The organism is Acinetobacter sp. CIP 64.2 (assembly GCF_000369645.1).
Taxonomy (GTDB): Bacteria; Pseudomonadota; Gammaproteobacteria; order Pseudomonadales; family Moraxellaceae; genus Acinetobacter.
This window is the reverse complement of record NZ_KB850125.1, coordinates 1-57,671: the sequence shown is the minus strand read 5'-3', so window position 1 is coordinate 57,671 and position 57,671 is coordinate 1. Positions and strand designations below refer to the sequence as shown.

Annotated in this window: 48 protein-coding genes, 2 tRNA genes, 2 rRNA genes and 1 pseudogene (1 of these 53 running past the window's edge); 28 read left to right on the top strand and 25 right to left on the bottom strand. The window is 42.5% G+C overall.

The genetic code is table 11. The features are described 5' to 3' along the window. A protein-coding gene (gene tyrS, locus F895_RS00445; protein WP_010590246.1) for a tyrosine--tRNA ligase crosses the window boundary here: on the bottom strand, nucleotides 1–1,122 show its 5' portion. The gene continues 111 nt to the left of window position 1, outside the view; only the first 1,122 of its 1,233 coding nucleotides appear in the window; its start codon is at nucleotides 1,120–1,122; the stop codon falls past the left edge of the window. A gap of 61 nt (nucleotides 1,123–1,183) precedes the next feature. Here tyrS and F895_RS00450 point away from each other — a divergent pair, with 61 nt between their 5' ends. Further along, the gene (locus F895_RS00450; RefSeq protein ID WP_005244818.1) at nucleotides 1,184–2,317 is read left to right on the top strand and encodes an anhydro-N-acetylmuramic acid kinase; all 1,134 of its coding nucleotides are present in this window, start codon (nucleotides 1,184–1,186) and stop codon (nucleotides 2,315–2,317) included. 54 nt (nucleotides 2,318–2,371) lie between these two features. Here F895_RS00450 and erpA read toward each other — a convergent pair whose 3' ends face one another. From erpA to F895_RS00475, 5 genes are all read right to left on the bottom strand, one after another. After that, nucleotides 2,372–2,707 (bottom strand): iron-sulfur cluster insertion protein ErpA, encoded by a 336-nt coding sequence (erpA, locus tag F895_RS00455; RefSeq protein WP_005244817.1) that lies wholly within the window; start codon nucleotides 2,705–2,707, stop codon nucleotides 2,372–2,374. Nucleotides 2,708–2,830: 123 nt separating this feature from the next. Next, nucleotides 2,831–3,835, bottom strand: a complete 1,005-nt coding sequence (locus tag F895_RS00460) for a putative solute-binding protein (RefSeq protein ID WP_005244815.1) — start codon at nucleotides 3,833–3,835, stop codon at nucleotides 2,831–2,833. Nucleotides 3,836–4,125: 290 nt separating this feature from the next. After that, on the bottom strand, nucleotides 4,126–5,133 hold the full coding sequence (locus F895_RS00465; RefSeq protein ID WP_005244813.1) for a putative solute-binding protein: 1,008 nt from the start codon (nucleotides 5,131–5,133) through the stop codon (nucleotides 4,126–4,128). A 216-nt stretch (nucleotides 5,134–5,349) separates the two neighbouring features. Continuing rightward, nucleotides 5,350–6,351: a putative solute-binding protein gene (locus F895_RS00470; RefSeq protein ID WP_005244811.1), complete on the bottom strand. Its 1,002-nt coding sequence runs from the start codon at nucleotides 6,349–6,351 to the stop codon at nucleotides 5,350–5,352. A 192-nt stretch (nucleotides 6,352–6,543) separates the two neighbouring features. After that, on the bottom strand, nucleotides 6,544–7,551 hold the full coding sequence (locus F895_RS00475) for a putative solute-binding protein (protein ID WP_010590248.1): 1,008 nt from the start codon (nucleotides 7,549–7,551) through the stop codon (nucleotides 6,544–6,546). A gap of 211 nt (nucleotides 7,552–7,762) precedes the next feature. On the opposite strand from F895_RS00475, the gene F895_RS00480 reads away from it, so the two are divergent. After that, nucleotides 7,763–9,691: an ATP-binding cassette domain-containing protein gene (locus F895_RS00480; RefSeq protein ID WP_026040230.1), complete on the top strand. Its 1,929-nt coding sequence runs from the start codon at nucleotides 7,763–7,765 to the stop codon at nucleotides 9,689–9,691. Between the two features lie 341 nt (nucleotides 9,692–10,032). Continuing rightward, on the top strand, nucleotides 10,033–10,590 hold the full coding sequence (locus F895_RS00485) for a VTT domain-containing protein (protein WP_005244803.1): 558 nt from the start codon (nucleotides 10,033–10,035) through the stop codon (nucleotides 10,588–10,590). A gap of 114 nt (nucleotides 10,591–10,704) precedes the next feature. Here the strand turns inward: F895_RS00485 and gyrB are convergent, their stop codons facing one another. The 4 genes from gyrB to dnaA form a co-directional block, all read right to left on the bottom strand. After that, nucleotides 10,705–13,173, bottom strand: coding sequence for a DNA topoisomerase (ATP-hydrolyzing) subunit B (gene gyrB / locus F895_RS00490; RefSeq protein WP_005244801.1), 2,469 nt, complete (start codon nucleotides 13,171–13,173; stop codon nucleotides 10,705–10,707). Between the two features lie 49 nt (nucleotides 13,174–13,222). Then, complete coding sequence (recF, locus tag F895_RS00495) at nucleotides 13,223–14,305, bottom strand: DNA replication/repair protein RecF (protein ID WP_005244799.1); 1,083 nt, start codon at nucleotides 14,303–14,305, stop codon at nucleotides 13,223–13,225. 28 nt (nucleotides 14,306–14,333) lie between these two features. After that, nucleotides 14,334–15,482, bottom strand: a complete 1,149-nt coding sequence (dnaN, locus tag F895_RS00500; protein WP_005244797.1) for a DNA polymerase III subunit beta — start codon at nucleotides 15,480–15,482, stop codon at nucleotides 14,334–14,336. Between the two features lie 90 nt (nucleotides 15,483–15,572). Further along, nucleotides 15,573–16,967, bottom strand: coding sequence for a chromosomal replication initiator protein DnaA (dnaA, locus tag F895_RS00505; RefSeq protein ID WP_005244796.1), 1,395 nt, complete (start codon nucleotides 16,965–16,967; stop codon nucleotides 15,573–15,575). Nucleotides 16,968–17,636: 669 nt separating this feature from the next. On the opposite strand from dnaA, the gene rpmH reads away from it, so the two are divergent. The 5 genes from rpmH (at nucleotide 17,637) to mnmE (ending at nucleotide 21,758) form a co-directional block, all read left to right on the top strand. Then, entirely contained in the window at nucleotides 17,637–17,771 is a 135-nt protein-coding gene (rpmH, locus tag F895_RS00510) for a 50S ribosomal protein L34 (RefSeq protein WP_000831329.1), read from the top strand. Between the two features lie 27 nt (nucleotides 17,772–17,798). After that, complete coding sequence (rnpA, locus tag F895_RS00515) at nucleotides 17,799–18,194, top strand: ribonuclease P protein component (protein WP_005244795.1); 396 nt, start codon at nucleotides 17,799–17,801, stop codon at nucleotides 18,192–18,194. 9 nt (nucleotides 18,195–18,203) lie between these two features. Further along, nucleotides 18,204–18,524 carry a membrane protein insertion efficiency factor YidD gene (gene yidD / locus F895_RS00520; RefSeq protein WP_005244794.1) on the top strand — a complete coding sequence of 107 codons (321 nt, stop codon included), beginning with the start codon at nucleotides 18,204–18,206 and terminating at the stop codon, nucleotides 18,522–18,524. 5 nt (nucleotides 18,525–18,529) lie between these two features. Continuing rightward, a complete protein-coding gene (gene yidC, locus F895_RS00525; protein WP_005244793.1) occupies nucleotides 18,530–20,287 on the top strand; it encodes a membrane protein insertase YidC in 1,758 nt (585 codons plus the stop codon). Between the two features lie 115 nt (nucleotides 20,288–20,402). After that, entirely contained in the window at nucleotides 20,403–21,758 is a 1,356-nt protein-coding gene (gene mnmE / locus F895_RS00530) for a tRNA uridine-5-carboxymethylaminomethyl(34) synthesis GTPase MnmE (protein WP_005244792.1), read from the top strand. Nucleotides 21,759–21,813: 55 nt separating this feature from the next. Here the strand turns inward: mnmE and F895_RS00535 are convergent, their stop codons facing one another. Beyond that, nucleotides 21,814–22,995: a PilT/PilU family type 4a pilus ATPase gene (locus tag F895_RS00535; RefSeq protein ID WP_005244791.1), complete on the bottom strand. Its 1,182-nt coding sequence runs from the start codon at nucleotides 22,993–22,995 to the stop codon at nucleotides 21,814–21,816. 436 nt (nucleotides 22,996–23,431) lie between these two features. Here F895_RS00535 and F895_RS00540 point away from each other — a divergent pair, with 436 nt between their 5' ends. Further along, a complete protein-coding gene (locus F895_RS00540) occupies nucleotides 23,432–24,130 on the top strand; it encodes a DsbC family protein (RefSeq protein ID WP_010590072.1) in 699 nt (232 codons plus the stop codon). Between the two features lie 58 nt (nucleotides 24,131–24,188). Here the strand turns inward: F895_RS00540 and F895_RS00545 are convergent, their stop codons facing one another. The 3 genes from F895_RS00545 to guaD form a co-directional block, all read right to left on the bottom strand. Continuing rightward, entirely contained in the window at nucleotides 24,189–24,440 is a 252-nt protein-coding gene (locus F895_RS00545; protein ID WP_005244788.1) for a GlsB/YeaQ/YmgE family stress response membrane protein, read from the bottom strand. Nucleotides 24,441–24,679: 239 nt separating this feature from the next. Beyond that, nucleotides 24,680–25,207, bottom strand: a complete 528-nt coding sequence (gene hpt, locus F895_RS00550; protein ID WP_005244785.1) for a hypoxanthine phosphoribosyltransferase — start codon at nucleotides 25,205–25,207, stop codon at nucleotides 24,680–24,682. 224 nt (nucleotides 25,208–25,431) lie between these two features. After that, complete coding sequence (guaD, locus tag F895_RS00555; RefSeq protein WP_005244782.1) at nucleotides 25,432–26,748, bottom strand: guanine deaminase; 1,317 nt, start codon at nucleotides 26,746–26,748, stop codon at nucleotides 25,432–25,434. A 206-nt stretch (nucleotides 26,749–26,954) separates the two neighbouring features. On the opposite strand from guaD, the pseudogene F895_RS00560 reads away from it, so the two are divergent. After that, nucleotides 26,955–27,094 (top strand): annotated as a pseudogene (locus F895_RS00560) (nucleotidyltransferase family protein); the annotation flags it as partial. Nucleotides 27,095–27,154: 60 nt separating this feature from the next. Here F895_RS00560 and F895_RS00565 read toward each other — a convergent pair. After that, entirely contained in the window at nucleotides 27,155–28,111 is a 957-nt protein-coding gene (locus F895_RS00565; RefSeq protein WP_005244778.1) for a TerC family protein, read from the bottom strand. Between the two features lie 392 nt (nucleotides 28,112–28,503). Between F895_RS00565 and F895_RS00570 the strand changes: the two genes are divergently transcribed. Then, nucleotides 28,504–29,703, top strand: a complete 1,200-nt coding sequence (locus tag F895_RS00570) for a low temperature requirement protein A (RefSeq protein WP_005244776.1) — start codon at nucleotides 28,504–28,506, stop codon at nucleotides 29,701–29,703. A 59-nt stretch (nucleotides 29,704–29,762) separates the two neighbouring features. Here the strand turns inward: F895_RS00570 and F895_RS00575 are convergent, their stop codons facing one another. Further along, nucleotides 29,763–30,680 (bottom strand): LysR family transcriptional regulator, encoded by a 918-nt coding sequence (locus tag F895_RS00575; RefSeq protein ID WP_005244773.1) that lies wholly within the window; start codon nucleotides 30,678–30,680, stop codon nucleotides 29,763–29,765. 106 nt (nucleotides 30,681–30,786) lie between these two features. Here F895_RS00575 and F895_RS00580 point away from each other — a divergent pair, with 106 nt between their 5' ends. From F895_RS00580 to F895_RS00595, 4 genes are read left to right on the top strand one after another with little or no spacing between them, the layout of a single operon-like run. Further along, complete coding sequence (locus F895_RS00580) at nucleotides 30,787–32,016, top strand: acyl-CoA dehydrogenase family protein (RefSeq protein WP_005244771.1); 1,230 nt, start codon at nucleotides 30,787–30,789, stop codon at nucleotides 32,014–32,016. 16 nt (nucleotides 32,017–32,032) lie between these two features. Continuing rightward, entirely contained in the window at nucleotides 32,033–33,154 is a 1,122-nt protein-coding gene (locus F895_RS00585; RefSeq protein ID WP_005244769.1) for a phosphotransferase family protein, read from the top strand. Beyond that, a complete protein-coding gene (locus F895_RS00590; RefSeq protein ID WP_005244767.1) occupies nucleotides 33,151–33,849 on the top strand; it encodes a histidine phosphatase family protein in 699 nt (232 codons plus the stop codon). The genes F895_RS00585 and F895_RS00590 overlap by 4 nt, the downstream gene beginning before the upstream one ends. Nucleotides 33,850–33,866: 17 nt before the next feature. Continuing rightward, the gene (locus F895_RS00595) at nucleotides 33,867–34,610 is read left to right on the top strand and encodes an SDR family oxidoreductase (protein ID WP_005244766.1); all 744 of its coding nucleotides are present in this window, start codon (nucleotides 33,867–33,869) and stop codon (nucleotides 34,608–34,610) included. 419 nt (nucleotides 34,611–35,029) lie between these two features. Here the strand turns inward: F895_RS00595 and mpl are convergent, their stop codons facing one another. Further along, the gene (gene mpl / locus F895_RS00600) at nucleotides 35,030–36,391 is read right to left on the bottom strand and encodes a UDP-N-acetylmuramate:L-alanyl-gamma-D-glutamyl-meso-diaminopimelate ligase (RefSeq protein WP_005244765.1); all 1,362 of its coding nucleotides are present in this window, start codon (nucleotides 36,389–36,391) and stop codon (nucleotides 35,030–35,032) included. A gap of 209 nt (nucleotides 36,392–36,600) precedes the next feature. Here mpl and F895_RS00605 point away from each other — a divergent pair, with 209 nt between their 5' ends. Then, nucleotides 36,601–36,963, top strand: coding sequence for a DMT family protein (locus F895_RS00605; RefSeq protein WP_171057874.1), 363 nt, complete (start codon nucleotides 36,601–36,603; stop codon nucleotides 36,961–36,963). 47 nt (nucleotides 36,964–37,010) lie between these two features. On the opposite strand, the gene F895_RS00610 is transcribed toward F895_RS00605, so the two are convergent. Beyond that, the gene (locus F895_RS00610) at nucleotides 37,011–37,469 is read right to left on the bottom strand and encodes a hypothetical protein (RefSeq protein WP_005244763.1); all 459 of its coding nucleotides are present in this window, start codon (nucleotides 37,467–37,469) and stop codon (nucleotides 37,011–37,013) included. A 229-nt stretch (nucleotides 37,470–37,698) separates the two neighbouring features. Here F895_RS00610 and purE point away from each other — a divergent pair, with 229 nt between their 5' ends. From purE to F895_RS00625, 3 genes are all read left to right on the top strand, one after another. Next, nucleotides 37,699–38,214, top strand: coding sequence for a 5-(carboxyamino)imidazole ribonucleotide mutase (purE, locus tag F895_RS00615; protein ID WP_005244762.1), 516 nt, complete (start codon nucleotides 37,699–37,701; stop codon nucleotides 38,212–38,214). A 68-nt stretch (nucleotides 38,215–38,282) separates the two neighbouring features. Beyond that, on the top strand, nucleotides 38,283–39,404 hold the full coding sequence (locus tag F895_RS00620; protein WP_005244761.1) for a 5-(carboxyamino)imidazole ribonucleotide synthase: 1,122 nt from the start codon (nucleotides 38,283–38,285) through the stop codon (nucleotides 39,402–39,404). A gap of 592 nt (nucleotides 39,405–39,996) precedes the next feature. Beyond that, nucleotides 39,997–41,292 carry a lytic murein transglycosylase gene (locus F895_RS00625; RefSeq protein WP_005244760.1) on the top strand — a complete coding sequence of 432 codons (1,296 nt, stop codon included), beginning with the start codon at nucleotides 39,997–39,999 and terminating at the stop codon, nucleotides 41,290–41,292. Between the two features lie 62 nt (nucleotides 41,293–41,354). Here the strand turns inward: F895_RS00625 and F895_RS00630 are convergent, their stop codons facing one another. The 4 genes from F895_RS00630 to F895_RS00645 all read right to left on the bottom strand — a co-directional run bounded on the left by F895_RS00630 (nucleotide 41,355) and on the right by F895_RS00645 (nucleotide 45,355). After that, complete coding sequence (locus tag F895_RS00630) at nucleotides 41,355–41,738, bottom strand: hypothetical protein (protein ID WP_162616955.1); 384 nt, start codon at nucleotides 41,736–41,738, stop codon at nucleotides 41,355–41,357. Nucleotides 41,739–41,856: 118 nt separating this feature from the next. Continuing rightward, nucleotides 41,857–42,765, bottom strand: coding sequence for a matrixin family metalloprotease (locus F895_RS00635; protein ID WP_005244757.1), 909 nt, complete (start codon nucleotides 42,763–42,765; stop codon nucleotides 41,857–41,859). A 385-nt stretch (nucleotides 42,766–43,150) separates the two neighbouring features. Beyond that, nucleotides 43,151–44,062 carry a matrixin family metalloprotease gene (locus tag F895_RS00640; protein ID WP_005244755.1) on the bottom strand — a complete coding sequence of 304 codons (912 nt, stop codon included), beginning with the start codon at nucleotides 44,060–44,062 and terminating at the stop codon, nucleotides 43,151–43,153. Nucleotides 44,063–44,443: 381 nt separating this feature from the next. Beyond that, entirely contained in the window at nucleotides 44,444–45,355 is a 912-nt protein-coding gene (locus F895_RS00645) for a matrixin family metalloprotease (RefSeq protein WP_032865391.1), read from the bottom strand. A gap of 176 nt (nucleotides 45,356–45,531) precedes the next feature. Between F895_RS00645 and F895_RS00650 the strand changes: the two genes are divergently transcribed. After that, on the top strand, nucleotides 45,532–46,407 hold the full coding sequence (locus F895_RS00650; RefSeq protein ID WP_005244750.1) for an MBL fold metallo-hydrolase: 876 nt from the start codon (nucleotides 45,532–45,534) through the stop codon (nucleotides 46,405–46,407). Between the two features lie 56 nt (nucleotides 46,408–46,463). Here F895_RS00650 and dnaK read toward each other — a convergent pair whose 3' ends face one another. The 3 genes from dnaK to F895_RS00665 form a co-directional block, all read right to left on the bottom strand. Beyond that, nucleotides 46,464–48,407 carry a molecular chaperone DnaK gene (dnaK, locus tag F895_RS00655; RefSeq protein WP_005244748.1) on the bottom strand — a complete coding sequence of 648 codons (1,944 nt, stop codon included), beginning with the start codon at nucleotides 48,405–48,407 and terminating at the stop codon, nucleotides 46,464–46,466. Nucleotides 48,408–48,581: 174 nt separating this feature from the next. Continuing rightward, nucleotides 48,582–49,127, bottom strand: a complete 546-nt coding sequence (gene grpE, locus F895_RS00660; RefSeq protein ID WP_005244746.1) for a nucleotide exchange factor GrpE — start codon at nucleotides 49,125–49,127, stop codon at nucleotides 48,582–48,584. A 160-nt stretch (nucleotides 49,128–49,287) separates the two neighbouring features. Then, nucleotides 49,288–50,181: a LysR family transcriptional regulator gene (locus tag F895_RS00665; RefSeq protein ID WP_005244744.1), complete on the bottom strand. Its 894-nt coding sequence runs from the start codon at nucleotides 50,179–50,181 to the stop codon at nucleotides 49,288–49,290. A gap of 107 nt (nucleotides 50,182–50,288) precedes the next feature. Here F895_RS00665 and F895_RS00670 point away from each other — a divergent pair, with 107 nt between their 5' ends. The 8 genes from F895_RS00670 to F895_RS20175 form a co-directional block, all read left to right on the top strand. Continuing rightward, complete coding sequence (locus F895_RS00670) at nucleotides 50,289–51,143, top strand: MBL fold metallo-hydrolase (RefSeq protein ID WP_005244743.1); 855 nt, start codon at nucleotides 50,289–50,291, stop codon at nucleotides 51,141–51,143. Nucleotides 51,144–51,523: 380 nt separating this feature from the next. Next, nucleotides 51,524–51,763 carry a hypothetical protein gene (locus F895_RS00675; RefSeq protein ID WP_005244740.1) on the top strand — a complete coding sequence of 80 codons (240 nt, stop codon included), beginning with the start codon at nucleotides 51,524–51,526 and terminating at the stop codon, nucleotides 51,761–51,763. Nucleotides 51,764–52,122: 359 nt separating this feature from the next. Continuing rightward, nucleotides 52,123–53,193 (top strand): alpha/beta hydrolase, encoded by a 1,071-nt coding sequence (locus F895_RS00680; RefSeq protein ID WP_010590075.1) that lies wholly within the window; start codon nucleotides 52,123–52,125, stop codon nucleotides 53,191–53,193. A gap of 132 nt (nucleotides 53,194–53,325) precedes the next feature. Next, the gene (locus F895_RS00685; RefSeq protein WP_005244736.1) at nucleotides 53,326–53,883 is read left to right on the top strand and encodes a peptidylprolyl isomerase; all 558 of its coding nucleotides are present in this window, start codon (nucleotides 53,326–53,328) and stop codon (nucleotides 53,881–53,883) included. 422 nt (nucleotides 53,884–54,305) lie between these two features. After that, nucleotides 54,306–55,843, top strand: a 16S ribosomal RNA gene (locus F895_RS00690). A gap of 59 nt (nucleotides 55,844–55,902) precedes the next feature. Next, nucleotides 55,903–55,979: transfer RNA gene (locus F895_RS00695), tRNA-Ile, on the top strand. A gap of 55 nt (nucleotides 55,980–56,034) precedes the next feature. Further along, a tRNA-Ala gene (locus F895_RS00700) sits at nucleotides 56,035–56,110 on the top strand. Nucleotides 56,111–56,510: 400 nt separating this feature from the next. Continuing rightward, nucleotides 56,511–57,671 (top strand): 23S ribosomal RNA (locus F895_RS20175); the annotation flags it as partial.

The window sequence follows — 57,671 nt, the reverse complement described above, 5'->3', positions numbered from 1 at the left end:
TGCACCACGACCCACGGCGTCTTTAGCAGCAGCGGCATTCGGGTTTAAACCTGCCACACGAAGAATGGTTGCAATAAATAACTCTCCACCAAACTCGCCACGAGAAATGGTTACTTCTGGTGTATCTTCTGGTACTTCACCTTCAGTTACACGATTCCCTGCACTCTTATGTGCATTTTCTGCCGCTTCTGCATCATGGAAACGTTCAACCAACTCAAGTGCCAATATACGTTTGATTTCTTGTGGGTTACGGCCTGCAGCCATTTCATCCAGCAAAACTTTGATTTCATCAAGTGACTTAAAGCTGAGTAAATCAAAGTAACGCTCAATCAAACTATCTGGCATCGACAAGATTTTTTGATACATCGCACCTGGGGTGTCAAATACGCCAATATAGTTGCCTAGAGATTTAGACATCTTATTCACGCCATCTAAACCTTCAAGAATCGGCACGGTAATGCAGACTTGTGATTCTTGACCATAGCGACCTTGTAAGGTGCGACCCATCAATAAGTTAAAGGTCTGGTCTGTTCCACCTAACTCTACATCCGCTTCAAGCGCAATCGAGTCATAACCTTGAACCAATGGATACAGGAACTCATGAATTGCGATCGGCTGATGGTTATTATAGCGCTTGGTAAAGTCATCACGTTCTAGCATACGCGATACAGTTTGCTGACTTGCCAACTGAATTAAATCAGCTGCGGTTTTTTGACTGAACCATTCTGAGTTAAAACGGACTTTGGTTTTATTTGGATCTAGGATTTTAAAAACTTGTTCTTGGTAGGTTTTTGCATTGCCAATGACCTGTTCTTGTGATAACGGCGGACGCGTTGCACTTTTGCCCGTTGGATCACCGATCATCGCGGTATAGTCACCAATCAGGAAAGTCACTTCATGTCCCAAATCTTGGAAAGTTTTTAGTTTGTTAATTAGAACCGTATGGCCTAAGTGTAAATCTGGAGCCGTAGGGTCAAAGCCTGCTTTTACTCGGAGTGGACGATTCTCTTTGAGTTTTTTCAATAAATCTTCTTCAGAAATAATCTCGTGCGTGCCTCGTTGAATGAGAGCAAGCTGTTCTTCGGCTGGCAAGAAATTTGACATCACAAAACCTAAACACATCAGTTATTCAATTTGTGCGATATACTAACATTTTTTCAGCATCTTGCAGGATAAGTTGTATATGAGCGCGATCTATATTGGTGTAATGACAGGCACGAGCATGGATGGTGTTGATATTGTTGCAACTTCATTCGACCCTTTAACGCTGCATGCCACGCTAACGGTGCCTTTTGAGCCTGATTTACGTGATGAGCTGATGGCCTTAACCCTGCCAGATGACAATGAAATTGATCGTATGGGCAAAGCCGATGTGGCTTTGGCGCAAATGATTGGACATGGCATCAATCAATTGATTGAAAACAATAATTTAGACCGAGCACAGATTAAAGCGATTGGATCACATGGGCAGACCATTCGTCATCGCCCAGAACATGGTTTTACCTTACAAATTGGTGACCCCAATATCATCACTGAAATCACCCAACTACCTGTAGTCTCTGATTTTCGTCGTCGTGATATGGCCGCCGGGGGACAAGGCGCACCCTTAGTTCCAGCTTTCCATCAAGCCTTATTTCAGCATGACAGTATTCATCGTGTGATCCTGAATTTAGGTGGCATTGCCAATATCAGTATGCTTCCTGCAAATAATGCAGACGGCGTTTATGGCTTTGATACAGGTCCTGCCAATATTTTGATGGATGGCTGGTGTCATCGCCATACAGGTCATCCTTATGATGAAAATGGTGACTGGGCGGCCTATGGCAACCCCATTCGCTCATTACTAGATCGTTTGCAAAGCCATGAGTTTTTTGCCAAAGAACCTCCGAAGAGTACAGGTCGCGAGGACTTTAACCTAGAATGGCTAGATGAACAGCTCAGTGATTGGCGCAATGATCTCGGCTATGACGAGCTGGAAGATACCCCCGAAAATGTTCAGGCCACCTTAATGAAACTGACCACACGTGCCATTAAGAAAGCGATTTATCGCAGTAAAGAAAGCATGCCGACAGGGGAAATCTATGTCTGTGGTGGCGGTGCCTATAACTCACATTTACTTGAGCAACTCCGTTGGCGTTTGCGCAAGCACCATTGGTCAGTTCAGACCACGGATGCGCTCGGCCTAGCCCCAACATGGGTAGAGGCCACGGCATTTGCATGGCTGGCAATGCGTTTCGTCGAGCAGCTCAGTGGTAACTTACCTGCGGTCACAGGCGCATCGGGTGACCGTATTCTCGGCACTATTACAGTCGTCTAAAGCCATAAAAAAAGCTTCTCAATTGGAGAAGCTTTTTTTTACAGCAAAAATCTATTAAATCGAGAACGATGAACCACAACCACAAGTGGTGGTCGCATTCGGGTTTTGAACTACAAAACGAGAGCCTTCAAGCCCTTCCAAATAATCGACTACGGACCCAACAAGATATTGATAACTGAGTGAATCAACCAGCATTTTAACGTCGCCATTCATAAATTCAGCATCATCTTCATTGACGCTTTCAGCGAAGTTAAAGCCATAAGAGAACCCTGAACACCCCCCACCTGTTACATAAACACGTAACATAAGGTCGTTATTCCCTTCACTTTCGCGTAGTTGGCGAACTTTGTTAGCAGCACTATCTGACAATTCTAGAGCTTGGGCGTTCATGATGGATATTCCTCAGACTTCAATACGTCTTTCATAAATAAAAGACCCGATATGTAGTATAGCATACTCAATATCGGGTCTGTATTTGAAGTTTTAAAGTCTCCTCAAACACTTTTTACAAGATTATTTATAGTTCTCATCTTGTAAGCCACATTCAAAATTCTTGGCATCTTCACGGCAACGGAATTGCCATAACAATTTCATCATACGCTTGTCGTAAATTCCTTTTGCTGTCAGATTGATCCGTGCTTCGCGCATCAACTTTTGATAGCCTGGTTTATCTGCAGCAGGTACTTCCATCCAGTATTTTTGTGGAATATCGGCTTTCATCTTACCTAGAATACCAAAGGCACGTGGCAGTTGGGCCTTAACCCACTCTCTCGACTTTTGACCAAACCCTTCTGGGAATTTTTCAGGGCGGATAATTAGATTACCTGTCACTTGTAAAATCGGATAATTGACAATCGCACCTTTGCTTCCTAACCCCTTATATAACTCTAAAGGCTTAAAGGCTGCAGCTGGTGCACCAATAATATCAACCTGACCATTATTAAACTTGGCACCGAAGTTGGTAATATCTGAGCTGACTGCTTGCGCGCCGACTTGTGAAGCCATAATTTTTTGTGCTTCATCATAATCAAGTACGGCGATTTTCTTGCCTGCAGCCTTGGCCACGGTATTGATATTTCGGTCATTCACCAATAAATAGGCATCCCCCACAGGGATCACTCCAACCACTTCGTATTTGCCATTGACCATGGCTTTGGCAAATGTTGGACTAGCTAAACCCTGCATAACTTTTACCGCGAGCTTAAGATCTGTAATCGCCCCGATTGCATCCAATGAACCCGTAAACTGATTAAATTGGCGACCACGCATTCCGGTAATACTGACACCATCACATTTACCTGCTTTAAAGTCTTCTGCAATCACGGCCTCATTGGTTCCAACTTTTAGCTCAATATCAGCACCCCATGTTTTTGCAGCGAGCTGATAATCCTTCATTAATGCATAGACATCGCCACTTTTACCGACGATATCAAATACACAAATTGTTTGTTTGGCCTGAGCACCCGCAGATACCGCAGCGATCCCAGTCGCAAGTAATAAAGTTTTAAACCATTGCATATTATTTTTCCTTTGCATCTATGCTGATTGTTGTTGCATTCCATCCAAAATCAAAAGACTGGCGGTATATCTTTAAATACGGTTTACCCATGAATCAATGTTTTAAAATCGTCACGTCCAATCATCCTGATTAAAGCATATTTTTTAAATCTCACGATTTCATTTGGATTGTTATATTGAATTATGATCCTGCTCTTTAGTAAACAAGACAATGGCTTAAATGACATCTACAAAAAAACAAAAAGCCTAGATGAATCTAGGCTTTAAGTACGCTTTATTGCAATTTCTGATTATTCACCAGGCAATGCACATTCAAAGTTTGCTTTATCTACTGAACAACGCGCTTTCTTCAATACAGACATCATGCCTGCATCGTAAATGCCACGTTTCGTCATATCTAAACGGCCGTCACGCATTAATTTTTGATACTTCAAGGTATCTTCAGCAGTCAAGTTCATTTTATATTTTGCTGGAATTTCAGCTTCATAGCGTTTGATCATTGCAAAGGCTTTTGGAAGCTGTTTCACAAAGTAATCACGCGATTTTTGACCAAAACCAGCAGGGAATTTTTCTGGACGTAAAACAAGATCCGCAGTGACTTGGAGAACAGGGAAGTTAAACATCGCCCCGTTTGTACCCAAACCTTTGCTTAATTCCAATGGCTTGTAAGCATAGGCAGGTGCACCAACCATATCCACCTGGCCATTGTTGAATTTCGCAGCGAAGTTAGAAATATCAGAAAGTACCGCTTGCGCACCAATACGTTGAACCATGATTTTTTGTGCATCATCATAACCCAAGACTGCAAATTTTTTGCCTGCTGCCTTTTCAATTGAGTTAATGTTCTTGTCGCGCACGAAAATGTAGGCCGCACCTAAAGGTGCAATACCTGCAACTTCATATTTATTGCCACCTAAGTTGGTGGTCATTTTTGCTGCATTACGCGCATCTAACACATAAGTAATTGCACGCTGTGCAACTTCATTGCTTGGCGCACCGCCCAATGAATCTACTGAACCTGCAAATTTGTTATATGGACGGGCACGCATTGCTGTCATCGCAACAGCAGCACATTTACCCGCTTTAAAGTTATTGTCTGCAACCTGTTCATCCGTGATTGCAAGTAGGTTGACATCAGCGCCCCAGCCTTTTGCTGCGAGTGCCCAGTCTTGCATCATTTTGTATGATTCACCTGACTTTCCTAATAAGTCGAATACACACACATCAATTGCTGCCTGAGTAGAAGCAGATACACCTAAGATCGAAGTTGCTGCAAGAGCAAGTGCAATTTTTTTCATATTTTTCATCCTTTCACAAACTTTATGTTTGTCTCCTTGTTCGAAGCAAATATTAATCATGTTTTTTGAAAAAAAATAGAGCTTCTACTCTATTTTTATGACCAGATTGTTTATTTTTTACCCTCTTTTATCCATTTCTATTATTTTCTTAGGCAATTTTGTTATATCTGCCTCACTTTGTGTATCGTTTTATATCTGGGCCACTGTTCTCCTTTCTTATTCGCCACTCAAAGTACACTCAAAGTTGGTTCGTTCAACCGTACAGCGGGCACGTTTCAGTACATTCATCATACTCGCATCGTACACACCTTGCTTGGTTAAATTCATTCGTCCGTCCCGTAACATTTTTTGGTAACGGGTCTTATCTTCATTGGTCAAGGTAATCTTTTTGGCATTCATTCCTGCTTCTAAACGTTGTACCATGGCAAAATTACTTGGCAGCTTGTTGACAAACCATTGTCGAGATTGCGCAGCAAATCCACTTGGGAATTTCGCAGGACGAATAATCAAATCGCCTGTGATATTGACCACAGGAAAATTAAATAATGCACCATTGGTTAAACCTTTGCTGATTTCCAGAGGCTTATAGGCATAAGCAGGTGCTGCGATTACATCCACTTGCCCGCTATTAAACTTTTTTACAAAATCTGAAATATCTGAAGGTACAGCCACCAGATCAATACTTTCCACAATGGCTTTTTGGGCTTGGTCATAGTGTAAATAAGCAAATTTTTTGCCTTTGGCCTTTTCAATGGTATCGATCTTTTTATCTCGTACAAAGATATAAGCCAGGCCAACCTGAATAATGCCCGCAACTTCGAATTTATCTCCATTCACAGTGGCGGTTAAACGGTGCTGGTTACGCTTGTCCAGCACATAGCTAATTGCTTTTTGCGCAATCGCATTACTGGTCACGGCCCCAACCGCATCGACAGAACCTGCAAATTTATTATATTTACGTGCACGCATTGAGGTCATGTAGACCGCATCACATTTGCCTGCATCAAAATCTTGTTCTGCTTTTGCTTCATCTTGATAGGGAATGAGCTCGACATCGCCCTGCCAAGTTTTAGAGGCAAGTTTCCATTCCTCGATCAGTTTATAAGACTCCCCAGCCTTCCCTAATAAATCAAAAACACAAATTTCTTGTTTTGCCTGAACAGAAGTCGACATGACAGATAGAGCTATCGCCCCGCATGCCCAAAGTCCCTTTTTCATCTTGTTTTCCCTTTTTGCTATTCTGCACAATTTTCCATCAGTGCCTATTCAATATAGTCAGATTTTGGCTAAAATCATAGTGCTTTTATCTACATACATCGGGTTTTGCAACATTTTAATCAAATCCATCACAGTTTATCTGATGCAAGCCGAGCGCCATTGAATGCCAGTTTCATCCTCCAAAGCCGCTATTTATTCCCCGCCGAGCGTACATTCAAAATTGGTCCGATCTACAGTACAACGCGCACGCTTCAGCACACTCATCATGCTGGCATCATAAATCCCGCGTTTGGTCAGTCCTATGCGCGCTTCTCTTAATATTTGCTGATAACGGGTTTTATCTTCATTGCTGAGATTGATTTTATATTTGGCAGGTAATTCGGCTTCGATTCGTTGAATCAGATTGAAATTGGTATTCAACCGATTCAGAAACCATGTACGAGAATTCTGCCCAAAAGCATTCGAGAACTTATCAGAACGGATAATCAAGTCCATGGTCATATTCACTGCAGGAAAGGTAATAATCGCCCCTTCATTGCCCAGCCCCTTGTATAACTCTAAAGGTTTGTATGCATAGGCGGGTGCTGCCATGATATCTGCCTGAGCATTATTAAACTTTCTCGCAATATCCGAGATATCTGAAACTACCGCCTGTCCTCCCAGACTTTTAACTACGATCTTTTGTGCTTCGTCATAACCGAGAACAGCAAATTTTTTACCTTTGATTTGCTCAATGGTATTCATTTTCTTATCTTTAACAAAAATATAAGCCAATCCGATTTGCGAAATGCCCGCAACCTCATAGCTTTCTTGATCAACAGTACTGATCAAACGGCGCTGATTACGCTTGTCCAAAGCAAAACTGATTGCCTTCTGTGCAATGGCATAGCTGGGTACGGCACCGATGGCATCAATCGAGCCCGCAAACTTGTTATAGCGACGGGCGCGCATTGAAGTCATATATACACCATCGCATTTACCCTGCTCAAAATCATTTTCCGCCAGTGCTTCATTCTGATAGCCGATCAGTAAGGTATCACCATGCCATGCTTTCGCGGCCAATGACCACTCCTCCATGGCTTTGTAGGCTTCGCCAGACTTCCCTAACAGATCAAAAACACATATCTTGGTTACTGCCTGTACGTCTGTGCATGTCCCCAAAATCAGCATTGTCGCCAATGCACAAATTCCCTTGTTCATCCTTAAACCCCATTGCGATCTTTTAATCATGTTGCTTATTTTTCATATAATTTAAATATTAATCTGATTTAGGTCACAAAAATAGAGCAATTACTCTACTTTTCGATGAGTTGAGCAATTCAATTCAAACAACTTGATCTTCAATATAAAAATTTGCATTCATGAACGATCACCTTAAAATGCAGCTATCTATTCGCTATTTTGCATGCTCATGATCCAGTTTGACCAAGTTTCATTACGCCGCGGTGGGCGTGTTCTATTTCAAAAAGCATCGATGCAGCTTCATCCAGGCTGGAAAATTGGTCTTACAGGCGTCAATGGTGCAGGTAAATCCACCTTATTTGCTGCCTTTTTAGGGGATTTGGTTGCAGATGAAGGTAATCTGACCCGCCCCGCGGTCTGGACTGTGGCGCATATGGCGCAGGAAATCAAAGCGCTGGAAATGCCAGCACTTGATTTTGTTCTGTCAGGTGACGAAGAGTATTGGGATATTCAAGAAAAACTTGCACACCCTGATCAACTCAGTAATGATGATTTGGCTCAACTGCATGGTCGTTTTGATGAGATTCATGGCTATGCTGCGCCTGCCAAAGCTGCGCAACTTATGGCAGGTCTAGGTTTCCTTGATCATCAACTCCGTTTAAATGTCGCAAGCTTTTCTGGTGGATGGCGCATGCGTTTGAACTTGGCGCGTACCCTGATGAGCCGTTCGGACCTGTTGTTACTGGATGAACCAACCAACCACTTGGACTTGGATGCGATCTTGTGGTTAGAAGACTGGCTCAAAGCTTATGAAGGTACACTGGTGCTGATTTCACATGATCGAGATTTCTTAGATGCGATTACCGATCATATATTGCATATCGAAAACCAAGAACTGACCTTATATACAGGCAATTATTCTACTTTTGAAACGACCCGTAGTGAACGTTTAGCACAACAACAACAGGCTTTTGAAAAACAGCAAGAAACCCGTGCCCATCTACAGAAGTTTATTGACCGCTTTAAGGCCAAAGCCACCAAAGCCCGTCAAGCACAAAGCCGGATTAAGCAATTGGAACGGATGCAGCAACTGGCGCCTGCGCACGTTGATACTCCATTTACTTTTAGCTTCCGCGAACCGACCAAAATGAGTTCGCCATTGTTGAGCTTAGAGGCTGCAACCATAGGCTACGGCGATAAGATGATTGCCGAGAAAATTCGCCTGCAAATTACTCCAAGCTCCCGAATCGGTTTACTCGGAATGAACGGCGCAGGTAAATCCACCTTGATCAAAAGCTTAGTCGGTGATTTACCGCTACTTGCAGGTGAACGTAAGGCCTCAGAACTCCTCAATATTGGTTATTTTGCTCAGCATCAAATGGATGCCCTTGATGCCCATGCCAGTCCAATGTTGCAATTGGCGCGTATTGCTGACAAGCAGATCAGTGAGGCCGCATTACGCGCCTTTTTAGGCGGGTTTGGCTTTAGTGGTGAGCGTATGGATACGCCATGTGAGAGCTTCTCTGGGGGTGAGCGCGCCCGTTTAGCCTTGGCATTGATCGTATGGCAACGTCCAAATGTCTTGATTCTGGACGAACCAACTAACCATTTAGACTTGGATATGCGCCTTGCGCTGACCATGGCACTACAAGACTTTGAAGGCGCTGTGGTGTTGGTATCACATGAACGCCAGTTAATTGCCAGTGTCTGTGATGACTTATTATTAGTACATGCAGGTCAATGCAGCGAGTTTGAAGGTGATTTACAAGACTATGCCAAGTGGTTACGTGAAGCGCGTCAGCAACAGATCAATGCGCAAAATGCCTTACAGCAACAAAGTGCAGCCCCACATGCCTCTGCCACAAAAGTAGATAAAGAAGCCCAACGTAAAGAAGCGGCTCGGCGCCGTGAAATGACCCGACCAATTCGAAAAAATATCGAAAAAGTCGAAGCTCAGATTGAAAAAGTTCAGCCACGTTTAACTGAGATAGAAAATACTTTAGCAGATAGCGCCTTGTACGAAGCCAACCGCAAAGAGGATTTAATCAAGCTCATGAACGAACAAACTGAGCTGAAAGCCAAATTAGGACAGCATGAAGAACAGCTTTTAGAGTTGATGATGGAGCTTGAAGCGTTAGAAGGCTCATTTGTAGATTAAACTGCCCTATGATTCATGCAGCGAAGTATTTTGAGCTGTATGAATCACATCTTTTAAGGTCATTTGTTTAAACAGAATCATCCAATTTATGGTCTCAAAACAGGCTTTGGATACTTAAAAACACTATGAATATCATTAAAAATGTCATGAATTTGTCGAGAATTTAGGATAAGGTGAAAACTGGAACTTTCTCAGAAAATTGAGCTTTAGTGTCAGGCTCGATATACTCAGCCCTACTGTGGTAAATTTATAACTGATGAATGAATCCCGAGGGTTAAATTCAATTCACATTTTTTGTACTTTAATTTGGTGAGTACTCTATTTTGGATCATACAAACTGAATGAATTCTTTAGATTTTCTTTTTAATTTTGAACATATTCTGCCAGTTTTGGTTCAAGAGTACGGTTTATGGATTTATGCCATCCTTTTTCTGATTATTTTTTCAGAAACCGCCTTTGTGTTTATGTTTTTTTTACCAGGTGACAGTCTATTACTCACCGTAGGCGCTTTGTGCTCTGTTGTAGAAATCATGCATCTCGGCTATATGATCACTCTCCTATTTTTTGCAGCAGCACTGGGCTATATGGTGAACTATCATATCGGTCGACATTTTGGTGATCGTATTTTCAACGTAAAATCACGCTTTATTAAGCAGGAATATCTACAAAAGACCAATGTGTTCTTCTTGAAACACGGCGGCAAAACCATTTTACTGGCTCGTTTTATTCCTTTTGCACGCTCATTTGCACCTCTGGCAGCAGGTTCAAGCAATATGAATTACACCCATTTTGTGATCTATAACATTCTGGGTGCTTTACTTTGGATTAGTGTTCTGGTCACTGCGGGATATCTCTTTGGACACGCCTTAATTCAAGTCAGTGATTTTGTGGAAAACTAACCACGCATTCATAGGTTCCACGTGAAACTTAGGGTATAAAAAAAGCGATGATTATGAATAATCATCGCTTTTTTTATTTAGATTGAGAATATGTAAAACAGATGCTGCATACAATTAAGCATCAATATCCGCATTCAGGGCATTTTCTTCAATAAAGGCACGACGTGGTTCAACATCATCCCCCATCAAGCAGGAGAACATGCGATCTGCTTCAATCGCATCATCAATGGTCACTTGCAACATATTACGGTTTTCAGGATCCATGGTAGTTTCCCAAAGCTGCTCGGCATTCATCTCGCCCAAGCCTTTATAGCGTTGGATCATCATGCCACGACGCGAGTCTTGTAAAATATGCTGCCACACCTGGTGGAAATTGCTGACCTGAATACGACGATCACCTTTTTGAAGATAAGCACCCTCTTCCAACAATTTAAACCAGCTCTTCGAGTTTTTCAGCAAACGCGCATATTCAGCAGAATTTAACAGACCAGCATCCAATAAATACGAATGCGGCAAATTATGTACATATACGGTGACACGTGGCCAATAATGTGCCGACTTCTCACCTTGTGCATTTTCACGCTCAAACGCTTCTAAGCTAATTTCAGGACGTAAGCTCGGCTGTAATTTTTCAATTGCAACACGTAATTGCTCTGCCCATGATTCAACATAATCACGTTCATGGTTATGATCGGCTTTGAATGCATCCAGCTCAAGTAAGCCATCCAGTAAACTTGCTGGATAACGTTGCGTTAGGCGCTGTAAACTCTTTTGCGATACCTGATAATCGGCAATCACACTTGCCAACGCAGAACCATTAATCGCAGGTGCCTCAGCGCTCACATGTAATGCTAATTCATCAATCGCATTTGAGATCAAGTAAGTTTCAAGTGCATCATTATCTTTGATGTACTGTTCTTGCTTGCCTTTCTTCAACTTATACAATGGCGGCTGTGCAATATAAATATAACCACGTTCAACCAACTCAGGCATTTGACGGAAGAAGAAGGTCAATAACAAGGTACGAATATGTGAACCATCCACGTCCGCATCGGTCATGATGATGATTTTGTGATAACGCAATTTGTCTGGGTTGTATTCTTCACGCCCGATACCACAGCCCAAAGCGGTAATTAAAGTTCCCACTTCCTGACTGGAAATCATCTTGTCAAAACGCGCGCGTTCAACGTTCAGGATCTTTCCTTTCAACGGTAAAATAGCCTGCATTTTACGGTTACGCCCTTGTTTCGCACTACCACCCGCAGAGTCACCCTCGACCAGATAAAGTTCAGACAATGCTGGATCTTTTTCCTGACAGTCTGCCAATTTACCTGGCAGGCCTGCGATATCTAGAGCGCTCTTACGACGTGTCATTTCACGTGCTTTACGAGCGGCATCACGCGCACGTGCTGCATCAATAATCTTGCCAGCGATTGATTTCGCCGCTTGCGGGTTTTCAAGCAAATAAGCCGAAAACTCTTTGTTCATCGCCTGCTCGACCGCAGGTTTGACTTCACTCGACACCAGTTTTTCTTTGGTTTGTGAAGAGAATTTTGGATCTGGCACTTTTACTGAAATGATTGCAGTTAAACCTTCACGTGCATCATCACCAGTCACAGCCACTTTTTCTTTTTTCAGTAAGCTTTCATTTTCCATGTAGCTGTTTAAGCCACGGGTCAATGCCGCACGGAAACCTGCAAGGTGAGTACCGCCATCTTTTTGCGGAATATTGTTGGTAAAGCAACGAACATTCTCTTGATAGCTATCGTTCCACTGCAATGCCACTTCGACACCGATGCCGTTGTCTGCATCTGTAGTGAAGTGGAAAATTTCATTGAGATGGGTTTTACCTTCGTTAATATATTTAACGAACTCTGATAAACCACCTTCATAATCGTAAACATGCTCAAGGTTAACGCGCTCGTCACGCAAGACGATACGAACCCCTGCGTTCAGGAAAGACAACTCTCGTAAACGACGTGCCAAGATATCTACACTAAAAATGGTTTGGCTGAACGTGAGTTCACTTGGCCAGAAACGAACAGTAGTTCCCGATGTATCGGTTTCACCGACAACTTTTAACGGATATTGCGGATCACCATGTGCATATTCTTGTTCATGAACCTGACCCGCACGATGAATGGTCAAATGCAATTTTTTAGATAAAGCATTAACAACCGAAACACCGACACCGTGTAAACCGCCCGACACTTTATAACTGTTGTCATCGAACTTACCACCTGCATGCAGAATGGTCAGAATCACCTCTGCCGCAGACACCCCTTCTTCAGGGTGAATATCGGTTGGAATACCGCGACCATTGTCCGATACACTAACCGATTCATCTTCATGAATGGTAACCAGGATCTCGTCACAGTGACCTGCGAGCGCTTCATCGATGGCATTATCCACCACCTCAAACACCATATGGTGCAAACCTGTACCGTCATCGGTGTCACCGATATACATGCCAGGACGTTTACGAACCGCGTCTAATCCACGTAATACTTTAATACTAGAGGAATCATAAGCCTTTTCATTTGTTTGTTCTGTTTGAGAGACTGATTGAGACTCTGAACTCATGGTTACTCCCTAGTAAATATCTAATCTATCCAAAGATGAGGAAATAAAATTATGGCGCAGCAACACTGACTTGGCCTTGGACAACGTGAAACAATTGAAAGGAAATCGACAAATCATGTAAGTGTTTTAATACCGACGCATGGTCTAAGGTGGTGATAAAAACCTGACTTCCTAACTGACTCAATCGCTCAATTAAACGTTGTTGTGCAGCCAAATCTAACTCTGCTGTCAGATCATCTAATAATACCACAGTTTCCTTATTACTCGCATGCAGCATTGCAATTTGTGACAGTTTTAATGCCATGATTAACAACTTTTTTTGGCCCCGAGACAGTACATCATCGGCATTGCCAAAGGGCGTTTTTAGACGTAAATCTGCCCGATGCGGACCATACTCGGTATAACGTCGATCACAGTCTTTTTGATGCTGCTGAACCAAGTCCTGTAACAACCCCTGTTCAGTATGAAAGCCTGCGCTATATTCCAGCTCGACCTCGATATCGGGCAGGAGTTGTTGTAAATCTTCCTTGAAGAACTGATTCCATTGTTCGACGATGGCCACCCGTTGCGAGTGCAAAATTTCGCCATAATCACTCAGCATTTTGTTCCACGGCTCTAGATCAGCCAGACTTGGATGACGCCGTGTTTTTAGCAAACTATTACGCTGCTTTAAGGCACGTGAATAGTATTGCCAAGCAAAATAAAACTCAGGTTCCACGTGGAACATCAACCAATCCAGTAATTGCCGTCTAGGTTTCGCCCCATGATCGATAATATCGGTACTTTGCGGGTCAATATGCTGTAAGGGCAATAATTTTGCCAACTGCCCCTGGGTGGCAATCGTATCACCATTGACCTTGATCAGTTGCTCACCCGAAGCCAGCTTTTGCATGCCTATACGCTCACTGGCCGATTGTGCAAACACAATCGCATCCCCGGCCTCATACTGGATGTAATGCTTAGGAATATGCGTGCGAAATGAACGCCCAGTGGCCAATAAATGGATGGATTCTAGAATTGAGGTTTTTCCAGAGCCATTGGCCCCGTAAAAAATATTAAACGGTTGCAACTCATGGAGTGCAGCCGCCTTTAAATTACGTACACGTTCGATATTTAAACGCGTGATTTGCATACTTAAAAACTCAAATCATCAATCCCGATTAAACACGCATCGGCATCACAACATAGGTCTGATCTGGATGGGCTGGATCTTGCACCAATACCGATTGATTGGCTTCAGTCATGCTCATTTTTACATCATCACCATCCAGCACACTCAATACATCAAGAATGTATTGTGCATTAAATGACATTTCTAATGGTGCATCTTGATATTGGATTGCCAAATCTTCAACCGCTTCATCTTGTTCAGGGTTGTTGGCACGCAATTGCAATGAATCCTGATTAAAATTCAAGAACACACCACGTAATTTTTCATTACTCAAGATCGCAACACGTTGTAGTGACTGTTTAAACACATCATGCGCAATAAAGACATGTTTATCCCCCCCTTTCGGGATCACACGGCGATAATCAGGGAATTTACCATCAATCAATTTAGTCGTGAAGCGAACCGTAATCTCCCCTTGCTCTTTATCGCGGCTTGGAGTGTTAATGGTCACATTTAATAATTCACGACCAATCAGCAAGGTCAGTTGTTCATCTTCAATACTCAGTAAGCGCTGCAATTCACCCACGGCTTTACGTGGCACAATCGCTTGAATCGGTGCCGATGCATTTGATGAAGCCAACACTTCACATAAAGCGAGACGGTGCCCATCGGTTGTTACTGTACGCAATTGATTTTGATCAATTTCCAGCAAGGTTCCCGTCAGGTAAAAACGGACATCCTGAACCGCCATCGCAAAGGCTGTTTTCTCAAATAAACGCTTTAACTCACGTTGCGTCACCTGTACTTGCGTACCTTGGCTATTTTCAGTGGTGAGTAAGGGATAATCTTCTGCTGGAAGCGTTCCCAGCACAAAACGGCTGTTCCCCGATTTTAAAATACAACGCTGATCTTCTGTAATTTGTAAGTCAATCAAGGCTGCTGTTGGAAGAGATTTACAAATTTCGACCAGTTTACGTGCAGGAACCGTGGTTTCACCTGCTTCCAAACAAGCACCTTCAGCTAACGTGGTGCTTGCAACCAATTCGACTTCTAAATCAGAACCTGTAATGGTTAAGGCCTGTTGCGTGGTTTGAATTTTGACATTTGAAAGAATATTCAAGGTATGACGGCGCTCTACAGCCCCCACCACATGGGATAAAACATTGACTAAACTTTCTTTAGCGATTTTCAAACGCACGATTTTATTCCTCTTACAACAGAAGCCGATATGAATGTTAGCAGTGTACTATGCTGCACTTAAAAGCAGTTTGCAACTCTGAAAAATAGATTAACTTTGTAACAGACGAAGTAAGTTTTTATAGTCTTCATTAAAAATAGGGTCTTCTTCCCGCAAACTGACTACTTTTTCACAAGCATGCATCACGGTACTATGGTCTCGACCACCAAACGCCATCCCAATTTCAGGAAAGCTATCCCCTGTTAATTCACGTGCAAGCCCCATGGCGAGCTGACGTGGGCGCGCATAAATACGCGTACGTTTTGGTCCAATCAATTCTTTCAGCGGAATACGGAAATATTCACTCACCACCCGCTGGATATTTTCCACACTGATGGTGCGTGCACGAATCGCCAGGACATCTTTCAAAGACTCACGGACCACATCCAAATCAATGACTGTGCCTTTGAAACGTGAAATCGCCACTACTTTATTCAACGCTCCTTCAAGCTCACGTACGTTGGCAACGACTTGTTGAGCAATAAATAAAGCACAGTTTCGCGGCAAATCTACACCGCTATTTTCTGCTTTTTTCAGCAAAATTTCGATACGGGTTTCAATATCAGGGGGTTCAACGCCAACGGATAAACCCCATGAAAAACGAGACACCAAACGTGGATCAAGTTCAGTCAGCTCTTTGGGATAACGGTCTGAAGTTAAAATAATTTGCTTGGATTCATCCAGTAAGGCATTGAAAGTATAGAAGAATTCAACAAGACTTGCCTCTTTTCCAGCGAGTAAGTGAATATCATCGACCAAGAGTAAATCTAAAGAACGACAATTTTTCTTAAATTCTTCAACCTTACCTTTTTGTAAAGAACTGACAAAGTCCTGCACAAAACTTTCAGAGGTCATATACATCACACGTGCATTTGGTTTGGCTTGTAATAGCGCATTACCCACCGCTTGCATCAAGTGTGTTTTACCCAAACCTGTTGGACCATAGAGAAACAAAGGATTGTGCTGAGATGCCCCCAATTGGGTTAAGACTTTACGACACGTTTCAGCGGCCATTTGATTGGAACGGCCTTCAACAAATAAAGAAAAGGTAAATAGTGGATTGAGTTGTCTTTTCTTAGGTATTTTTGTGACATTTTGACTAGGTTGTACTAAATCGGATTCTTTTTTCACTTTTACTGGCGTGGCAACAGGCGTGCTCAGTGCAGCTGTGGTGGTCGCAGGTTGCTCATTAGAAGACAAAATTGTGCCTGGACGCGAATCAACCAGAATTTCAACCTGACGAACTCGGCCTTCAGAGAGTTGTTCAGCAAGAATAGCAATCAGTTCTAAATGGTTATCTTGAATATAGCGTGTCCAATAAGGGTTTGGTGCGTATAAACGCATCACACCATCAACCTCTTCGGCAACTAAAGGACGAATCCACATCGCAAAGACGTTATCAGAGAGCTCTTGTCGCAAGCGAGTTAAGCAGTCTGTCCAGAGCATGTGCATCCCCTATTCCATCCATTTTTAAATTCAAAAAATAAAAATCACCACACCCATCTTTCGAAGGGGTCGCCATTCTAACCAAGTTATCCACATCTGTCAGGCAAATTTATGAGACTTTTGCTGAAAAAGAAAGCATTCGTTTATAAATTCAAATTTAAAACCACTTGTGTATAACTTTTTGCACAAGCTGTGGATAGTTTTAACCCTAAAGTTATCCACAATTTATAAAATTGATAAAAACATGGTTATCCACACCATAACTCTATGTTTATTTATAGAAAAACATCACTTTCCACAGAATAAATCCATACTAATAAGAATAAATTTAAATTTTAAAATTTGAATTTACTTATAGGGTTTAAGCAAATTGTGGATAACTGAGCATATCGAAATTTAAATTCAAAATCCAAGAATTAAATTTAAATTAGAAGATGGATTGTTGATAAGCCTGTCTGTAAGCTGTGAATATAGCTGAATGTTGATATAATATAAATAGATAGCTTGTGTATATTTTTTGTTTTCTATTAAGCAGAATGTTTAAGTGCAGTTTTATTGCATCAAAACAGAACAAACAAAATGTAAAGTTTTTGATTTTCCATTGACAGCGTAAACATTGCACAATAAAATCGCGGACCTTTATAGAAAGATCATTTTGGGAGTTTCGATATGAAACGTACTTTCCAACCATCTGAATTAAAGCGTAAACGCGTTCATGGTTTCCGCGCTCGTATGGCTACTAAAGCAGGTCGTCAAGTTTTAGCTCGTCGTCGTGCAAAAGGTCGTCATAGCTTAACTGTTTAATACCGTTAAGCTGACCAGATTTGGGTGATGACACTTTACAGTTTCGGCGCAGAATCTCGTATTCGTTGTGCCGCAGATTATAAAAGTGTATTTGATGGTGCGCTTTTTAAAGTGCATCAGCCCCATTTCCTTTTTTTAGCAAAATTAACTGAACAGCCTAAAAGCCGTTTGGGTATTGTCGTTGCTAAGAAGAAAGTACGCCGCGCGCATGAACGAAATCGAATAAAGCGTCTTGCTCGGGAGAGTTTCCGTTTACATCAAGCGCAATTTAATGCTGATATCGATATTGTGGTGATGCCTAAAGTAGGTATAGAAGCAATCGCAAATCAAGAATTACATCAACAATTAGATTTTGCTTGGCAAAAATTACAACGTTTAGCAAAGAAGCATTCCAAAGTCGTTGTGACATCCCTCCAGAATTAGAGATCTCCAATGGTACGTTTACTGCATTGGTTGATAAGATGTTACCAAATCGCAATTAGTCCATTATTGGGTCCTCGTTGTCGCTATATTCCTACCTGCTCACAATATGCAATTGAAGCATTGCAAACGCATGGTGCGGTCAAAGGAGTATGGTTATCGACTAAGCGAATTTGCTGTTGTCATCCTTGGGGTGGTTCAGGCTATGATCCAGTTCCTCGCAAAGCACTTCGTTTTATTTCGTTTCATCAAATAGATTCTCAAATGCATCACGTTGCTGTACCCTTTCGTGATCGTTTATTCAAGCAAAATCTCTCTAACCATTTGGGATAATAGATATGCAACAATGGGCCAGATTTGCAATTCTTGGAGCCATGTTTGTTACCGCATATTTGCTTATTTTGGCTTGGCAAAAAGACTATGGTCATGCTGCACCAGCACCGCAACAACAAGCGGCGGTTGTCACTGCACATGATGTATCTGCAGATTTGCCAAATGCTCAAAATGCAACAGCGGCTTCAGACTTGCCACAAGCAAATGTGACTGCATCACAAGCTACAGAAACGCCTTCTGTAAGTCAGCAACTGATTTCAGTGCAAACTGATCTTTACCATCTTTGGATCAACCCAAAAGGTGGTGATATCGTTCGTATTGAATTGTTAAGCCATGATGAAAGCAAAGACAGCAATAAACCGTTTGTTATGCTGGAAAGTGATGCGAAACGTACTTACGTCGCTCAATCGGGTTTAATTGGTTTAAATGGACCTGATAGTAGCCGTGGCGGACGCCCAATGTATGATGTTGAAAAAACAGCATATACATTGGCCGATGCAAAAAGCATCGCATCAAAAGATGGCAAGACACAGCAAGTGTTGACTGTGCCATTGGTATTTAAAACACCTGAGGGTGTGGAAGTGATCAAATCGTTCACCTTCACGCAAGGTGATTACCCAATTACAGTAAAACACCAAGTCATTAACCGTAGCCAGCAAAACTGGCAAGGTCAAATGTTTGGTCAGTTAAAACGTGATAATTCGGATGATCCTGGTAAATCTTCTCAAGGTATTTTCACACTTGGAACTTATCTAGGGGGCGCTTGGGGTACACCAGATGCGCACTATAACAAGTTAAAATTCAGCAATTTTAATGATGAGAAATTGAATGTTGATGCCAAAGGCGGTTGGGTTGCCATGGTTCAGCACTATTTCGTCAGTGCATGGATTCCGGGTAATTTAAAACTGACTCAAGCGGATGGTCAGCCTTATACTGCTAAACTTGAATCGCGTCAGTCTGCAGACCATATGAATATCATGGGCTTCACCTCTCCCGTGATCAATGTACCGGCCGGTACCTCAATGGAAGTAGATGCAAAACTGTATTCTGGTCCTAAAATTCAATCTGAACTCAAAGACTTAGCGGCTGGATTAAACCAAACTGTAGATTACGGTTGGTTATGGCCAATTGCGAAGTTATTGTTCTTAGGTTTGCAATTCTTCCATAACCTTGTGGGGAACTGGGGTTGGTCAATTATCTTATTGACAATCTTGGTAAAAGCCATTTTATGGCCACTTTCTTCAAAAAGTTATCGCTCAATGGCGAAAATGCGTGTAATTGCACCTGAAATGCAACGCATGAAAGAAGAATTTGGCGAAGACCGTATGCGTTTCTCACAAGAAATGATGGCGTTGTACAAGCGTGAACAAGTCAATCCATTGTCTGGTTGCTTGCCATTGCTATTACAAATGCCGATTTTCTTAGCCTTGTATTGGGTGTTGATGGAATCAGTTGAACTTCGTCATGCACCGTGGTTAGGCTGGATTCAAGATTTATCTGCAATGGATCCATGGTTTATCTTGCCGTTGATCATGGGTGTCACCATGTTCGTTCAGCAAATGTTGAACCCGCAACCGACTGATCCTATGCAGGCTAAAGTGTTCCGTATCATGCCAATCATGTTTACGGTATTCATGTTGTTCTTCCCTGCCGGTTTGGTGCTTTACTGGATCGTCAACAACAGTATTACCATTTTACAACAATGGTTTATTAACAAAGGTGTCGAAAAAGATCGTCTCAACAAGGTTGAGCCGAGCGCTTAAGTTCGAACTTTTACTGAATAAATCCGCTTAAGATGGTAATCTTAAGCGGATTTTTCTTTGGCTGTATTTAGGGTTTTAATTTTATAACCCTTGCGTTTTTTTAGGTGAATTTAACATGCAACATCAAACCACAATTGCTGCGATTGCTACCCCTTTAGGTCGTGGTGGTGTGGGGGTGATTCGACTCTCTGGACCGAAAGCCTATGCCATTGCAGAGCAACTGACCCAGAAACAGCTGCCTGCTGCACGAATGGCGGGCTTCCGCCAGTTTTGTGATGTCGATGGTGCCGTGATGGATGAAGGCATTGTGTTATGTTTCCCGAATCCGCATTCCTTTACAGGTGAAGATGTGGTGGAACTGCAAGGCCATGGTGGTCCAGTTATTCAGAATGCGCTATTAGCACGTTTACTTGATTTGGGCGCAACTGCGGCAAAGGCCGGTGAGTTTTCCATGCGTGCCTTTGAAAATGGCAAGATGGACTTGGTACAAGCCGAAGCGATTGCCGATTTGATTGACGCCACCTCACAGGCAGCGGCACGTTCCGCGGTACGCTCTTTACAAGGCGCATTTTCAACCAAAATTAATACCGTTTTAGAAAAACTGATTCACTTACGCTTACATGTTGAAGCTGCAATTGATTTTCCAGAAGAAGAAATCGATTTTCTAGCCGATGGCAAGATTTTAGCTTTACTTGATGATGTACAAGACTCGGTTCAAGCAGTGCAACAGTCTGCGCGCCAAGGCCAATTGCTACGTGAAGGTCTACAGGTGGTGATTGCGGGTAAGCCAAATGCGGGTAAATCGAGCCTGTTAAACGCACTCGCTGGCCATGAACGTGCCATTGTGACCGATATTGCAGGGACTACCCGTGATGTGCTGCATGAAAAGATCAGTTTAAATGGCTTGCCGATTACTTTAACCGATACTGCAGGCTTACGTGAAACGGGCGATATCGTTGAACAGGAAGGGATTCGTCGTGCCATCAAGGAAATTGAACAGGCCGATTTGTTACTGTTGGTGTATGACTTGAATCAAGGCGATGAACCTTTACAGCTGGCACATGAATATTTTGCTGATCATCTGGAGCCAAAGCGTTTATTGTTGATTGGCAATAAATGTGATTTAACGGGTCAGGCTGCGACTTTGAGTGATTATCAAGGTTTCCGGCATATTAGTGTCTCAGCCAAACAAGAGATGGGGGTTCAGGCGCTCATAGATGCGATTACAGCGCATGCAGGCTTCCAACCTGAGGAAGATACCTTTATCGCCAGAACACGTCATTTAGACGCAATGAAGCGTACTCAGCGCTATTTATCCGAAGCACGCGAGCAACTTGTGGTCTTTAATGCAGGTGAACTGGTGGCTGAGTCATTGCGTTTGGCGCAAAATGCCTTGGGTGAAATCACCGGTGATTTCAGTGCCGATGACTTGCTGGGTAAGATTTTTGGTTCGTTTTGTATTGGTAAATAATAAATTAAATCAAATAAAAAAGGCTTAGATTGGGAATAATCTAAGCCATTGTTTATCAATTTTCTTCTTGCTCTTCTTTCGGTTTCTCATCTGGAACTACATTTAACGCCGTCATCATTGCTTCAGGCACACCTTCTTGGCGAGAGGCCCTTAATTTGATCTGTAAGCGTAGTTCATTGACTGAATCGGCATTGCGCAGGGCTTCATCATAGCTGATCGCGCCTTCGTTATACAGCTCAAATAAGGCCTGATCGAAGGTCTGCATACCCAGCTCACGCGATTTACTCATAATCTCTTTCAGTGCGTGGAATTGACCTTTGAGAATATTGTCTGCAATCAATGGGGTGTTCAGCAAAATTTCAATTGCAGCACGACGGCCCTTACCATCTTGGGTACGGACCAAACGTTGCGAAATAATTCCTTTCATGTTGGATGAAAGATCCATCAGCAACTGATTGCGACGTTCTTCTGGAAAGAAGTTAATAATTCGATCCAAGGCTTGATTGGCATTGTTGGCGTGCAAGGTACCTAAGCAGAGATGCCCTGTTTCAGCAAAGGCAATCGCATGTTCCATGGTCTCGGTATCACGGATTTCGCCAATTAGAATCACATCAGGTGCCTGACGCAAGGTGTTTTTCAAGGCATGATGCCAGGAATGGCAATCGACCCCAACTTCACGATGGGTAATCATGGATTTTTTATGCTTATGCACATATTCCACCGGATCTTCAACGGTAATGATATGGCCCGCTGAATTTTCATTGCGGTGGTCAATCATGGCAGCCAGAGAGGTTGATTTTCCAGAACCTGTTCCACCCACAACCAAGACCAGACCACGTTTTTCCATAATCACATGTTTCAGTGATTCTGGTAGTTTAAGTTTCTGAAAGTTTGGGATTTCTGAGGTAATGGTCCGGATCACCATACCGATTTGTAGCTGCTGTTTAAACACATTGACGCGGAAACGTGAAACATTCGGGACATTGATTGCAAAGTTGCATTCCCATTCGCTTTCAAATTCTTGGCGTTGTTTTTCATTCATCAAACTATAGGCAAATAGCTTGGTCTTATCTGCTGTGAGTGCTTGCTGTCCTAAGGGGCGCATTAAGCCTTGCAGTTTAATGCTGGGCGGAAAATCGGCAGTGATAAATAAGTCTGACCCCTCATACTCGACAACTTTGCTGAGCATGTGAAACATAAAGCTTTTGGCTTCTTCTAATAGTTCCGCGTTATACATTGATCTACCTAAATTTTAAATGAAACGAGGTCCATTTCTGTAATACGTTGATAATTTCCCGCTAAGGGAAACATATTTTTGTTTCTTGAAAATGAATGCTGATAGGGAGATGAATTTTACTCAATTTAAATAAAGTTTGTCCCTTCATTCTCACCGTATTGGGATGCAGCGTAAATTATTCCAAAAAGCTTGGCTGAGATCTAGCTAATTTTTAAAATTATTTAATAATTATCAATGTGATGAGTTTGATTTTTGGGTTTTTATTAAAGGGAGGAACTGCGTAATGCGTGCTCACCCATTGGGAGAATTAAGGCGAATGTTCCACGTGAAACATCGCGAAAATTGGTTGGGTTTTGGTTGTTGCTCCGTAAGCGGCTCTGTCGGTGGAAGCCAGACTGATTACAATAGCCGTTGATTTTTGAGTTGAGTGTTCATGATGTTAAAAAAAATTGGGATGTTCTCATTGTTGAGTTGTATTTCTGCCATCAGTTTAGCCAATGTCGATAGCTTAAAAAGCAATTTAACTAAGCAGTATCCCAATATTCAGGTGACCAATATTCAGGCGACTGAAATGAATGGTTTATATAGTGCCAGTTTGGATAATCAGATCATTTACTTGGATGAAAGTGCGCAGCACATGTTTGTCGGCTCAATGGTTCGTTTAAAAGATCAGAAGAACCTCACTAAGGATTTAGTCATCCAGCAAAACTCGATGGACTGGAAACAACTGCCTTTAAAGGATGCGATTAAAACGGTTAAAGGCAATGGTAAGCGTCAATTGGCGGTGTTTTCCGACCCTAACTGTTCTTATTGCAAAAAATTAGAAGCAGAGCTGGATAAACTGACTGATGTAACGATTTATACCTTTATTTATGCATTAAAACCTCAATCCATCGCAGTGTCAAAATCGGTATGGTGTGATGCTAATCAGGCCTATGCATGGAAAAACTTGTTGCAAAAGAATGTGCAACCCAAGGAAAAAAGCTGTGCCAATCCGATTGAACGTAACCTCGAACTGGGACGTAAACTCGGCGTAGATGGAACACCAACGTTGATCTTTGGTAATGGTCTGAAAATGGTCGGTGGGCGTAGTGCTGAAGAAATTCAGATGATCTGGAAAGAGTTGGGACTATAGCCGATAAAAAAGCCCAATTCCTGCGAATCAGTGAACTGGGCTTTTGCTTGCCTGTAACTTAGCTTTTTTTGGTGACCAGATTATAAATAAATAGAATAATGATGGCACCAACCACGGAAGCAATGAAACCTGCCGCCGAGTTTTCCGCATATAAGCCCAGTAAACGGCCACCATAGGTGGCAAGTAATGAACCTGCAATACCTAATAGGGTGGTTACAATAAAGCCTGCTTTGTCATCTCCAGGATGGATCGCACGAGCAATTAAACCAGCAAAAAAACCAACAACAATTGCCACAATTAGGGACCACATTGTCTTTTCTCCTTGTTTTAACAAAGGTATTTCCTATTATCCTGCTTGATAGGAAGGTGCTTTGTCTGTAGTGGATTACGGAGTTATGTCGTATTTTTGTGCATGGTTAGCAATATTGCGTGATTGAAGCGCAATAAAAAAGGTGCTTGTCAGCACCTCAATTTGAAGCTTGCACTGGGATGTTCACCTTATCATTGACGCCATTTATGAGTATGAAATGCCCATACACATGCGTTGGCTTAAAGACCGATTTCACCAATAAAAGGTAAATGGCGATATTTCTGATCAAAATCGAGTCCATAACCGACGATAAAGCGATCTTCAACTTCAAAACCAAGGAATTTAACATCCAGAGGAATTTCACGGCGTGAGGGTTTACTGACCAAAGTACAGAGTTCAATTGAATTGGGATTACGGGTTTTAAGCATTTCAACCACTTTGCTTAAGGTATTTCCAGAGTCAATAATATCTTCAACCACGAGTACATCTTTACCGTGAATTTCACCATCCAGGTCTTTTAGGATTTTAACATCACGTGATGAGACCGTGCCGCCAGCATAACTAGAGACCGTCATAAAATCGAGTTCGTGTGGTTTTTCAATTGAGCGGCATAGGTCTGCCATGAAAATGACTGAACCACGTAATAGGCCGATCAGTACCAGTTCTTTATCACTTTGAGCATAGTGTGCATTGATCTTTTCACCCAGTTCTTTGACTTTGGCTTGAATCTCTTCACTTGAAATCATAATGCGCATTGCAATGGTCATCGGTAGATTCCTAACACTTAAAAACGGGAAAATAAAAAAGGTGTTGACCTGCAACACCTCGAAATCTTGAGCTAATCTGCCAATTTTAAAACAAAATCACCGTTCATGCACCTTTTGATGATGAAGAATGTGTTTCATTTTGAACAGATGCACGGTCACGTTTTAATAGAACCGCACATCCAATCGCCAATATGATCCACCCAAGTCTTTGTTTATTTAAACGTTTAGCTTTGGCTATAGGCTTTTTGTCCATAAATATAGGTTGCCTCAATATTTCGGTCATCGCCCATGGTGAATAAGGCAAATAAGCTGTCATCAACCGATTTTGAACGTGATTGACGTAATTGTTGTAACGCGGTTGCTTGGAGATTGAGCACCACAAAATCGGCTTCTTTACCGATATTAAAGTTACCGAGTTTGTCGTCTAAATCGAGGGCTTTTGCACCACCTAAAGTTGCATGATACAGCGATTCAAAGGCAGACAGTTTATCGCCTTGCAGCTGCTGTACCTTGTAGGCTTCGTTGACGGTTTGCAATAGGCTAAACGAGGTCCCTGCCCCAACGTCGGTACCAAGCCCCACTTTTACCTGTTGTTCCCAAGTCTTGTTCAATGGAAATAAACCGCTGCCCAAGAACAGGTTTGAGGTTGGACAGAAGGCAATTGCAGAGTCTGTTTCATGCATACATTTCCACTCGGCATCTTCTAAATGCACACAGTGCGCGAATACCGAGCGTTGACCAGTTAGACCATAATGATGATAGACATCAAGATAGCCTTTTTGCTCAGGAAACAAATCTTTCACCCATGCGATTTCATCTTTGTTTTCGCTTAAATGGGTATGCACATAGACATCTGGGAATTGGGCTTTGAGCTGGCCTGCTTTTTCGAGTTGTTCAGGCGTCGAAGTGGGTGCGAAGCGTGGGGTAATCGCATACAGTGCGCGACCCTGACCATGCCACTTTTCGATTAATGCCTTAGAATCCTCATAGCCGCTGTCTGCAGTGTCGCACAAGGCTTCTGGTGCATGACGATCCATCATCACCTTACCCGCGATTAAACGCATCTGATGCTGTTGTGCAGCTTCAAATAAGGCATCCACCGATTCAGGATGTACCGTACAGAACACCAAGGCTGTCGTGGTGCCATTTTTAAGCAGTTCAGTGACAAAGAATTGTGCAATTTCCTGTGCGTAAGCTTTGTCTTTAAACTGGATTTCTGTTGGGAAGGTATAAGTATTTAACCAACTGAGTAATTGTTCGCCGTAGGCACCGACCATTTCAGTTTGTGGGAAATGGATATGGGTATCGATCATACCTGGAATGATCAATTGTTCTGGATAATGTTGAATCTCAACATTTGCAGGAAGGTGGGCTTGAGCGTCATTCCACGTGCCAAACCAGCGGATTTTGCCCTGCTCGGTAATCAGGATACCATCTTCGATATAACGGACTTGATCGGCAATTTCAGCCGCTTGGGAAACGGTTTTTTGAATATCTAAGAAGCGACCACGAATCACCGTGATTGGAGTAGCCAAAGTCATAACAACCTACAATTTTACTTTTTTCGGTTGATTGTACCTGATTTTGCCAAAGTTACTGGATTATTCGTCTCATTCACAGGTTTAAAAGGTATATAAATGTGACTCATGATTTAAATCAATTGAGCTCGGGAACAGAGAAATGTTTGCCTTATCCGCAGCAGAGATAGAACAAAGCAATTGCAGTCCGCTTAAATCGCTCAGGAGAACTGGACTGATCGCACCCTTTGGCCTGCATGATTTATTTGCACTCAACTTGCGTTGGAATCCTGCATTGGTCAGCTATGACATCTTTAAACAACGGATTGAATCCAAACAGTGGTTACAGCAATGGCGTCAATTACACTGAGTTGATGATGCCTAAATAAAAAAGGGCCTTCATTGAAGACCCTTTTGATCGGCTTCGCGATTATTGCGCTTGGCGTTGGTTATGACGTAACGAGAGATAAGCGGTGATGCTCAAGACCAGGACGATAAAGCCGAGTGAAATCCAGATTGGCATGTGGAATACATCGAGCAATAACATTTTTGCACCAATAAACAATAAGATGATGCCCAAGCCATACGGTAGATAATGCATTTTGCTTGCAGCACCAGCCAACAGGAAGAACATTGCACGTAAGCCTAAAATCGCCATTAAGTTTGCGGTTAACACAATGAACGGGTCACTGGTCACGGCGAAAATTGCAGGAATAGAATCCACCGCAAAAATCACATCAGATGCTTCTACCAAGATTAATACCAAGAATAAAGGCGTTGCCCATAACATCCCATTCTGGCGAACAAAGAACTTATTGCCCGCTAACTGTGGGGTAATCCGCATGTGTTTACGTAGCCATTTCAGTAGCTTGATATCTTCAATATTGGTTTCTTCTTCGTCCTGCCCTTTTAGGAACTTAAAGCCGGTGTAGACCAGAAATGCGCCGAAAATATATAGCACCCAAGAGAACTCTTGTACAAACCAAGCACCAATAAAGATAAAGATGGTTCTTAAAATGATGGCGCCGAGTACGCCGTAAAGCAGGATTTTACGCTGGAATGCAGGAGGAATCGCAAACGCTGCGAAAATCATCAGCCAGACAAAGACGTTGTCAATTGCCAGCGACTTTTCCAGTAAATAACCTGCAAAGTATTCCATGGTTTTTTGGTTGGCGATGGTTGCACCTACGGTTTGTTGTAAGTACAGCCACAAACCACCACCAAAAATCATGGCAACGGTGACCCAGGCAATACTCCAGTAAGCCGCTTGCCTGATGGGGACATCTTGGTTCTGTTTTTGTTTAAAGCCTAAAAAGTCGACCAGTAGCATGATGGTCACGATTGCGAAGAACGCAACGTACAGCCATAAATTACCGATAGTTTCCATCACAACTCCCTATCTGGCAAATGGACATAAAAAAACCTTGACCAGTTGCCAGATGAATTAAATAAAACATCTGTTTCAACATGATCAAGGTCTTGCCTACATCACGATCGCTTGTGATGCTCAGAGTCCGACTTTTTGCAAAGTGTAATGACGATACTCTGACACCTAAATCGTTAAAAGCCACGATCTAGGCTTGGAGGAGGCTACTCCCCTTGTCAAATTCTGTTATGGATGATGAGATCCAAAGCTAGGCATAGAATTACATAAATAATCGATTTAAGCAAATCTTCAATGCATAAATTTTAAGCATTTTTATGCGCTAGCCGATAGGTAAATTAATACAGATGGATTAAGTTAGAACTGAAGGCTGAATATTGTTCTGAGAAGAAGACATGAGTACTAAAAAAAATCAAAACAAAATACGAAAATTATTTGCTCCCCGTGACCCTGATGAAGCCCATCGAGCAGCCACGCCATTAGAACTTTTATTTGACCTGATTTTTGTGGTTGCGATTGCAACCGCAGGACAACAGCTTCATCACGCGATTATTGAAGGTCATTTATGGCATGCGTTACCGACCTATTGTATGGTGTTCTTCGCCTTGTGGTGGGCATGGATGAATTTCACTTGGTTTGCCTCTGCCTATGACAATGATGACACGCTGTACCGTTGTCTGACCTTTGTGCAGATTGTCGGATCATTAGTGATGGCGGCAGGCATTCCCGCGGTTTTTCAACAACACAATTTTGATGTCATTATCATTGGCTATGTGATTATGCGTTTGGCCTTGGTGACACAATGGATACGTGTGGCAAAACACGATCCTGAACGAAGGGTGACCGCCTATCGCTATGCGACTGGCATTGTCTTGGTGCAGTTGGGATGGTTAATTGGCAATTTTAGTGCCATACAAATGACCCCCGTACTTTTCCTGATTTTGGTTTTTGCTGAATTGGCTGTACCGTTGTATGCAGAAAAATATGCGGTGACGCCTTGGCACCCTCATCATATTGTTGAGCGTTATGCATTACTCACGATCATTGTGTTGGGGGAGTCAATCATCGGGAGTTTTGCAGCCACTCAGGAAGCCTTTGCCAATCATGATGTGAATTTCAAAGAAATTTTTTTAGTCATTGGTGGCTTATTGATGATGTTCGCCATGTGGTGGGTCTACTTTGATCGCAGTCATCATCACCATCAACGTCATGGGGTGCAGCCTTTTTTATGGGGTTACGGTCATTTTTTTATCTTTATCAGTATTGCGGTTCTAGGGGCAGCTTTAGCAGCCGCGGTCGATGTTTCAACGCGACATGCTCATATTTCCAGCCCAATGATGGGATGGTTAATTGCGACCTGTTTGGCCATTTATAGCACCTATATTTGGTTGTTCTATGAAGCTTTTTATTTGTCAGGCTGGAGACGTTGGCTTTATCCGCTGACCATTTTGATTCTTTATTCGATTCCTTGTTTCTTTGCGGATATTGGCTATATGATTTTTGCGATGGCGGTGGTTTATATTCTTCGTCTGATGCTTGCTAAGGCCTACTTAAGTCATGAGCTTGATTTGCAACAGCTGGCATCAAGCAAATAATCAAAGGCTCCCAAGATAGATATCTGCAGATAGGCGAATGAGCAATGCATTCGCCTGCTCTAATTAAAAATTTTTAAAATTTCGGTGCGTAAAAATTGGTGTCGTGGATGGTGTGTCACGTGGTCATGCCAATACATGCCCATGTTGATTTTAGGCAATTCAATCGGCAGGGTGTGAATCTTTAAATGCTTCGCATAATGCAGATGTTTCAGAATACTTTGTGGAATCGTTAACACCGCATTGGGGTATTGAGCCAAAACTTGTAGTGCGGTTGAATAATGCTGACAACGCAGGAAAATTTGCCGAGACAGTTGTTGGCGATTCAGATAAATATCTTCCAGCAATAAGCCCGTGCGTCGTGATGACACACCAATATGCGGTGAGGATAGATACTGAGTCAAATTCATCTCAGGCTGCTGGGTACAGACCACAAAATGGTCATCAATCAGATTTTCAAACTGCAGATGTGCCTGCTGGGGTTGTACCAGATCAATCACAAAATCGATTTGTTGGGCCGAGAGATCGGCCAACATATTTTTACGATCCAGCTTGGAACTCAAGAACTGAATGTCCAGACTCAGTTGGGCAAAATGATGTACCAGTTGTGGAAAAATAATCGGTTCGATTTCATCATGAATGGCAATTTTTAGGCTGTGCAGCATACTGGGCACAAAATCATGTTGCGGCACGGCAATCTGTTGAATACTCAGCAATGCGCTCTGGATCGGCCGATAAATTTGCTCGGCATAAGGCGTTGGCAGCATTTTTTGCCCGCTGCGTACAAATAACTCATCTCCAAGTTGTGTGCGCAAACGCTGCAAGGCATGACTGACCGCAGATTGGCTGATACACAACAATTGCGCCGCTTTAGAAATACTTTTTTGTTCAAAAATCGCAATAAACAGCGGATATAAATTGATATCAATACGATGAAAATGAGCCACTTCCAGTGGGCTGGTATTATGAATCTGATTCATAGTTTTGAATAAAATAAAATCATTTCATTCATAATAAATTTTCGCTTATGGTGATGTAAAGCGGCGAATCACGTTTCGCCAAATTTTTACTTTGAGGGACATGAGGATGTTTGCATTATCTGAACGCGCACAGGATTTTATTGCACGAACACACGCCTTTATTCAACAAGAAATAGAACCGATTGAAAAAGCCTTCTGGGATGAAGTCCATCATCTGAATATCGGTGGTGACTGGACCCAATGGCAATGGCCCGCCCAACTGGAACAACTAAAAAGCAAAGCCAAAGCCGCGGGTTTATGGAACATGTTTTTGCCTGATGCTGAACTGGGGGCAGGCCTGTCGGTACAGGAATATGCGCATATTGCTGAATTAACGGGACGCAGTCTGCTCGCGCCGACGGTTTTCAACTGTAATGCGCCTGATAGTGGCAATATGGAAGTGTTATGGCGCTATGGCAGTGAGCAACAAAAACAACAATGGTTAAAACCTTTACTCGCGGGTGAAATCCGCTCAGTGTTCTGTATGACCGAACCTGCAGTGGCCTCCAGTGATGCCACCAATATGCAAGCCACGGCGGTGATTGAGGGCGATGAGATCGTTTTGAATGGACGCAAATGGTGGTCATCAGGTTTGGGCGATCCGAATGCCAAAGTGATTATTTTCATGGCATATACCCCCGATCCAAGCAAAGACCGCCATCATCAACATTCGATGGTATTGGTACCGATTGACACCCAAGGGGTGACGATCGAAAGAATGTTGCCTGTGTTTGGTGATTACGATGCACCACATGGCCATGGGCAAGTCAATTTTGACCATGTACGTGTACCCATCAGCAACTTTATTGGCGGTGCAGGACAAGGATTTGAAATTGCGCAAGGGCGTTTAGGGCCTGGGCGGATTCATCATTGTATGCGTTGTATTGGCGCAGCTGAAAAAGCGCTGGAGCTGATGATTGATCGTGGTATGTCGCGTAAAGCCTTTGGCAAGGAAATTCTCAAGCTCGGTGGTAATTTAGAACGGGTCGCAGATGCGCGTGTGCAAATCGATCAGGCGCGTTTATTGACGCTGTATGCCGCTTATAAGATGGATACGCTGGGCAATATGGCAGCCTTGACGGAAATCTCTGCGATTAAAGTGGTGGCGCCGAACGTATTGCAACATGTGGTCGATATGGCAATCCAGATTCACGGCGGTGAAGGCGTTTCACGCGATACCCCACTGACCGCATTTTTTAATCAAGCGCGTAGTTTACGTTTGGCCGATGGACCTGATGAAGTCCATAAAGGCATGATTGCCAAACTCGAACTGAAAAAACGTGGCTATGCTCGTTGATAAGGAAAATACAAGAATGACAATGATTGATATCGGTGGACAGGTTCGCCATGGTGAAGAACTGGATATTGCAGCAGTTGAAAACTGGCTAAAACACCAAGGTGTGGATTTGCAAGGACAGGCACAAGTGACCCAATACTCAGGGGGCGCATCGAATTGGACCTATCGACTGCAGTATGACAATGCCGACCTGATCTTACGCCGCCCACCAAAAGGTACCAAAGCCAAATCAGCGCATGATATGGCGCGTGAATACAATGTGCAGAAGCATCTGGCGCCGTTCTACCCTGTGCTGCCTGAGATGCTTGCACTGTGTCAGGATGACAGCGTCATCGGTTGCGATTTTTATGTGATGAAGCGGATTGAAGGCATTATTCCGCGTGCTAATTTACCCAAAGAATTACAGCTGGATGCGTCACAGGTACAGCAACTTTGCCTGAATGTCTTAGATAAGTTGATTGAGCTGCACCAAGTGCCTTATCAAGGCACTGAACTGGAAAAACTGGGTAAAGGCGAAGGCTATTGCCGCCGTCAGGTTGAGGGATGGGATGCACGTTATAGCAAAGCCCTGACACCGAATGTGCCCGATTTTGCCTTTGTGCGTGAATGGCTGCAACAACATATCCCTGCCGATACAAAAACCTGCGTGATTCATAATGACTGGCGTTTTGATAATGTCATTTTAGACCCACAACAACCGACTCAAGTGATTGGCGTACTGGACTGGGAAATGGCGACACTCGGCGATCCTTTGATGGATCTGGGCAGCGCCCTCGCCTACTGGATTCAGGAGGATGATGATGCTTTGATGAAATCCAGCCGCCGTCAACCGACCAATTTAAAAGGTATGCTGACACGACAACAGGTGGTGGATTACTATCTGGAAAAGACTGGTTTACAGCCTGCCAATTGGGCTTTTTATGAAGTGTTTGGCTTGTTCCGTTTGGCCGTGATTGCTCAGCAGATTTATTATCGTTTTTACCATCAGCAAACCGATAATCCAGCCTTTAAAGATTTCTGGATCATGATTCATGCCTTACATATTCGGGCTTTAAAACTGATTGCACAAAACCATCCGCAAGCACGAGCATTGATTGCTGAATATGGTGCAAAACTACAGGATATTTTAAAACGATGACCACAATTTATTTGGTACGGCATGGGCAGGCATCTTTTGGTGCAGCAAGTTATGACCAGCTTTCAGCCAAAGGTGAGCAGCAGGCACAGGTTGTCGGTGATTTTTTTAAACAGACGCTGAAACAAACACCGCTGATTGTGGCAGGTTCGATGCAACGCCATCAGCAAACAGCGCAACTGGCTTTATCAAAAAGTTTTCAGGATGCACCGATACAAACAGAGTCGGCTTGGAATGAATTTGACCATCAGCAGGTGTTTGCCCAATATGAGCCGCGTTTTAATCAACCTGAATTGCTGAAACAGGATGTCGATTTGGTGGCCAATCCTCGGGCTTATCTGGCCAAAATCTTTGATGGCGCGATTAATCGCTGGATTGGCAAGCAATATGACCATGAATATCATGAAACATGGTTAGGCTTCCAAACCCGTGTAGAAAACGCTTTGCACGATTTGTGTCAGCAGCTTGATGCGACACAGCAGCGCCAGGCATTGGTATTTAGTTCTGGTGGTGTGATTTCTGTGGCGGTCGGTCAGGTGTTGGGGCTGAATGCCAAACAGATTTTTGCGCTGAATTGGTCGATTGCCAATGCCAGTATCACCACACTGCGCTGGTCAGATGATCGTTTGCAATTACTCAGTTTTAATGAGCATCAGTATTTAAAAGCACGTGATGCTGAACTTTTAACATGGATTTAAAAAAATAGGTGGCAGGCATGGCAAAGACGATTTTAATTACAGGGGCAAGTTCGGGCTTGGGCGCAGGTATGGCGCGTGAATTTGCAGCTAAAGGCTACAATCTGGCGCTTTGTGCACGACGCCTAGAGCGTTTGGAAAGCTTACAACAACAGTTGCAAAGCCAGTTTTCGGTACAGGTGAAGATTAAAACCCTTGATGTGACCCATTACGATGATGTATTTACGGTTTTTCATGCCTTTCAGCAAGAGTTTGGCACGATTGACCGAATTATTGTGAATGCTGGTGTTGGCGATGGTCGCCGTATTGGTAAGGGGCATTTTGAAGTGAATCGCGCTACGGCGGAAACCAATTTTATTTCGGCACTGGCACAGTGTGAAGCCGCGGTTGAAATCTTTAGGGCGCAGAATAGAGGCCATTTGGTGGTGATTTCTTCGATGAGTGCGATGCGTGGTTTACCCAAGCATTTATCGACTTATGCTGCCAGTAAAGCTGCGGTGGCGCATTTGGCGGAAGGGATTCGCGCTGAGTTGCTGGATACACCAATTAAAGTTTCAACGATTTTCCCAGGTTATATTCGCACTGAGCTGAATGAGGGTGCGAAAAAACTACCCTTTGAAGTGGATGAAAAAACCGGAAGCAAGGCTTTGGTCAAAGCGATTGAGAAGGAACCTGTGAAAGCCTATGTACCGCAGTGGCCGTGGTTGCCAATGGGGATTGCAATGAAGATTTTGCCGTTAAAATTGGTGAATAAACTGAGTTGATTTAAATAGTTATAGCGGAGTCTTACTATGGTGTCATTTTAATTTTAGACTAAGCCTTCGGCTCGACCTACTTTTCTTTCGGGAAAAGTAGGCAAAACCATTGTCATCCACAAAACCTGGTCACTACTTGCATTTAATTAATGCTTCGCAGAAACAGCATTTTGCTGATATTACGCAGGTTGTGGATGACGTTTACGCGTATCATCTTTCTTGTCGAACTCAGATTAAATTAATTTCTTGCTGATATTTACTATTGTGACGGCGGCATGGATGCCGCCTGTTTGGCAGGGGTCACATGGATGTACCCTCTGCCAAACAAAGGATTTTTGCTTACTTTTCATCCCTGAAAAGTGAGATATGCCTATACAAAGGGTATAGGTTTTTTCCTAATAAATGAGACCGTGCAATACCTGTATTTACTAAGACAAAGCCGTAATCAACTTTTGGTGTAAACCACCAAAACCGCCATTGGACATGATCACGACCGCGTCGCCCTCACCTGCTTCATTGACCACACGGGCAATGATTTCATCTAAAGAGCGGCTGACTTCAGCCTTGTTTGCTGATGCTGCAATCACGGGTTGTAAATCCCAATCTAAACCTTCTGGTTGATACCAAATCACTTCATCGGCCAAACGTGCAGAGTGTGCTAAACCATCTTTATGACTGCCCATACGCATGGTGTTAGAACGAGGTTCAATGATGGCCCATAACTTACGTTCACCTAAGCGTTTACGTGCGCCGTCCAAAGTGGTTTCAATCGCAGTTGGGTGATGGGCAAAGTCATCATAGACTTCGATACCACGCACGGTGCCTAACAGCTCCATACGACGTTTAACCCCACCGAAGTTGGATAAGGCTTCACAGGCTTGCGCAAGGCTGACACCGACGTGCTGTGCCGCTGCAATCGTTGCCAACGCATTGGCCACACTATGTTGTCCAGTCATATTCCATTTCACTTCACCGGCCACTTTGCCGTGCTCAAGTACTTTAAAGTGACTGCCATCGACACTGATCAATTCAGCAGATAAAGCGGCTTGATCATTTGGCTCAAGACTGGTGCGAAGCACAGGTGTCCAGCAGCCCTGCGCTAATACTTCATCAATATTGGTCTCAGTAATCGGTGCAATAATACGACCTTCACTTGGAATGGTACGTACTAAATGATGGAACTGTTTCTGAATCGCAGCCAGATCATCAAAAATATCGGCGTGGTCAAATTCAAGATTATTAAGAATCGCCGTTTTTGGGTGGTAGTGTACAAATTTAGAACGTTTATCGAAGAAGGCCGAATCATATTCATCCGCTTCTACACAGAAATATTTGCCACCACCTAGACGTGCACTTTCGCTAAAACCCAAAGGTACACCACCGATCAAAAAGCCTGGATTTAAGCCCGCTTGATCTAATACCCACGCCAGCATGGTGGTGGTGGTGGTTTTACCGTGTGTACCCGCAACACCAAGCACATGTTTGCCTTGTAATACATGGTCAGCCAAGAATTGTGGACCCGAAATATAAGGCAGTCCTTCATTCAACATGTATTCGATCGCATCAATGCCACGTTTCATGGCATTGCCGACGATGACAAGATCTGGATGCGGTTGTAAATGGCTGCGGTCATAGCCCTGCATGAGCTCGATTCCCGCATTTTCCAGTTGGGTCGACATCGGTGGATAAACATTGGCATCTGAACCTGTGACTTTATGTCCTAAATCTCGTGCGAGTAGAGCCAGAGACCCCATAAACGTGCCACAAATACCCAAAATATGCAGATGCATAACGCGCCTTCTCCACTGCTTTTCATACAGCACTGATATCGTATGTATGATTGTCATTATCAATAAAAATCAAACGCAACGATAACAAGGCTTGCATGGAAAAGATAGTCAAAATTCGTTGTTGTTGTTTACTTATAATGATGCGGATAGATGCTAATATTTTAATGTTTTGAACTCCACCAACTCCCTCTTGTACTGCCCAGATTTGGATAAAAAGAACGATGTTAAGCCCTACCCTTTTAGCGTTATGTTTGTTGATCATTTCCAACTGTTTTATGACCTTGGCATGGTATGGACATCTGAAAATTCTGCACGATGCTCCAATTTGGCAAGCGATCTTGTTTAGCTGGTGTATTGCCTTGCTGGAATACAGTTTTATGATCCCTGCTACCAAACTGCTTAACCAGCATGGCTGGAGTTTGGGAGAAATGAAAATCACCCAGGAGGTGGTCACTTTATTGGTGTTTGTCCCTTTTATGATTTTTGTGTTTAAACAGCCATTTAAGCTAGATTACATCTGGGCGATGCTGTGTTTGATGGGCTGTGTCTATTTCGTATTTAGACATCAATAAATTACAATGGTTCTGGCCTTCCAGCATTATAAGATACGCATTCAGCTCTATTTGGCTGGGTGCTTGCAGGCATTTTTTAAAATTTTGCTAAACTTTTGGTCTCTTGCCGAAGGATTTTCATATTCAAAACCATAGTCACTGTCCACTGTTGTTGTGGATAATGCACCGTTGGGCTTAAATTTAGACAAGGCATAACTATAAGTTTCATCATCGCAGTACACACGATATTGGGTAATTGAATAAAGTGTACCGACCTCAGTCGGGTTGATATAATAGCCTGTCATCAATACAGCTTCTCTTTCATCGGTATGGGATGAACCTGTGACAATGAATTTCTCATAAGCTTTACCCGTGAGCACTTCACTGTTAATTTCGCCATTATAGCCCTGTGCTTTATTTAATGACTGAAAGGTTTTTTGAAACTCATCAAGATTTAAATTCACTAAAGCGGCATGGCTGTGCGCCGTGAAAAGTGCCATAACCATCAGGCTCAGCAGTTTTTTCATTATTAATGCTCTTGTTGATTTTTAAGCTCCCCTATTATTATTGAAATATAAGGCTATGTCATTGTTAGCCCACTTTATTTTATTTTTTCCTAAAAAATATAGTTGCAGTCGTTCAGTTAAATTTTCGTGAGATGAAAAATCAGTCTATAATAATGGCGTTCTGAATCCTCTAAAGCTTGGCTCTCGTCGAGATTTATCTTCTTTAATTTTTGTCTCTGGAACATTAGCAATGAATGCGGCCGCAGCACAAGACGCTCAACCACTTGTTGGAATTATCATGGGTTCTCAATCAGATTGGGCAACTCTCGAACATACTGCCAATATGCTTAAACAGCTTGGTGTCCCATTTGAAGCGGAAGTTGTTTCTGCACACCGTACCCCAGACCGTTTATTTGAATATGCTGAAACTGCACGTGATCGTGGTCTTCAAGTGATTATTGCAGGTGCTGGTGGCGCAGCACATTTACCAGGAATGTGTGCAGCGAAAACTGATTTACCTGTGCTTGGTGTACCAGTGAAATCTTCAATTTTAAATGGTGTTGATTCATTGCTTTCAATTGTACAAATGCCCGCAGGTATTGCGGTGGGTACATTGGCGATTGGTCAGGCAGGTGCAACCAATGCGGCGATTATGGCGGCGCAAATCCTTGGCTTAACCCGTGCAGACATTGCAAAAAATGTAGCGGACTTCCGTACCGCACAAACCGAAAAAGTGTCGAATAATAATATCCCTGATCATGAATGAGGATAAGCAAAGCAACGCTTTGCCCGAATGTAAGGCGAAGACTTTGTCTGAGCAAAAGAGTTATAGATATGAATAAAACCATCGGTATTTTTGGTGGCGGACAGCTAGGCCGTATGATGGCGCAAGCGGCTTTGCCACTAAATATTCAATGCACCTTCTTTGAAGCTGAAGCGGATTGCCCTGCTGCGATTCTAGGTCCAGTATTTTCCAGCCAGAAACCGCAAGGCTTGCAAGATTTTATTGCCAGTGCGGATGTATTTAGCCTTGAATTTGAAAATACGCCTGTCGCAGATGTGGATGTTTTGACGCAAAGTAAAAGCTTGTACCCGCCTCGTCTTGCTTTGGCGACCGCACAAAATCGCTTGGCAGAAAAAAGTTTGTTTGATGAACTCGGTATCCCAGTTGCGCCGTATCGTGCTGTGGATAGCTTGGACAGCTTAAAACAAGCGGTGACGGAATTAGGCTTACCCATCGTCTTGAAAACCGTAACAGGTGGTTATGATGGTAAAGGTCAATTCGTATTACGCACAGAAGATCAAATCGAAACGGCTTGGGCTGAACTCGGTCCTGCGAAAAGCTTGATCGCGGAAAGTTTTGTCAAATTCAGCCGTGAAGTCTCGATCATTGCGGTGCGTGGTCAAAATGGTGATGTGAAAACTTGGGCATTGGCCGAAAATCACCACCATAACGGTATTCTATCGCATTCGATTGTACCTGCACCGAATAGTGTCGATTTGCAGCCTGTGGCACAGGACTATATAACCCGTTTGTTAAACCACTTAAATTATGTGGGGGTGCTGACGCTTGAATTGTTTGTCACTGAACAAGGTTTATATGCCAATGAAATGGCATGTCGTGTACATAACTCGGGTCATTGGTCGATTGAAGGCGCGATTTGTTCGCAGTTTGAAAACCATATCCGTGCAGTTGCAGGCTTGCCATTGGGTTCTACGGAAGTCATTCGTCCTACAGTGATGATCAATATTATTGGTCAACATCCAAAATCTGAACAGGTTTTGGCACTGAATGGTGCACATTTACACCTTTATAATAAGTCTGAGCGTACAGGTCGTAAGTTGGGTCATATTACCTTGATGCCGAATAATGCAGATGATTTAACTGGATTATGCCGTCAATTGGCGAAAATTCTACCAGTTCCATTGGCATTAACCGCAGATATGATGCTCTAAACTTATCCACAACAGCTAAAAAGCGGTCTTTGGACCGCTTTTTTATTACCAATGCATTTTGAATTTAGACTTTTAAATTTAAAAAATGGGATTGTGCCATTGTGGATAACTTTGGTGTTGATGTTTTGAATTTAAAAAAGTGGGGTTGGGTTTGAATTTAAATGATGTGGCGCTGGTTTTGTTTTAAATTTAAAAAATAATCACATGGTTTAAATTTAAAATTGTGCATGTTTTTGCCGTTTTAAATTTAAATATACAGCCTGTGGGGATCTATTTTTTTGTTTAACTACTTAGAAATTGTATGATTAGTCGGTATTTTTGATGTTGGCTCTGGTTTTCTTTAGTTTTAAATTTAAAAGTGGATAACTTTTTTGAATTTAAAATCGGGATTGAAGATGCTGGTGGTTTTGAATTTAAATTGCACTTGTTGATAACTTTTAAATTTAAAAATGCGCTGCAATTATGAATTTAAAAACTGTGTTTTAAATTTAAAACCATAAAATGAATTCAAAGTTACGTTTCCAAACTATACATCTTTATATAGCGTGTTAAGGTGAAGAGGAAATTTAAATTCAAAAGTTTTGGTTCAGTCATGAAACGTCATTTTTCTTTTTTTCTAGGCACTGCCTTATTTACTTTTTTCAATCAGGCGCATGCCGAGTTGGTGATTAATGGTGCAGCAGTTTCAGCACCAACCACAACAGCACCTGTAAGCAGTAATTATACGCCAAATAGCAACTTTCAAGGCTGTATTGCAAATTTACGCTCTCAAGCGATTGCATCAGGGGTGTCTGGTGCTAGTTATGATCGTTATACCCAAAATTTAACCCCAGATTATTCGGTGATTGATAAATTAAATTATCAGCCTGAATTTTCGACACCAATCTGGGATTATTTGTCTGGCCTTGTGGATAACGAACGCGTGCAGGCAGGGCAGCAAAAACTGACTCAACACCGTGCGGTATTGAACCGGGTCGAACAAGCCTATGGTGTCCCTGCGGAAACAGTAGTGGCAGTATGGGGTGTGGAAAGTAATTATGGTGATATTTCAGGTAAATATCCTTTATTACAGGCACTCGGTACCTTAAGTTGTGAAGGGCGCCGTCAAAGTTATTTTCGTGGAGAGTTCTTTGCCACGATGCGTATTTTACAACGTGGCGATTTAACCCAAGATCAACTTTATGGGTCATGGGCGGGCGCATTTGGCCATACTCAATTTATGCCATCAACTTATGAGCGTCTGGCGGTTGATTTTGATGGTGATGGCCGCCGTGATCTGGTCTCAAGTACGACGGATGCACTGGCTTCGACAGCTAATTTCTTGAAACGTGCTGGTTGGCAAACAGGTATGCCATGGGGCTTTGAGGTGAAAATTCCACAAGGCATGTCCATCTCGGGTGAAAGTCGCCGTAATAAAAAGCCACTGAATAGCTGGGTTGCGCAAGGCGTAACCCGTGCGGACGGAACGGCTTTGATTCAGGGCAATTTATCAGGCAGTACTCCAGCGGGATTGATTTCGCCAGCAGGTGCCAATGGCCCACTATTCTTGGTGTTTAAAAACTTTGATGCAATTTATAGTTATAACGCCGCTGAAAGTTATGGTTTAGCGATTGCCCATTTATCTGACCGCTTACGTGGCGGCACACCATTTTTAACGGCTTGGCCAACCGATGACCCTGGCACATCACGTGCCGAACGTCGTGAAATTCAACAGTTTTTAGTTCAGCGTGGTTATGATATTGGTGCTGTAGATGGGTTGATCGGTGATAAGAGTCGTCAGGCCATTCGCCAAGAACAGAGCCGACTCGGTTTAAATCAGACAGGACGGGCAGGGCAGCAGATTCTACGTGCATTCCGTCAGGAACAGGCAAAACAAATGATGCAGTAACGCGTTTTAATCCATATAAAATAAAAAGGTCTGCTCAAGGCAGACCTCTTTATCGCTCTGTTTTATGGCGCAGCGTCTAATTTAACCGCTTCTAAAATATCAAAAATTACTGCAGTTACATCTTGGCTCAAATCTCGATCGTTAAAGATTTCATATGCCGTGATAGTGACATCAGTATCACTTGGAAGCTGCTTTTGTTCTTCTTCAATCAAGTGTTCAATCGGTAATAAGGTCTGTTTCACTGCCAAGTGCAGAATCTCGTCATACGCCACGTTTTCATCTTCAAGTTCAACTTCTTGCTCATTGAAATAGGGAATTAAAATAGAGTGCAGATATGGGCTAATATCTTGAATATCTAAGAGTTCGATATCACGAGTCTGCTCAATCGTACTGATGTGGTCGTTCACTTCAATTAAGATATGATAATAACTCATGCTGATCTCCATTAAGGCTAAGATGATGTTTTAACATCACAATAACATGAATAAATCAAAACAATCGACCCATTCTTGTTATTGCTTGGCACATCATCTTAACGCAACCTATTATGGTGATTGATCTGTTCTAGTTGGCTAAGCCAAGTAGCTTTAGATCGGTATCCGTTAGCTGAAAATCTTTGGCATCCTGATCTTTAATACGTGGATACATTAAAGACTTCGGGTCGCGGGTATGTTTGAGACCCAAGGCATGGCCAAACTCATGCGCTAAAGTTAAACGTAGGTCGTCGATTGAAGAAAACTCATAAATAAAAATCTGTTTTCCATCAAATTGACCTTTATGCAGGACCTCAGGCTTGAAGGTTTCATTAAACTCAGCAACAGATGCAGCCAACTCTTGATAGACCTGTTGAGATTTTTCTGCTTTCAATTGATTTTGCTGAACTTTATGGTTGTATTCTGCAATCTTGGCTTGCAGTTTTAGCGCTTGTTGTTGCAAATCACGTTGCTGCTTTTGCAGACTTGCAAATAAGGTTTTATTTGAATTGTCTGCTTTATATTGTGTTAAACCCAATTGATATTGCTGCACCTGATTTTCATAAGCTTGCTTTTGCTGCTCTAATTGGACACTGCTTTCTGCCAAATCAGCATTCACTTTCTGTAATTTCTCATTTCGATTGAGCCAGTTTTGCTGTTCCTGTTCGAGTTGACCAAGGCTTTCAGCACGTTTCATGCTGCGAAGCTGGCGTTGGTCAAACACCAGATTAATTACAAACTCGGCTTCAGGATCATAAACAAAATATTTTTGACCAGTATTTTTTTCCCAAATCGCTGCTGCTTGTTTGCTCAGTTCGACCATTTGTGGTTGATCGATGTTTAAGCGTGGGTCAAGCTCGGCAATTCGATAACGCAGTGGTTGTTCAGTGCTGTAGCGAACCTGAGACGACGCTGAAGCCGACGAAGGAATTTTAGCCAAAGCCGAGACTGGGGCCAATACAGTAAAGCATGTGGCCAAAAGGAGAGATAAAAGACGCATAATAGGAGATAAAACTTGAAAGAGGTCACATTTTAGCCAAAAAAAATCAGTAGTCAAATTGATGAATGAAGATGCAATGTATGAGTTTTAACGATATTTCTAGAAAATGAATAAAAATACATTTGTAGACATATAACTCAAAAATCATGATAAAAAAACGACATTTGTTTATTAAATGATCAAAAATAATGTGAGAACAACTGTTTATTTTTTATTTTTAAAGGAACTAGATCTTTAAAATTTTACTGGGCTGGATAAAAAAGGTATTTTTTTATAACGTAGAAATACTTTCTATTTCACATAATTTATTTATTCGTTTGTACAAAAACTATACTTAAAGTCTAGTTGCTGTTAATTCTTGTAAAGAGTTTCTGTCCAACAGCTGTTAATAAATGGCTTTTACGAGGTCTTTATCCGAATCTGTCAGTGCAAATTGTTGAAGATTTTGTTTTTGGATCACTGGATACATCAGTGAGGTTGGGTCGTTGGTATGTTCCAGTCCGAGTGCATGACCAAATTCATGGGCGAGGGTAAAACGCAGATCATTGATCGAGGAAAACTCATAAATGAAGATTTGCTTGCCATTAAAGTGGCCTTTATGAAACAGATGAGGTTGGAAAACTTGGTTAAACTGGTTTGCTGATGCGACCAGTTGTTGATTGTTTTGATTGAGACTTTGAATACGTTGATTTAGCTCTTGAGCGCGTTGGTTATGTTCCTGAACTTCATGTTGTAGTGCTAAAGATTGTTGTTGTAAGGCTTGTTGTCTTTGTGAAAATTGTTGTGCCAAATCTTTTGAACTTGAACGACTTTGATTAAAACGTTGCACTTCTGCATTATATTGCTGGAATTGGGCTGCGAGTTGTGCCTGTTTACTGGCAATTAAAGCAGTACTTTTTTGAATTTCATCTTTTGCCTGTTTTAATTGCTGATTCTGGGTTTCCCATTGTTGCTGTTGTTGTTTGAGTTGATCGAGGCCCTGTAAGCGGTCAGTACTGCGCTGTTGACGTTCATCAAAGACCAGGTTGATGCTGAACTCGGCTTGCGGATCGTAAATAAAATTTTGTTGTCCTGTTTCTTGTTCCCAGAGTCTGGCGGCCTGCTGGGTTAAGTCGAGGACTTGCTGCTGGCTTAAATTAAAGCGTGGGTCGATATCTGCGATGCGATAACGCACGACTTTTTTGAGAGCTTGGTGTTGGTGGACATCAATCGAATTGCGATTCGCCTGTGCATTACTCAGTTGAGGTGTGATCATGCTGATACAAGCAATGAAAAATGCGAGATAATGAGCCTGCATTGTGAAATCCCCAAAATAAAAACTTATTTTTGATCATTATTTTGTGGTCGTCAAAATGCTATCTGCTTAATAAATAGAACGAAAAAGTGTGATTTTTTTCTAATAAATAAAAAAATAACTGGAATAATTTACACAATAAAAAAACAGTCAATTTGCTTGTTTTTTAACCACAATTCAAAAAATATCAATGGCCTAAATCAATGAGAGTCAGAATTTTCTCAAAAAGCAGCAAGAAAACCTTCTATTGTTAATTTTTGTAAGTTTTTTCTAAAACAGTCACGTTTTTAAACTTTAAGTGCAAAATTGCTGCTTTGTGACATTTATTGTCGAGCAAATTTTGAGTCACTTTTTAGAGCTCTTCGATTCTGGCATGTGCGAAAACTATCTATTCAGCAATAGCGCACGATCGGCCTGAGTCAGGCGAAAGTGAGTGGCATTTTGTTCTTTCATAACGGGATACATCAGTGCTTGTGGATCATCAGTGTGCTGTAGTCCCAAGGCATGGCCGAATTCATGTGCGAGGGTAAGGCGTAAATCATCTTCAGATTCGAATTCATAAATCAAGATCTGTTTACCGTTAAATAAGCCTTTATGAAATAAATGGGGTTTAAAGCGTTGTTTAAATTGGCTGACAGAGTTGGTTAACTGCTGGTCCAAAGCATTCAATTCATCTACTTGCTGATTAAGTTGAGCGATTCTTTGATTATATTGGTCAATTTCTTGCTGTAGTAACTTCACATTTTGTTCTAAATCCCGCTGCCGTTGTTGAAAATAGTCAGGATTGGCATAAGAGGCAGGATGTTGCCGTGCATTGTGTTGCTCTTGATTATAGTGTTGAATTTGTTGATTCAGCTGTTGTTGCTTTAAATCTAAAAGTTGTTTGCTACTCAGAATCTCCTTCTCAATCAGATCCAATTGCTGTTTTTTATCTTGCCAATGCTGTTGATTGGACTGTAGTTGGCTGAGATGTTCTCGACGTTGTTCACTTTCGATTTGACGTTCATCATAAATCAGGTGGATGGCGAGTTGGGCATTGGGATCATAGACAAAATAATCTTGTTGCGTACCATCTTTCCAGATTTGTGTCGCTTGTTGGCTGATGCTTTTGACTTGCTCAATGCTGAGTTTAAAACGTGGGTCAACTTCGGCAATCCGATAGCGTAGACGAGTATCTAAGGGCCTGCTGATACGATCTGCCAAAGAGTTAAATTTAAGTTGTGGATGTTGCTGAGTTTGATAGCCAGACCAAAGTAGGAACACAATTAATCCTGCAAAAATAAGCAAACGAATCATTTTATTTTCTTCTAGAAAAGCTGAATTAATGAATGGGAGATTCGGCCATAAACCCTTTAAATTGATCAGACTATAGCAAGAATAGGGAATTACGGGAAAAGATATCATCGTATAGCGCATTCTGTTTTAATAAATGTTGTGAATAGATCAATAAAAAGAAAGCTGAAGGAATATGCATGCTGAAATATCTACTTAAAGCACCTGAGGTTACATGGACTGCTGTTTCACCTGCACCTGCAAAGGTAGAAAATCTAAAAATCAAATATTTGGGTACAGCAGGTTTTATCTTGTCGGATGCCAATCGAACCTTAGTGCTTGATCCATTTGTGAGCCGTCCCAGTCTTTGGCAGACCTTTACTCAACCTTTATGGAGCGATCCAGCACTGGTCAAGCATTATATCCCTGAGGCTGATGATGTGCTGATAGGTCATGCACACTATGACCATATTCTGGATGCACCAGAGCTCTGCAAACAAACAGGCGCTCGCCTGATTGGTTCACACGCCAGTATGATGTATGCGCGTTCTGTAGGCTTGCCTGAGCAACAAATGCAGGTGACACAGGGTAGGGAAGTGATTGAGTGTGGGAAATGGCAAATCATTGGCTTGCCTTCAATCCATGGCAAAGCCTTGTTTGGTCGTGTTCCATTGCCGGGAGATATGATCGAGCCACCCCCGTATCCACCGAAATTTCATCAGTTACGGCATGGTTTGGTCTTAAACTGGTGGATTGATACAGGACAATTGCGTGTTGTTCACATCGATTCGGCCGATTTTATTGAACAGGAATTGCAGGGCAAACAGGCTGATATCGTGTGCCTGTGTGCGATTGGACGTAAATATCGCCCGAATTATGTCAAAGATGTGGTGCGGCTATTGAAGCCGAAATATATTATTCCATGTCATTGGGACAGTATGGTGACACCAATTGATGCACCACCGCAGTTATTACCTGGGGTGAATATTGCTGAGTTTCTGGATGAAATTAAAGCGTGTGGCGTGATACCTTTATTTATGCCAATTTTGGGCGAACTTTATTTTGAACAAAAATGATTCATCTTAAAATATAAAAAAACCGCGCTTTCGCGCGGTCTTTTTAAAGAGACAAATTATTTTTTGTCATCTTTTACTTCTGTGAACTCAGCATCTACAACGCCATCGTCCGCTTTTTGTTGTTGACCTGCATCGCCACCTTGGAATGCATTTGGATCAAAACCTTCTGCGCCGCCAGCACCTTGTGCTTGTTCATAAGCACGTTGTGTAATTGGCATCAAGATGTTTTGTAAAGCTTCAGTTTTTGCTTTGATGTCTTCAACATCATTTTCTTTAGTTGCTGCTTCAAGCTCAGCAACCGCAGTCGTGATCGCAGTTTTTTCATCTTCAGTGACTTTATCACCCAGATCTTTGACTGCTTTTGTTGAGCTAGAAACAAGCGCATCTGCTTCGTTACGCGCTTTCGCCAACTCTTCAAACTTACGGTCTTCTTCAGCATTTGCTTCAGCATCTTTGATCATCGCTTCAATTTCAGCATCAGACAAACCTGAGTTTGCTTTAATCTGGATTGATTGCTCTTTACCCGTGCTCTTATCTTTCGCCGATACTTTCAAGATACCGTCAGCATTGATGTCAAATGATACTTCAATTTGCGGTACACCACGTGGAGCAGGTGGGATATCGCCTAACTGGAAGTTACCCAACAATTTGTTTTGCTGAGCCATTTTACGTTCACCTTGGTAAACTGAAATATCTACTGCAGGCTGGTTATCAGCAGCGGTAGAGAACACTTGTGATTTCTTCGCAGGAATCGTGGTGTTTTTCTCAATGATCGGAGTCAATACGCCGCCCATTGTTTCAATACCTAAAGTTAACGGTGTTACGTCTAATAAAAGTACGTCAGTTTTGTCACCAGACAATACTGCACCTTGAATCGCAGCACCAATCGCAACCGCTTCGTCAGGGTTTACGTCTTTACGTGGCTCTTTACCGAAGAACTCTTGTACTTTTTGTTGTACAAGTGGCATACGAGATTGACCACCCACCAAAATTACGTCAGAGATGTCAGAAGTCGAAAGACCCGCATCTTTAAGCGCAATACGGCAAGGCTCAATGGTACGAGCAACTAAGTCAGCAACCAAACCTTCAAGTTTTGCACGTGTTACGTTGATCACTAGGTGTTTAGGACCAGTCGCATCTGCCGTGATATATGGAAGGTTGATTTCAGTTGCGTTTGATGAAGAAAGCTCGATTTTTGCTTTTTCAGCAGCTTCTTTCAAACGTTGTAACGCAAGTGGATCATTTTTCAAGTTCACACTTTGTTCTTTCTTGAATTCTTCAACCAAGAATTCAATTAATGCGTTATCAAAGTCTTCACCACCAAGGAAAGTATCACCATTGGTTGATAACACTTCGATTTGCTGGTCGCCATCAAGATCAGCGATTTCAATGATTGATACGTCGAATGTACCACCACCTAAGTCGTAAACTGCAACTTTACGGTCGCCTTCTTTTTTATCCATACCGAACGCAAGTGCCGCAGCAGTTGGTTCGTTAATGATACGTTTAACGTCTAAACCAGCGATTTTACCTGCATCTTTAGTTGCTTGACGTTGCGCATCGTTAAAGTAAGCAGGAACAGTAATCACTGCTTCTGTTACAGTTTCACCTAAGTAGTCTTCTGCCGTTTTTTTCATCTTTTTCAAGATTTCAGCAGAGATCTGTTGAGGCGCTAATTTCTTATCGTTTACTTCAACCCAAGCATCGCCATTGTCTGCCTTGATGATTTTGTAAGGCACAAGACCGATATCTTTTTGTACCGCTTGATCTTCATAACGACGACCAATTAAACGCTTGATTGCGAATAATGTATTTTTCGGGTTGGTTACCGCTTGACGTTTCGCGCTTTGACCCACAAGGATCTCGCCATCTTTGTATGCAATGATCGATGGAGTTGTACGTGCGCCTTCAGCGTTTTCAATTACTTTTACTTTATCGCCTTCAAGTACAGCAACACATGAGTTGGTAGTACCTAAGTCAATACCAATAATTTTTGCCATTGATTGTGTTCCTCTAAAATTTTTTGAATCCCCTAATTTCACTTTTGGTAAAGGGGATTTGCTTGTTATTCGATATGAGAGTCAATTGGTATTTTTCAAGCATTTTTATGAAAAAAAAATCAAAAACTCTCAAATTTCTGCATTTTTGAGCAAATAAACGCTTTGCTGCTTAGATTATTGACCAACCATCACCATCGCTGGGCGAAGTAGGCGACCATTTAAGGTATAACCCTTCTGTAAAACAGTGCCAATTTGGTTGGCTTTGGCATTTGGATCGATCCCAACTGCTTGGTGTAAATCTGCATTGAAGCCATTTTGTGTATCCGCTTCAAGCACACCAAACTTCTCAAGCGTGGTGAGTAATGATTTCAGGGTCAGCTTGACGCCTTCAAGTACAGGCGTTTCTTCTTCGCCAGCAGCTTGAATTGCACGTTCAAGGTTATCGACGGAATCCAGTAATTCTTTTGCAAATTTTTCTAGCACAGTGTCTTTGTGCTTTTCAGATTCGCGTTGAATACGCTCGACACTCTTCTGCGCTTCATAAACAGCATTGGCAGTACGTGCTTTTTCTAGCTTCAAGCTTTCTTCGAGTTTGGTGATTTGCGCTTGTAAATCTTCAACGCTAAGCTCGTTTGCTTGCTCTACACCTTCAGCTTGAGTTTGTTCAGTCTGTTGCTCATTTTGAATGTCTTGAGCTTGCTCATTGTGCTCATTAGCCATTGATGATCTCCGTTGAAAAAGGTTCTTAAACATGTACAGTCCTTTTTGGCGTGAATGCTCATAGGGTTAAACCCGAACTGCCACATCTTGGTCATTCATAGATAGGGATGAAGTATGGGCAAGCCGACAAAATTCAAGCGTTCAGGTCGATTTAAATCTTTTAATTTTGCTGATTTAAGTAAAAATTTAAGTTTTCGATGACAAAAGCAATAAATTCTTGAGTAATTTTCGGTAAATGTTGTCTCGATGCATAGACTAAGGACAAGGTCAGATCGGGTGCAGCAAAATCTGTAAATACCTGTTGCAAACGTTGCTGCGCAATATCCTTGCGCACCAGCAACGTTGGCAACATGGCAATCCCTTGGGCTTTAAGACACATTTGATAAAGCGCAATCACATCGTTGCTTTTAAACGTAACATTTAATGGATAGTTCTGCGGTTGCTGATCTGTATCAAACAAGGTCCAATATTGATTATGGGTATGATGTGCAATGCATTCATGTTGAATCAGTTGACTGGGATGTAACAGGGGGGTGTGGTCTTGTAAGTAATGGGGATGTGCACAAAAGATAGATTCAATTTGACAGACCGGCCGTGCAATCAGACCGTCTGCAACTTTTTGGGTAATGCGTAGCGCCAGATCAACATGGGCATCCATCAGGTCGACGGTATTTTCAGTGAGATAGACATCAAATTGAATATGGGGATAACGTTTTTTAAACTGTTTAATACATTCATTCACGCCGAGCTGAAACAGAAACAGGCCACAGGTAAAACGAATCGTGCCACTGTGCTGTTCAGGCGCGGCTAAGCCTTCAAGCAACTGTTGCTGCTGTAAAATATTCTCACAATAGACCAAGGCTTTTTCACCCGCAGGGGTGAGTGAAACTTTTCGGGTATTGCGTTGAAACAGTCGGGTAGAGAAGGTTTGCTCCAGATGCTCTAAATAACGTGACACCATGGCTTTAGAATAGTCCAGATGTTCGGCCGCTTTGCTGAGATTGCCTTGCTGCGCGATACAGACAAAGACTTGGATGGCTTTTAAGGTATCCATGTTTATTATCATTGTTGCAAGATATGCAATATTTTATCTTAATTTAGGGTGTTTATTCAGCAAGAATTGCAATTTAAAGTGTTGCTTATCAGATTGGAGACGATAAGATGAATACCAAACCTTATATCATTGCTTTATCTACTTTAGCGGCAACATCAACTGCTTTTGCACAAGACTTAAAAATCCAGAATTTTCTGGCTCAACCTGAGCACTTCGGTGTGACTTCGACCCTAATTGAAGGCGATAAAGAAGTATTATTGGTGAATGCCCAATTTTCTAAATCAGAAGCATTACGTATTGCAGCAGATATCTTAGATAGCGGTAAAACCTTAAACACCATTTTTGTCAGCTATGGTGATCCAGATTTCTATTTCGGTTTAGATGTGTTTAAACAGTACTTCCCAAATGTGAAAATTATTGCGACGCCTGAAACGGTTAAACATATTCAAGATACGCAAGCGCTGAAAGTTGCCTATTGGGGACCGAAAATGGGCGCCAATGCACCGAGCAAAATTATTGTTCCGCAAGCCTATACGGCTAAAACCTTAAAATTAGAAAATGAAAATATCGAAATTAAAGGTAAAAAAGAACTCACTTATCTATGGATTCCAAGTGCTAAAGCGGTAGTCGGTGGAATTCCGGTATCCTCAGGGATTCATCTTTGGACTGCGGATACTCCGACAGCTAAAGATCGTGCAGAAGTGGTACAGGCTTTAGAAAGTATTAAGGCCCTAAATCCGCAAGTGGTGGTGCCGGCACATATGAAGGCTGGTGCCGCGGAAGGTCTGGATGCGGTGAACTTCTCGATTGACTATTTAAAGCAATATGAGAAAGCCGTTAAGCTCACCAAAAACTCAGCTGAACTGAGCCAAATGATGCGAAAACAATATCCTGCATTGGGTGAGTCGGGTAGTTTGGACCTAGGTGCCAAAGTGGTGAAAGGCGAGATGAAATGGCCTTAAAACCGAATGTTTAGCTCAAACAACCGTGATGAAAAGTCACGGTTTTTTTATGCTTGCTACATTTATTTTTAACCAAAATTACGCAATTGTAATCTTTTAAGCGGCTTATGCAGTCTTTCTATGAATTATAAAAAAATAAGATAAGTGCTATTTAACAGATCAAATAAAGCTGAAATCACTTCGATCATAAGACCTTAGCGATTGTTCATGTCTTTAAAATTATGTGAAAGCTAAGAATTGTTGGTTTAAGAAAAATTGCAAAACAATGCGGCTTACATAACAAACTGCAACTAATCCGCATCACGTCCAAGAAAAAAATTGTGAATCATAGGCAACGCAAAGATAACTTTGCTTTTCGTCATAATGAAAGGAAATACACAATGAAAAAGTTAGCATTGATCTCTATGGTGATCACTGGTGTTGCATTGACTGCTGTTGGTTGTTCAACTCAGGGTGGTTTAGACGCCTCTGGCTCAGCTCAAACTACAAGTGCAAGCCCAACGGGTGTACAAGGTGGGGTTGGTGTCCATGGTGGATCATCCGTTGATGTTCAACCTGGCGGTGCTTCTGCTGATGTATCGGGCTCTGTCTCTGGTTCAGCGGGTACGACTGCACAATAATTTTTGAGGGTGAAGTTGGCTTCGCATAAGATTGAACACACGATGCCACATGCAATCTTACTGATGTACTGCTATACATTGTGCGAAGTTGACTTGATTCATAAAAATGACACTTTTGAAATGCTATAAAACTAGGGTGAATTGGTTGACTCTAGTTTTATGGTTTAACAACAAGTGTTAAAACATTATTTAACTGGCATAAAAAGTAGGTATAAATAAGCACTATGGTTAATGACTTTTTGATAATAGCCCTTTAGCGTACGACATATTTTTCAAATCTTGAACTTGATCTAAGACTTTAGAAAAGCATATAGTCGAAGACAACAAGAATTATGGACAGAGCGAACAAGGGGACAGAAGTGACAGCATTACCTCAAAAAATTCAAACAATTTTAGACAAAGGGCAAGGCCCTGCTGCACGAGCGCTTGATAAGCTCCCTAAAATCATACAAGAGTCTCTGGCCAAGCTTCTCGCTTATCCACATCAATACCCAGATTTAGATTCTTTTACTAAATGTTTGATGGCCGTCCAAATTAAACAGGGCCAGATAGGCTTTATTGGTGATGATCCCATTGAATCTCGCCGTCAGTTTGATACGCAGATGTTGGCGATTATCAATAAGCCGACTTCAGTTGAATCGGTTGAAGATATCCGCCTTCCACTGCAAAGTGGGACCGTCTTTGCCAGACATTATCATCCTGCACCCAACAAAAAGTTACCAATGATGGTGTTCTATCATGGTGGTGGTTTTGTCGTAGGCGGTCTGGATACCCATGATGAAGCCTGTCGCCTGATTGCCAAGTATGCAAAAGTACAGGTGCTCAGTATTGATTATCCACTCGCACCAGAAGCATCACCACAGTTATTGATTAAATCCTGTGAAGATGCATTGGCGTGGGTATATCAAAACCGCCGTCAGCTCAAAATTTATAAGAACCGTATTGCTGTTGCAGGGGATAGTGCAGGGGGTAATATCAGCACCGTGGTTGCGCAACACTCCGTGGGTAAAGCCTATGCACCACAAGCACAGCTATTGATTTATCCAGCAGTTGATTTCAAAAGCCGCCATCCCTCTTTTTATGCTTATGGCGAAGGATTGGTACTAACCAGTAAAGATGTGGATTATGTGACGGACTATTATGCAACACAGCACGATGTTGCACTCGATGATCCGTTGATTTCACCGACTTATGGCAGCCTTAGAAAACTGGCACCTGCTTATGTGATTACTGCAGGGCATGACTTGCTGCATGATGAAGGTGCAATCTATAGTCATAAACTCAGACAAAATGGCGTTAAAGTGCAATATGTTGACTATCCCGATCAAACACATGGCTTTATTAATCTGACACCAATCTCAAGTAAGGCAAAACGCAATACTATTGAAGTAGCGAAAAACTTTAGAAAGTTCTGGGATAAACATAGTTAATAAAGTCTGAGCCGATGTTTCACGTGAAACATCGGTTTTTGTTTTAAAGATAACAAATAGAAATAGCAAAATAGAATTAGCAAAACTAAGATGAGTATTCACAACAAATCTATGTTCAAGCCGAGAAAAGCAATGATGAAAAAGTTGTTCATGACAACAGGTTTAATTTTGGCAAGCAGCCATTTATTTGCAAATACCATGGTTGATATGAAAACCAGTATGGGCAACATCGAAATTGAACTTTTTGATGATAAAGCACCTGTGTCGGCAAAAAACTTTGAAAGCTATGTAAAAAGCAACTTCTATGCAGGCACGATCTTCCATCGTGTGATTCCTGGCTTTATGGTACAAGGCGGTGGTTTAGATGCCAATATGATTGAGAAGGCAACCAAAGCACCAATCGTGAATGAGTCGGGCAATGGCTTGAAGAACATGCGCGGTACTTTGGCCATGGCACGTACCAGTAACCCGAACTCAGCAAGCAGCCAGTTCTTTATTAATGTGGCGGACAATAGCTTTTTAAATAAATCGGCAATGGATGCGGGTTATGCTGTATTTGGTAAAGTGACCAAAGGGATGGATATTGTCGATAAGATCGTCAATGTACCCACAGGTAACTATGGAATGCATCAAAATGTACCAAAACAACCGATTAAAATTATTAGTGTTCAGATAAAGAACAACAAGTAAAAAACAAAGCAGAAATATTTTAAATATATTTCTGCTTTAATTTTATATGCTTACAAGAATTATGCTGCTTTGTTGAACATATTGGTGTGTAAAAAAAGAACACTCGATAAAACAAGGGTTTAAAAAAGCTTGCACCCTAAAAAAAATCTCCTATAATGCACTCATCCCGACGCGATGAAGCAAAAATAACTTAGCTTTACTGGTTAAGTTGTTAAATATTTATTGCGTTGATTTGCCGCTGACGAGGTGGTGAAAAGATCATTAAGAGAATAGAAGAACAACTTGTGTGGATTTTTACTAGTTGATCAATCGAAAATATTTCATTGATTGAAGAGTAGAAATTTCTCGAAGTTTATTTGAGCGAATTTTTAGTCAGAAAATTGATGAGCCAAGATTTGTAGCCATAAGCTACTAATGATTTTAAACTGAAGAGTTTGATCATGGCTCAGATTGAACGCTGGCGGCAGGCTTAACACATGCAAGTCGAGCGGGGAAGGGTAGCTTGCTACCTAACCTAGCGGCGGACGGGTGAGTAATGCTTAGGAATCTGCCATTTAGTGGGGGACAACATTCCGAAAGGAATGCTAATACCGCATACGTCCTACGGGAGAAAGCAGGGGATCTTCGGACCTTGCGCTAAATGATGAGCCTAAGTCGGATTAGCTAGTTGGTGGGGTAAAGGCCTACCAAGGCGACGATCTGTAGCGGGTCTGAGAGGATGATCCGCCACACTGGGACTGAGACACGGCCCAGACTCCTACGGGAGGCAGCAGTGGGGAATATTGGACAATGGGCGGAAGCCTGATCCAGCCATGCCGCGTGTGTGAAGAAGGCCTTTTGGTTGTAAAGCACTTTAAGCGAGGAGGAGGCTACTTAGATTAATACTCTAGGATAGTGGACGTTACTCGCAGAATAAGCACCGGCTAACTCTGTGCCAGCAGCCGCGGTAATACAGAGGGTGCGAGCGTTAATCGGATTTACTGGGCGTAAAGCGTGCGTAGGCGGCTTTTTAAGTCGGATGTGAAATCCCCGAGCTTAACTTGGGAATTGCATTCGATACTGGGAAGCTGGAGTATGGGAGAGGATGGTAGAATTCCAGGTGTAGCGGTGAAATGCGTAGAGATCTGGAGGAATACCGATGGCGAAGGCAGCCATCTGGCCTAATACTGACGCTGAGGTACGAAAGCATGGGGAGCAAACAGGATTAGATACCCTGGTAGTCCATGCCGTAAACGATGTCTACTAGCCGTTGGGGCCTTTGAGGCTTTAGTGGCGCAGCTAACGCGATAAGTAGACCGCCTGGGGAGTACGGTCGCAAGACTAAAACTCAAATGAATTGACGGGGGCCCGCACAAGCGGTGGAGCATGTGGTTTAATTCGATGCAACGCGAAGAACCTTACCTGGCCTTGACATACTAGAAACTTTCCAGAGATGGATTGGTGCCTTCGGGAATCTAGATACAGGTGCTGCATGGCTGTCGTCAGCTCGTGTCGTGAGATGTTGGGTTAAGTCCCGCAACGAGCGCAACCCTTTTCCTTATTTGCCAGCGAGTAATGTCGGGAACTTTAAGGATACTGCCAGTGACAAACTGGAGGAAGGCGGGGACGACGTCAAGTCATCATGGCCCTTACGGCCAGGGCTACACACGTGCTACAATGGTCGGTACAAAGGGTTGCTACCTAGCGATAGGATGCTAATCTCAAAAAGCCGATCGTAGTCCGGATTGGAGTCTGCAACTCGACTCCATGAAGTCGGAATCGCTAGTAATCGCGGATCAGAATGCCGCGGTGAATACGTTCCCGGGCCTTGTACACACCGCCCGTCACACCATGGGAGTTTGTTGCACCAGAAGTAGGTAGTCTAACCGCAAGGAGGACGCTTACCACGGTGTGGCCGATGACTGGGGTGAAGTCGTAACAAGGTAGCCGTAGGGGAACCTGCGGCTGGATCACCTCCTTAACGAAAGATTGGTGACTGGTAAGAATCCACAACAAGTTGTTCTTCGAAGATGTATCTGAGGGTCTGTAGCTCAGTTGGTTAGAGCACACGCTTGATAAGCGTGGGGTCACAAGTTCAAGTCTTGTCAGACCCACCAAATCTGATTGCTGAAGCTTAGATTAAAAGATATGTCGTTCATTAAGTGATAAGCTGGGGACTTAGCTTAGTTGGTAGAGCGCCTGCTTTGCACGCAGGAGGTCAGGAGTTCGACTCTCCTAGTCTCCACCATGAATTAAAAGAGTTTGTAAGAACGAAATTAATTCAAAGCTAAGAAGATTATAGAGTTTAGTGAATACAGTCCAAGTTGACTGGTTTATTAATCTCTGTGATTTATCACAGTTTACTACGCACCGACGAGGTGGTAGTTAATCATTAACAGATTAGTAGAATTGAGTCTGAAATAAATTGTTCAAACTCGATTAATTTGACACTAACGGTAATACGTAAGTATTTCAGTTAGATGAAGAGTTAATCTGAGAACTAGCAAAAACACTGAATCAAGCGTTTTGGTATATGAATTTAGATTGAAGCTGTACAGTGCTTAAATGCACAGACAACGAATCAGTAGCAATTAAGTTTGCAACGATAACACTCACTTGTATGTGTTAGCGACTGTTTGGGGTTGTATAGTCAAGTAATTAAGTGCATGTGGTGGATGCCTTGGCAGTCAGAGGCGATGAAAGACGTGATAGCCTGCGAAAAGCTCCGGGGAGGCGGCAAATATCCTTTGATCCGGAGATTTCTGAATGGGGGAACCCACCCGCTATAAGGCGGGTATCATAAGCTGAATACATAGGCTTATGAAGCGAACGAGGGGAAGTGAAACATCTCAGTACCCTTAGGAAAAGAAATCAATTGAGATTCCCTTAGTAGCGGCGAGCGAACGGGGAGCAGCCCATTAAGTTGTGTGTGTTCTAGTGGAACGCTCTGGGAAGTGCGAACGTAGAGGGTGATATTCCCGTACACGAAAGGGCACACACAATGATGACGAGTAGGGCGAGGCACGTGAAACCTTGTCTGAATATGGGGGGACCATCCTCCAAGGCTAAATACTCCTGACTGACCGATAGTGAACCAGTACCGTGAGGGAAAGGCGAAAAGAACCCCTGTGAGGGGAGTGAAATAGATCCTGAAACCGCATGCATACAAGCAGTGGGAGCCGACTAGTTCGGTGACTGCGTACCTTTTGTATAATGGGTCAGCGACTTATATTCAGTAGCAAGGTTAACCGCATAGGGGAGCCGTAGAGAAATCGAGTCTTAATAGGGCGTTTAGTTGCTGGGTATAGACCCGAAACCAGGCGATCTATCCATGAGCAGGTTGAAGGTTGGGTAACACTAACTGGAGGACCGAACCCACTGTCGTTGAAAAGCCAGGGGATGACTTGTGGATAGGGGTGAAAGGCTAATCAAGCCTGGTGATAGCTGGTTCTCCCCGAAAGCTATTTAGGTAGCGCCTCGGACGAATACCATTGGGGGTAGAGCACTGTTTCGGCTAGGGGGTCATCCCGACTTACCAAACCGATGCAAACTCCGAATACCAATGAGTACTATCCGGGAGACAGACTGCGGGTGCTAACGTCCGTAGTCAAGAGGAAAACAATCCAGACCGCCAGCTAAGGCCCCAAAATCATAGTTAAGTGGGAAACGATGTGGGAAGGCATAGACAGCTAGGAGGTTGGCTTAGAAGCAGCCACCCTTTAAAGAAAGCGTAATAGCTCACTAGTCGAGTCGGCCTGCGCGGAAGATGTAACGGGGCTAAAACTATGTGCCGAAGCTGCGGATTTGAC

What these genes read in the sequence shown, in the direction of transcription:
- hpt (WP_005244785.1), bottom strand. Translation starts at nt 25,207, where the DNA reads ATGACCATTGCAATGCGCATTATGATTTCAAGTGAAGAGATTCAAGCC.
- recF (WP_005244799.1), bottom strand. Translation starts at nt 14,305, where the DNA reads ATGCAAATCACGCGTTTAAATATCGAACGTGTACGTAATTTAAAGGCG.
- F895_RS00670 (WP_005244743.1), top strand. Translation starts at nt 50,289, where the DNA reads ATGAATACCAAACCTTATATCATTGCTTTATCTACTTTAGCGGCAACA.
- F895_RS00475 (WP_010590248.1), bottom strand. Translation starts at nt 7,551, where the DNA reads ATGAACAAGGGAATTTGTGCATTGGCGACAATGCTGATTTTGGGGACA.
- F895_RS00570 (WP_005244776.1), top strand. Translation starts at nt 28,504, where the DNA reads ATGAGTACTAAAAAAAATCAAAACAAAATACGAAAATTATTTGCTCCC.
- F895_RS00460 (WP_005244815.1), bottom strand. Translation starts at nt 3,835, where the DNA reads ATGCAATGGTTTAAAACTTTATTACTTGCGACTGGGATCGCTGCGGTA.
- guaD (WP_005244782.1), bottom strand. Translation starts at nt 26,748, where the DNA reads ATGACTTTGGCTACTCCAATCACGGTGATTCGTGGTCGCTTCTTAGAT.
- rnpA (WP_005244795.1), top strand. Translation starts at nt 17,799, where the DNA reads ATGACACTTTACAGTTTCGGCGCAGAATCTCGTATTCGTTGTGCCGCA.
- dnaA (WP_005244796.1), bottom strand. Translation starts at nt 16,967, where the DNA reads ATGCTCTGGACAGACTGCTTAACTCGCTTGCGACAAGAGCTCTCTGAT.
- F895_RS00480 (WP_026040230.1), top strand. Translation starts at nt 7,763, where the DNA reads ATGATCCAGTTTGACCAAGTTTCATTACGCCGCGGTGGGCGTGTTCTA.
- purE (WP_005244762.1), top strand. Translation starts at nt 37,699, where the DNA reads ATGAATGCGGCCGCAGCACAAGACGCTCAACCACTTGTTGGAATTATC.
- F895_RS00485 (WP_005244803.1), top strand. Translation starts at nt 10,033, where the DNA reads ATGAATTCTTTAGATTTTCTTTTTAATTTTGAACATATTCTGCCAGTT.
- F895_RS00470 (WP_005244811.1), bottom strand. Translation starts at nt 6,351, where the DNA reads ATGAAAAAGGGACTTTGGGCATGCGGGGCGATAGCTCTATCTGTCATG.
- F895_RS00630 (WP_162616955.1), bottom strand. Translation starts at nt 41,738, where the DNA reads ATGGAGATCAGCATGAGTTATTATCATATCTTAATTGAAGTGAACGAC.
- F895_RS00585 (WP_005244769.1), top strand. Translation starts at nt 32,033, where the DNA reads ATGACAATGATTGATATCGGTGGACAGGTTCGCCATGGTGAAGAACTG.
- F895_RS00465 (WP_005244813.1), bottom strand. Translation starts at nt 5,133, where the DNA reads ATGAAAAAAATTGCACTTGCTCTTGCAGCAACTTCGATCTTAGGTGTA.
- F895_RS00535 (WP_005244791.1), bottom strand. Translation starts at nt 22,995, where the DNA reads ATGTATAACGCGGAACTATTAGAAGAAGCCAAAAGCTTTATGTTTCAC.
- mnmE (WP_005244792.1), top strand. Translation starts at nt 20,403, where the DNA reads ATGCAACATCAAACCACAATTGCTGCGATTGCTACCCCTTTAGGTCGT.
- F895_RS00675 (WP_005244740.1), top strand. Translation starts at nt 51,524, where the DNA reads ATGAAAAAGTTAGCATTGATCTCTATGGTGATCACTGGTGTTGCATTG.
- gyrB (WP_005244801.1), bottom strand. Translation starts at nt 13,173, where the DNA reads ATGAGTTCAGAGTCTCAATCAGTCTCTCAAACAGAACAAACAAATGAA.
- F895_RS00575 (WP_005244773.1), bottom strand. Translation starts at nt 30,680, where the DNA reads ATGAATCAGATTCATAATACCAGCCCACTGGAAGTGGCTCATTTTCAT.
- yidC (WP_005244793.1), top strand. Translation starts at nt 18,530, where the DNA reads ATGCAACAATGGGCCAGATTTGCAATTCTTGGAGCCATGTTTGTTACC.
- F895_RS00665 (WP_005244744.1), bottom strand. Translation starts at nt 50,181, where the DNA reads ATGGATACCTTAAAAGCCATCCAAGTCTTTGTCTGTATCGCGCAGCAA.
- F895_RS00685 (WP_005244736.1), top strand. Translation starts at nt 53,326, where the DNA reads ATGATGAAAAAGTTGTTCATGACAACAGGTTTAATTTTGGCAAGCAGC.
- F895_RS00540 (WP_010590072.1), top strand. Translation starts at nt 23,432, where the DNA reads ATGTTAAAAAAAATTGGGATGTTCTCATTGTTGAGTTGTATTTCTGCC.
- dnaK (WP_005244748.1), bottom strand. Translation starts at nt 48,407, where the DNA reads ATGGCAAAAATTATTGGTATTGACTTAGGTACTACCAACTCATGTGTT.
- F895_RS00590 (WP_005244767.1), top strand. Translation starts at nt 33,151, where the DNA reads ATGACCACAATTTATTTGGTACGGCATGGGCAGGCATCTTTTGGTGCA.
- F895_RS00640 (WP_005244755.1), bottom strand. Translation starts at nt 44,062, where the DNA reads ATGCAGGCTCATTATCTCGCATTTTTCATTGCTTGTATCAGCATGATC.
- mpl (WP_005244765.1), bottom strand. Translation starts at nt 36,391, where the DNA reads ATGCATCTGCATATTTTGGGTATTTGTGGCACGTTTATGGGGTCTCTG.
- F895_RS00645 (WP_032865391.1), bottom strand. Translation starts at nt 45,355, where the DNA reads ATGATTCGTTTGCTTATTTTTGCAGGATTAATTGTGTTCCTACTTTGG.
- F895_RS00625 (WP_005244760.1), top strand. Translation starts at nt 39,997, where the DNA reads ATGAAACGTCATTTTTCTTTTTTTCTAGGCACTGCCTTATTTACTTTT.
- F895_RS00610 (WP_005244763.1), bottom strand. Translation starts at nt 37,469, where the DNA reads ATGAAAAAACTGCTGAGCCTGATGGTTATGGCACTTTTCACGGCGCAC.
- F895_RS00650 (WP_005244750.1), top strand. Translation starts at nt 45,532, where the DNA reads ATGCTGAAATATCTACTTAAAGCACCTGAGGTTACATGGACTGCTGTT.
- grpE (WP_005244746.1), bottom strand. Translation starts at nt 49,127, where the DNA reads ATGGCTAATGAGCACAATGAGCAAGCTCAAGACATTCAAAATGAGCAA.
- F895_RS00450 (WP_005244818.1), top strand. Translation starts at nt 1,184, where the DNA reads ATGAGCGCGATCTATATTGGTGTAATGACAGGCACGAGCATGGATGGT.
- F895_RS00545 (WP_005244788.1), bottom strand. Translation starts at nt 24,440, where the DNA reads ATGTGGTCCCTAATTGTGGCAATTGTTGTTGGTTTTTTTGCTGGTTTA.
- F895_RS00580 (WP_005244771.1), top strand. Translation starts at nt 30,787, where the DNA reads ATGTTTGCATTATCTGAACGCGCACAGGATTTTATTGCACGAACACAC.
- F895_RS00620 (WP_005244761.1), top strand. Translation starts at nt 38,283, where the DNA reads ATGAATAAAACCATCGGTATTTTTGGTGGCGGACAGCTAGGCCGTATG.
- F895_RS00635 (WP_005244757.1), bottom strand. Translation starts at nt 42,765, where the DNA reads ATGCGTCTTTTATCTCTCCTTTTGGCCACATGCTTTACTGTATTGGCC.
- erpA (WP_005244817.1), bottom strand. Translation starts at nt 2,707, where the DNA reads ATGAACGCCCAAGCTCTAGAATTGTCAGATAGTGCTGCTAACAAAGTT.
- rpmH (WP_000831329.1), top strand. Translation starts at nt 17,637, where the DNA reads ATGAAACGTACTTTCCAACCATCTGAATTAAAGCGTAAACGCGTTCAT.
- F895_RS00595 (WP_005244766.1), top strand. Translation starts at nt 33,867, where the DNA reads ATGGCAAAGACGATTTTAATTACAGGGGCAAGTTCGGGCTTGGGCGCA.
- yidD (WP_005244794.1), top strand. Translation starts at nt 18,204, where the DNA reads ATGGTACGTTTACTGCATTGGTTGATAAGATGTTACCAAATCGCAATT.
- F895_RS00565 (WP_005244778.1), bottom strand. Translation starts at nt 28,111, where the DNA reads ATGGAAACTATCGGTAATTTATGGCTGTACGTTGCGTTCTTCGCAATC.